Raw genomic sequence first — 57,671 nt, forward strand, 5'->3', positions numbered from 1 at the left:
CAATTCCGGCCACGGCGTTGTGTGGCACGCTCAGACTGGAGCGGAGCGCAAGGATGGGCGTGGCGAATTTCGTGTTGACTCTCATTCTTCCACCATTGGTAATGTTCTATCCATTTGCAGCGGTACGTCTTCTTCTCCTGCATACCAGCGAGCACTCGCCCATTTTCAACCAACTGCTGTCTCAGTTAGTAGGTTGGTGGAAGTTCGTCGATCGATGTTAATGGTGGGGTTCGCAACTTGATTATGAAAGAAATCATATCTTTTGAACAAGGTGCGACGAGGACGTAACCCACCAAATCGCTGTTCAAATTTTCTCCCCCCTGCGCCTCTGGTATGGGGACAAATTCAAACAATCCGGGAAAGCCGTGATGGTACCCCGCTGATCGTCTCGGCGACGCTGCTTGCGAAAGTACGTCTTGTGGTTATTTGAGTCGTGAACTCTCATTTTATTCGAGACCTTGTCGATGATTGAGTCTCTACTTCGTACTCGCCACGCCCATCCTTTCGCTTCGCTACAGTCTGAGTGTGCCACCCAATCCAACCGAACAAGTCGGTCAGGCCACCCCGCCGGCACAACAAGTATTGAAGATGCCCTCAAATGCTGCCATGAGAATTCCCAGTCGATTTCTCAGCCAGAAGTATAACCGGTTCCCATGCTTTGAAATCAATTCTGTACTCGATTTTTATTTCGAACTCATTTTTTGAAAGCAACAAATGGGCAGTAAGCGTCCAGCGTATCTTAAAGCCTTCGAGCACCCAATCTCACTGACCCGGTCCCCGTCTGTAGACACCGGCCAAACAGAGTCCCGTTCGGCGGATCAACTTGAATTTGCTTCCGTTCGAAAATACCGGGCGATCGATGTGCTAGGATTGTGAACAACGCGAGGCGACTATGATGAATGAAACAGAAGTTTTGTAGAATGGGAACATCACGGTCCGCTACGGTGCTGTGTGCGGGGCAGAATGAGCGGCCAAATTTCAATAAGAAACGCAAGATGTGAATTGCGAATCGAGTGTTTTTTCAATGGGACGTGAAGCTTGCCCAAACGGGGCTGAACGATAGTTACAGGCGCGACTTCACTGAAAGCTGTCTTTTGGCAGCGATTTATGGGGAGATTCATCATCAAATTGCTTGACGATTTCCGTCAGTTTCTTGCTGACGATGGCGTGACGTTGACGGAACTTTCACAGAAAGAATCGTTTGCGATCACGAAGCAGTGGACATCATCGTTCGCTGCTCAATCCAAGAATCTGTCTGAAATTCATGGGCGAAATGCTGTCGAGCATTGGTTGAAGACGACAGATGAAAATTTGATTCTACTCTTTCTATCAGCAAGAATTTCTGCCTTTCCGATTTCGGAAAACAGCAGACCTTGCACTGCGAACCGATATGAAGGTCGCCCCATCGACCTTTCCGCTTACAACGAACTTGAATTTGCAGTCTTCCCCGAATCGTACGAGTGGACGCTGATTCATACTCATGAAGACGGAGCGTTTGGAGGCCCGTACTTTCTCCAAAGTCTGAACTCTTCTTTATAACGCTGTTTTCACATGCTCTTAATAGTTCCTTAATCGGGGTGATTAGAATCCGTCGCATCACGCAACGCAGCAGCGTTGTTCCGCTTGAATCTCCTTCCAGTATCATTGAGGAAACGATGCCTGTTCATCACCCCGGTTCACCAACATCTCCTCGCCTAGAGCAGTTTGCTCTACCGTGTGCCCGTGAAGAACGCATTTCTCTAGTAAAAATGCTGTTCGCCACGAGGCAGATCCTGCAAACCAATTCGAAAGATGCTCTAAAGCAACGGAAAAATGGTTTCACACTGATCGAACTGTTAGTGGTTATTGCGATCATAGCGATATTAGTTGCGTTGCTTTTGCCTGCCGTTCAACAAGCCAGAGAGGCCGCCCGCAGAATTCAATGTAAGAACAATCTCAAACAGATCGGACTTGCCTTCCACAACTATCACGATGTTTACAAAATGTTCCCTGATGGAGGAAATGACGCCAGAGGGACAACTCCAGGGACCTTTGCTGGAAACTCGTGCAACGACTGCTGTAACGCGAATAGTCGAGCACATTGGAACTGGATGTATCAGATCCTGCCACAGATTGAACAGTCAAATCTTTTCAACGAGCCTGACGACAATGTGATCTATCGAACAGGTGTCGCAACCTTCAACTGTCCTAGTCGGAGAGCACCGGGTGTGTATGGCTCCAGCGCCAAAGCTGACTACGCGGGAAATGCTGGTGATGGACTGACTGCGTATAACGGAGCGATGAATCGACGTGGTTGTTATACAGCTAGACCTGTCCGTATGGCCGACTTGCTAGACGGAACTTCCAACACGCTGCTTGTTGCGGAGAAGCAGACAAATCCGCTCAACTTCGGTGGTTCCGGTGGGGATAATGAACCATGGGTCAACTCTGGTTGGGATCAGGATCAAGTTCGAGTCGGAGGTCCCGCGACTCATCCAATGTCGGATTATGACCACCCGTCCGAGCCGCCAACTCACTGGAGTTCTCGATTTGGTTCAATTCACCCTGGTGTCTTCCAAGGGGTTCTCGGTGACGGCTCAGTACGCACGATGTCGTTCAATCTGGACGCCGAAGTGTTCCGACGTATTTGTGTCCGGAATGACGGAGAAGTAGTGAGCGACTTCTAGAGCAAGTTTCGAATTGGTGTACAGGTTCTGCCTCATAGCTGTGAAGGATCTCACTGATGAAACGTTTCATCACGGGCAAGCGAGGCATTGAAAATACTCTCATAAGACTTTGATTGCTTACCGCATCACTTCGTCGCCTGCGAAGAGGTACGGTAAGTCTCTTTCCTAACTCCTTTTATGTTATCTCGATTCATGAAGAACAAATCAATTACAAGACTCACCCTGACATTCACCTTTGCTTTGGCGCTCTTTGCAGGATGTTCAGGAAGCTCAACCTCATCAGAGACAACACCAGAGGCTCAAATCGCTGAAGATGCTCGTCAGGTTGAAAACGAAGAACGAGCCCAGCGAGAACTCGAAGCACAATGATAGATGAACTCGTCCTTCTGTATGCTCAAATAAAGATGGCTCAGAAATGAACCGAGGCCAAGTAGCTCGGCGGACAATGTTCAGCTTTCAGTCTCGCACTCTGACAGTCGAGCATGCTTGGTTTGTCAGTTGCTTCTATAAATGAAAAAACGGCCTGGTCTCTCATTGAGACCGGGCCGTTTCTGTTCATTTTTTATTCAGCTTCTTTGATGGCTTCAACACACCCTTTCAGCGCAAGCATTTCTGACCGATATCTACAGGCGGGTCTTGATCTTGTAGGGATTTTACTTGTCGAACTGCGGTGTCGTTTATTATAAACAAACTGTACACAGTGAGGTTCGGATCATTTGTAGATGAGGGCCAGTTCAAGTGTCAAAACTTCTTTTTGCCAAAGTCAGTATTTCACTGTCTCTCTTCGCAACTCTTCTGACTCCACAGAAGGCAATCTCAGATGATGCTGAGACTCTTACGATTATTCGTGCAGGTTACGCTCATACAATTACATCGATTCGAAACGTGAAGTGTGAGTATTCGATCCGAACTGAGTCGTTCAGCAAAGATAACACTTTCAACTATGGGGGTGAGTTCCCATTTGTGCTTGCGGTTGAAGGTGACAAACACCATAAGAGCAGTGTTGAGGGATCAGTCGGACCTGGCTCTCATTCAGGGCCCCGTTGGTTTTCTGGTGATGGAGAATATCTCTACAAAATTGATCACAAATTCAAGGAAGTTAGAACTTACAAGCAGATTGATGGGACGGATGGATTACATAATCAATTCACACCGCTTACGTGCATGGGAGTGTACTTCAATTCGGGCGACTTGCAAAAGAGAAACTTGAGTCTAAATGACTTACTTCGTTTCCAGCCATTGAAGCTTGCAGGAAAAACCAAAATCGAAGGGGATACTTGTTGGGAAGTCCATTTAGATTACCCCGGAGTCAAGGAAGCAGATGATGTCCCGCTGAAAATCTGGTTCAATCCAAAACATGGTTACCTGCCCCAGCAGATCGATTACGGCGGTCATGGAAACATGGTTTACACCGTTGAAGAATTCATCCGAGTTCCAGTTGGAAGTTTGCAGATATCGTTCCCTGGTCTTGCGAAACTAAAAGCAACTTCGCATGAACTTATTCAGACAATTCGAACACAAAATGTGGAGGTCAATACCCAGCTGAATTCAGACCTGTTTCGGCCCAAGATTCCTTCCGGTTTTCGTACTATTTTTATGGAGGACATTGAACAGGTCATTGCTAGCGGTGAGCGAAACAAGCCCAAACATAATGGGAAAGCATCGGAAAGACGCGAAGCTGCTTTGGAGGCCCAAAGGCAGAAAAATAAAATTGCGGAGTCGAGTCAATCGACGTTCGACGCCACTCCAAAGAAAAAGAATATGATGCTGATAGTTCTTATGACAGGTGGGTTTATCATGCTCGTCGTCGCTTCACTGATGTCGTTGAAACGTGGCTAGCATTTCACTTTGAGAAAGGAAGAGTTAGCTGGCTAAGCAATTATGGGCAACATGCGTTTATTGCGGTCGTTTAGGCTGTTTTCATGCTATCAATGGAAACAGCATCGGGGGAAATGTTTGATTGTATGACTGAAAAAAATGAAGCAGACCTAAACGCCTGTGACAACTACCATGAACAACCAAGTGGGAAATCATACAAGTGTTCGGAGCCTAGTACACAACGATCCTCATATTGTCAAAACCCAACAACTGTCAATGGTTTTCAGTGCGAAGAGGTTGAAGAGGACTGCACTGGCGATGATGCCTTTGAATACACGTCGCTTGCTAATTGCCAATCTAATACGAGCCCAATTACGCTCACAACTGGGTGTTCAGATGAAAATCCAGGCCTTGTTATTTTCATCAGTGCAAACGCTTCTGGTAACGGCGACGACCCAGATTGTGATGGTGGTTGGGGGCCATTCTAATGAAATATAATTCTCGAAGAACAACCAGGGCTGCATTTACTATTGTTGAGGTTTTGGTTGTTCTTGGGGTACTCACTCTGATTCTGTCCGTTGCCATACCAGGAGTGATGAATGTTCGAGATAGCTCTCGAAAGCTTCAGTGTATGTCGCGGCTTCGTCAAATCGGAATCGCGACTGAATCCTTTTACGCATCTCGTAGAAAATATCCTGTTTTTTTGGCATCAGATCCCGGCTATCAAGGGCCAACGAGAAACGATTCTGTATTAGCTCAGTTACTACCTTACCTGGATCAGCAGCCACTCCATGATTCAATTATCCCTGAGAGTATGCCAAGCATGGGGGAGCCTCCGACTTCAAAAGTGAACTCGGAAGTTATCAAAACCAATGTCCTGGCGTTTGTATGTCCGTCTGATGATGTCCCTTCAGGGGGGACAAGTTTCAGAACGAACTACGGGACAACTACTGGAATCCATGCAACCTGGTCTTGGGGAAAGCCTCTTCCGGGCAAATTGGAAGAGCAAGGGCTGTGGGGCGGTTTACGCAGTGCAAACCAACCTGGAAAAATCCTTGATGGACTCTCCAATACTGTTTTCTTTAGCGAGAGATTGGTTGGCGATGGTGATTCAAGCGTATTCACACCTTCGCGTGATGTCGCGAAATCTGGTGGATACAGTCATCGACCAGCAGACGCAATTGCCAACTGTACGCTGGTGAAAGATGTCTCGGAGCACGCTTCATATTTGGGTTGGTCTTGGCTCCCTCAAGGGTATACGCATACTGCTTACAACCATGTGATGACACCAAATTCCAAACTACCAGATTGTTTTGACAACTGGAATCATCACACGATGGCTCAAGGCGCAATGACTGCCAGAAGCTATCACGCTGGAGGTGTCAATGTCGTCTTTGGAGACGGATCAAGCCGATTTATTAGTGACTCAATTGCCCTGGAAGTCTGGCGGGCACTTGGAACGAACCATGGAGGTGAAGTCACCAATGACTTTTGAAAGTAAGAAGAGACTCCTACCGAGGGTGCTATCTTTCTTAGGGCTGACATCTGTATTGGCTGCTCTCGTCGTCAACTACTTTCGACTTGATAGACGTTCTTACTCACTTGAACCACCTCAAAAGGAGTACAGGATAACAAGTAAGAAAGGGCGAGTCCAAACTATTAGAATTCCTCTCGTTAATTCAGGACGAAAAGAGATAAGAATCCATCGTGCGAGTGCTTCGTGTGGGTGCACTGTTATCGGGAAAACAGAGTCTCAGCCAATCCAACCAGGTGAAGTTGGTCACTTGGAATTGTCCGTCAACATTCCACGGGCAGGAACTAAGAAGAGCAAGGTTGTGGTCTATACACACCCTGCGTCGAAACCAATCGAGGTTTCCCTTTCTTTGGTTGGAATTGAATCTCCGTATCCGGGAATTACTTGGTATCCAAAGCCAATCCATATTGAAACTCACGAGGCCCAGTCTGCTTCTGAGAAGGAACTGGTCATTGAAGTTTATGAGAAACTCAATGAGAGTAAGTTTATCCTTGGGGCAGATTCTGATGACTCAGCCATGTTTATTGAGCTTACTGATGTGGTCGAACAAGAAGTCCCTGCCACACCTGATATCGTAAGGCGAAAGTACACATTTCAAATGGTTGTCACTGGCCCCGATCAACCAAAAGAGACAAAGGCAAACTTTGTAGAATTTCTAACGGACTCGAAGTTCTCAAAAGAGAATCCAACATTGCCTGTGCAAGTTACTTTTCATTCAAATTTCAATGTTTTTCCAGAGAGTGTGCTTGTTCCTTTGATTGATGGCAGTACAAAACTGAAAAAACAGATTATTCATATTGAGCCAAATACGGATTTGCTCCTCTCCGAGATTGATGAAGTAAAGGCCGGGAATGGGGTAACCGTAAAGAATGTAGAGTCGGCACCGGAAAAGTGCCTCATAGAAGTTTCTATCCAGCCCCCCGAGGGGATGGAAGGGAAGATGATGGAATCGAAGATTCAGGTTGACTTCGCTGACTCTAAGAGTTTGGAAATTCCAGTTTACTTTGTAGCAACCAATTAAGCTATCACACATTTTGTAGTGCACTTTCTTAGCCAAGTAAGGTCCGCTGTGCGGGGCGAATAGAGTTTTCTTCCGTTCGGAAATGCCGAATTACCGATATGCTGGGTATGTGAACAACTCGAGTCGAAGATCATGAATGGGCAGGGTGGTCCTGGTAATGATGAATCTTTCGTGCCACGGTTGTGCCAACCGTGCGGTGCGGAGTGATCGCTCTTGCTGGACGTTATCGTATCGTAGAATGTTGCATCTACTCTCGCACGGCTCGCAGAGACCGTGGCACGCCATCCGTTCTAAACAAGGCCACACCCCGCCTTTGTTGGGTTACGCGAATCTCCAATTGAAACAGAGTTGCCAGAAACAATTCCAACGGTTTCCAGCAACCAAAGCAAACTCTTATTCGCTTCACCCAACCTACGATTACTGAATCACCTATCCAGTCAGTACAGTCGTGTTTTCTCGTACGATGCTTTCGTATTGTTCCTTCATATCGTTTGGAAGGAATGATGCGGAGATGAGTTTCAACGATGGTTCGAGAGCATTGATTTGATCAGAAATCACTCTTTTTGCCGCCCTCTCTGGAATTTCACAGTATTCAGCAAATTCAAGCCAGTTCTGTTTCGTGAAGTTCTTGTCTCGTCCACCGATCGGCATGGCGAGAGTATCATCAGGAATAACGAGTTTGGTACAAACGAGATCATAGGCCGGTGATAAACGGCGTATTCCCTCCGATGTGGTGAGGAGCGAAAAGTTTTTTAGGTGCATGTCTCCATTTTGCATCCACCAAGAAAACAGGATCAATCGATAGAGCTTCTGGACTTCGATCAAGGGTTCGGAAGCGAACTTGCGAACAATTTTTACGCACAGTTCTGCCGACCCATCGTATTTGTCTTTGAGTCGTTTCTCTGCCAGTTGACAGAAGTCTTCGACTTGCAACTTAGAGCCGTCCTCCAGTCGATCAAAACGTTTGATGATGTAGGCGTTCGCATCGTCCTTGAATCGTACAAGACCGAAAGGTGGCACCTCGATACCAACGAGTCGTGCCATTAACATGGTTAGCTGTTCGTTTTGTGGCACTGACGAGAATCTTGATGTTTCTGGTTTGAGAATGTAGCGACTTCCAATTGATGCAACCTCAAGAGCAGTCCTATCGGATGATAGGGTCAATGAAACTTTCTCTTGTGCCCCCGAGATCGACATCTTTCCTGCCATTTTGGTGGCAGCAAGGCTGTAGAGTTTTGATAGTTCGACATCGAACACCGGAAAGGTCTTTGTTCCAAAGAGTGCTTCAAGGCACTCTGGATGGTACATCTCCTTGCCAGTGACATCTTCAAGGCAGATGAAGCAATTCGTTGTCACGGGATCGCCTCAGGTTCAAGTGGTTCGATTTCCACTGCTCCCACGCAGTCACCGCAGGTTGCAAGAAGCAAGCCGAAGGGGTCATCCTTTGAAATCTTGAGTTTTTTGGAGGACACATCCAACAACCATCCTTCTGGAAGGAGGTTCTCGAAAAATGGATGAAGCCCAGGACTGTCGTATGGCTCAGGGCGAAGCGGCAGGGTCAGGGAAACAGGTACAGCATCCTTTCGGGCCAACCATTCCGGCAAGTATCTGAAACGAGTTTTGTCTTCGATCTCTTCGAGGACGCCGACTGGCTGCCCTGAAAGTAGAACTTGTCCGCTTCTGTTCTTCATCAGTCACCTTCATCTCTTGGAGCTTCAATGTGCGATAACATCTGTCCAAAGACTCGTAAGACCCGGTTGACGGCATCCATTCGCAATGTGGTCTTTCCTCGCTCCAGTTCCGATATGAACCGAGTTCCTACACCAGCCAACTCTCCTAACTCCTGTTGAGTCAGATTGTTGGCTTGACGCCGTGTTCGAACGAATTCCCCAATTGCTTGGGGACTTTCCTTGATTGTGTTCGTCATATTCAACGTGTTCCCGATCGGGAATGAATCTGGTGGTGGTTCCCGAACGGGAAAATTACCGATCGGGAAGATGCAGCGATCATATGCCATCGATTGTTAAACGTCAAGAATGGTATTGTCCCGATCGGGAAGATGTAAATCGTTGCCACGCCACTTTATTCCCGAGCGGGACAATTTATGTTCTTTCAGGTATTCCCGATCGGGAATACCCTTCTGTTGCCTGAAGGACGATAAACGTGCCTCAAAACACCGTCAGTGACGCCAGCCGAGAGGCAGTTTGCTCATATTTCCGAACAGCCGATTCAAGTGTTTTCAAGACAAGAGAGCTTCAAAAGCTGGTTGGGAAGATGAAAGGTGAATGGGGGTTACCAGCTTCCACATCGTTCGAAGAGGTGGTGAAATGTGCTGGTCTTGTGAAGGTGCGACTCGCTTTTCCAAGCCGTCCCGAAGTGAGGTACTGCAAAGAAGGTGTTTCGATCTACGAGTTGGTGTTGTCAGTAAAGCCAGAGTCGTATCTGACTCATCACACAGCACTCCATCTGCACGGACTTGTTGAGAACGCTCCAGAAAATGTTTTTGTCAACGCAGAGCAGTCTCCAAAGCCTCGCTGGGAATCGCACCTTCAGCAAGAGAAAATCGATTGGGCTTTTCAGCGGCAACCACGGACGACCAGCAATATTGCCGAATACGATGAGAGACGAGTGTTTCTACTCTCGGGGCAGGGTGGTCCTGGTAATGATGAATCTTTCGTGCCACGGTTGTGCCAACCGTGCGGTGCGGAGTGATCGCTCTTGCTGGACGTTTTCGTATCGTAGAATGTTGCATCTACTCTCGCACGGCTCGCAGAGACCGTGGCACGCCATCCGTTCTAAACAAGGCCACCCCGCCCAGAGGAATTGATAAGTAAGCGATAGTGGGCGGGATTTGGTTTTAGATTTGAGTACAATTATCGAATAGTTTGATAAGTGGAAAGAAGGACCGATGATATGAATGTTTTTTTCGTTAAGCGTGAGAACTCAACTTGGCATTGTCAGTATCGGACGACTCCACTGCACGTCAGTGTATTTGCGGGGGCAACAGCAGCAAACACGATCGAGTCGTCGACAGTGATGGAAGATGATGGAAGTGTGGTCGTCAACGTATCAGGCGACGTTCGCATGGTACGGAGCGGAAAATTTGTGCCGTCTTTATTCATGCAGCTTTCCACTACTTTAATACTTTCCGAAACGATCAAGGAGCAACTGAAGAAGCTTGGAGCCAAGGTGTTTACCCCTGTGGTTTTTGAGAAGCTAGTTGATATTGACATGCCTCCAATCGGAGATGATACGTGGTTCCAAAGCGTAACTTACCCACCAGGACCAGAGCCAGACTTTGAGTTGTTTACACGACCAGATGTGCCTGACTTCCATAAGAAAATCGAAGACTACTACGTACTTGAGTGTCCGACAATTTATGGGATACGTAAAAAACTTCCAGATATTCGTCGAGTCACTGCAAATTTTGGATCATTTCGCTGTGAAGAACGCGAGAGAGTGTTGGTTTCGAAACGACTACTACAAGACCATCCGGTTATTTGGGACAGTAGTTTCGTGTTCCGAGAGGATGCATTTGCTGTCATCGCTCCATACTTAGATCTTGATTACTTCTCTATTGCAAGGGCACAAATAGACTGATGAGCGGAATGGCTCATTGACTGATTGATAACCATTGAGTGCCACAACTTTGTGAGGCTGTTCAAAGTTATTTGCGTGGCGAATGGCATATCCAGCAGTGAACTTCAAACTAAACGAATTAAAGAGAGTGACGAACTTGGAGTTGAGTTCGTATTTGTTTGATTTACTGTTTCATTCTGCTGCCTCACCCTTTCACAAACAGGAGGCGGATGGGCGTGGCGAATTTCGTGTTGACTCTCATTCTTCCACCATTGGTAATGTTCTATCCATTTGCAGCGGGACGTTTTCTTCTCCTGCGTATCAGCGTGCACTCGACCATTCCCAATCAACTGCTGTCTCAGCAAGCTGTTTTCGTACCGGGTTCTCATGGATGTAATCAATGATCGAAAGCAGAGTCTTGACTTGATCGACATTTCGATCATAGCCGCCTCCAGGTTGCCAGATACGACGACGTGAACGCTTTCCTTCGACCACGCTGATCCTGGGGATCCACTCGGGTGCATTTTCTTCTAACCAGCGAACAGCTTGTCTTGCGAATCGTTCTTTCACAAACCCCTGGAACTTGCCAATGATTTTTCCTGGTTCACGTGGAGAGACCAGTAAGTGAACGTGATCGGGCATCAGTACCCAAGCCCAAAGGTCAACCGGAAAACGTTGTCGCCCTGCTTCGAGAGCGTCGACAAACCATTGTCGTGAACGATCTTTCGAGAGGAATTGATAACGCCGATAACATGAAAACGTGAGTGATCGTGGAGTTCGATCCTGATCGTATCGGCGACGCTGCTTGCAAAAATACGTCTTGTCGTTATTTGAGTCGTGAACTCTCATTATCTTCGAGACCTTGTCAGTGATAGAGTCTCTGCTTCGTGCTCGCCACGCCCATCCTTTCGCTTCGCTGCAGTCTGGGCGTGCCACACAATCTGTTTATCTCGGCGCAGCTCTGTTCCGTATGTGGTCATGGTGAACATAATGGCAAGCGTTTGGCCCGTTTGCTGATTCATTCGATTCAGACTCGAATAGAGATTATTTTTTATTCTTTGATATTAGCGCGTAAATTAGCCCCGGGTCAATGACCCGGGGCTAAATGGACTATTGAAGATACGAAGTGTTCAATATGAGACTATGAACATCCCATTGATTGACCACAGTTGTGGCACAAGTAGCAGTTGCCGTTTCTTACGGTGATTGAGCCGCAGGCGTCGCAGGCGGGGGCGTCACTTTGGAAGTGGGCGAACTGTTCGTCGCGGTTTGTTGAGCGTTCAGCGTTGAGTCCTGAGACTTCCATCTGGAGGCTCGGTGAACCGTTTGTGTTGTGCCCGTTTCCGTTGGAACCGTGACCGTTACTTCCGTTGGGGGAAACATTGGTTTTGGTTTTATCCAGGATACGGTTGATAGCGGTTGAAGCGGTCTCCTGTGCTTCGCCCTCTGCTTCATCTTGAAGCGAGGGCTTAGGCGGGTTTCCCGCACCACTCTCGTCCTTCGAATCTTCGATACGATTCGGCGTGTTCGCTTCGCGGTAACCTTCGAGGAAGGTGATGCCGAGCCAGCGGAAGATGTAATCGACTACGCTCTTCGCCACCGGGATGTCGGGATTTGTCGTCCATCCGGAAGGTTCAAAGCGTGCGTGGCTGAACTTGTTGACCATCGCTTCGAGTGGGACGCCGAACTGCAAGGCGAGTGAGGTCTCGGTTCCGATGACATCCATGAGTCCGCCGATTGTGGAACCTTCTTTGGCCATCACAATGAACAGCTCGCCCGGTTTTCCATCTTCGAACAGGCCGACTGTGATGTAGCCTTCGTGTCCGCCAACGTTGAACTTGTGGGTGAGTGAATGTCGGGTGTCGGGAAGTCGACGACGTTTGGGGGCTTCACTGGCACCGGTTCCCGCTTTGCGGTCGCCTTCTTTCTTCGTCGCCAATGGTTGCGACTGTTTCGAGCCATCACGATAGATCGCCAGAGCTTTGAGGCCGGACTTCCAACCTTCGATGTAGGCGAGTTCGATGTCTTCGACAGTCGAGTCTGCTGGCATATTGACGGTTTTGGAAATTGCACCGGAGAGGAATGGCTGCGCGGCGGCCATCATGCCGACGTGACCTTTCCAGTGAATTGAACGTTTGCCGTTCGCTGGCTTGAAGGCACAGTCGTAAACCGGAAGGTGTTCGTCCTTGAGGCCGGGAGCACCTTCGATGGTTTCGTGTTCTTCGAGGTATTCGAGAATGCCTTTGATTTCCGGTTCATCATAACCAAGAACTTGCAGCGAATATGGAACCGTCTGGTTGACGATTTTCATCATTCCGCCGCCAGCGAGTTGCTTGTACTTAATGAGGGCGATGTCAGGCTCGATGCCGGTGGTATCGCAATCCATCATGAAGGCGATGGTTCCGGTTGGTGCGAGGACGGTCGCCTGAGCGTTGCGGTAACCATGGCGGCGACCGAGTTGCAGACACTCGTTCCAGGTTTGGCGAGCTGCATCACGGAGGTAGCTCGGGCAGGCTGGGGTGATTTCTTCAACTGCATCGCGGTGCATTTGCATGACGTCGAGCATTGGCTGTTCGTTTTCACGATAGCCAGCAAACGGTCCGATGTTCCCAGCGATCTCGGCGGAGGTGCGGTAACCTTCTCCGTTGAGCAGGGCTGTCAAAGCTCCAGCAATGCCACGACCGGCGTCGCTGTCGTAGGGAATTCCCATCGACATCAGCATACTGCCAAGGTTGGCAAATCCGAGGCCGAGCGGACGGAACATGTGCGAGTTCTCAGCGATTGCCGGCGTTGGGTAGCTGGCGTGGTCGACGAGAATTTCTTGGGCTGTGATGAAGATCGAACAGGCCCGGCGGAAACGTTCGACATCGAAGCTGCCGTCTGGTCGCATCATCTTTTTGAGATTGATGCTGGAGAGGTTGCAAGCGGTGTCGTCGAGGAACATGTACTCGGAGCATGGGTTCGATGCGTTGATCGGCCCGGTGTTTTTGCACGTGTGCCATTTGTTGATGGTGGTGTCGAACTGGACGCCCGGATCGCCACACTGCCAGGTTCCCTTCGCCATTTCGTGGAGGATTTCACGAGCTTTGTAAGTCGGTCCTGCTTGTGTTGGATCTGTGACCCAGCGAGTGGTCCAGTCGTCATCGTTTTCGACGGCTTCCATGAACTCGTCACTCAGGCGGACAGAGAGATTCGCGTTCTGGAACATGATCGACGAGTAAGCTTCGCCATTGAAGTTCGAGTCGTACTCACCACTGGCGATCAGCGTGTGAGCTTTCTTTTCTTCCTTGGTTTTGCACTGAATGAAGTCCATGACATCCGGGTGCCAATCTTTGATGGACTGCATTTTTGCAGCGCGACGTGTTTTTCCGCCCGATTTCACGACAGCTGCGATTTGATCGTAAACCCGCATAAAGGAGAGCGGTCCGGAAGGAGTTCCGCCTCCGGAAAGTTTTTCGCGTGAGCTGCGGATTGTTGAGAGGTCGGTTCCTGTTCCGGAGCCAAACTTAAAGAGCATCGCTTCCGATGTCGCCAACCGCATGATGCCGTCCATGGAGTCATCCACAGACTGAATGAAGCAGGCAGATGCTTGAGGGTACTCGTAAGGCGTTTCAGGTCGAGCAACCACTCTAGCTTGAGTATCAAACCGATAATTTCCCTGGGACCCTTTCACGCCATATTGGTGAAATAGCCCTACGTTGAACCATACAGGGCTGTTGAATGAGCCATGTTGGTGTGTGCAGAGCCAAGCAAGTTCGCGGTAGAAGTTTTCTCCATCTTCATGTGATGCAAAGTAACCATCCTGTATGCCCCAGTCGGTGATGGTGCGCGCAACCCGGTAAATGACCTGTCGAACGCTGGTTTCGCGTTCGGGGGTGTCTGGTTCACCGAAGAAGTATTTTGAGACGACAACATTGGTCGCAAGGGCGGACCATGAAGAGGGGACCATGCAGTCGGTTTGTTCGAAGAGAACTCCGCCGCTTTCATCTTTAATTTGAGCAGTTCGTGGGACCCAATCCACAGTGTCAAATGGGTCCACTCCCGCTGGGCAGAAGTAAGGGTCTACTCGCAAGCCAGATGCTTGAGTGCCCACCGAGGAGAAATTGTCGTTTTGAGTTTGCGAAGTATTTTGTGGCATAGTTGTTCCATCCGTATTGTGCATCATGCACCTCTCCAGGTTTCATCGCTTAAAGTTGGAATCCACACACTGTGTTTTTCCGCCCGCGGTCTTCACGATTCGTTTGTCCATCCTCAACTGCGCAGCATTTAGTGAACTGAATGTTTGTGCACTGTACGTCCGTAGATATCTATTCTATCGGGAAGGAAAAAGCTGAGCTGTGATTAATCTGAGAGAAATCCGCAACTTTGCACAACTTATTGTGCAAGTGTTAGAAGTGGACGCTAGATATTGTGAACACAGGATGCGTCAGAATATAAATTCTGCGTTCAAAATGTCAATTGGATTGATAGATGAAGAAGCGAATAATGCCGGTAGCGTTGACGAAAAGCCAATGGTAGCTTGAGGTAACGACTTTTAGAATTTCTGAAGTTTGCGAAAGGGTCTGGTCTTGTGGGGAACCACACTATCTGGATGCTTTGTGCGGGTTAGGCACATCTGGTTGTGTTTTTTACAGCTCGGTTGATATTTATGCGAGCGGTTTGGCTGGTCGGGGCAAAGCAAGATTGAAGAGGCTCAGAAGCCCAGCCGTGAAGAGTTGCGACTTCCGGACGACTGGACGTTCTTTCCAGACGTTGTAATTGATCTTTTCGATGCCGTTTAAGACCAGCAGTCCCCCGCGGATCATTAAGTCAATGTCTACCTTGAGCCTTCCAGGCATCGCAGCGACCAAAGGCTTTCCATCAAGAAGATATTTTCGTGTTCGGTCCACTTCAAAAGACATCAACTCACGAAACGCGTCGTTCGCTTGCTCGGCCATCAGGTCTTCCTCGGAGTATCTGAACCGTTGCCGGTCTTCTGATGGCAGGTAGACGCGACCGATTGCTTTGTCCCGGCAAACATCTTGCCAGAAGTTTGCGAGTTGCAAGCCGGTGCAAATGGAATCCGAATAAGCCTCGTTTTCGGTGTTGTTGCGATTTGCCAGGTGTAGAACGATTCGGCCCACCGGATTCGCACTTCGCTGACAGTAATCTTCTAGCTGAGCGAATGTCGCATAAGTTGTGACCGTTTGGTCTTGGATAAATGCTGAAATCAGGTTTGCGAATGGGGTAATTGGAATCGAAAACTGCTCGATCGTTGTGCGCAGAGCAGTAAACACAGGGTGAACGCATTCGCCTCGATAGCAATTCTCCAGCTCTGCCTGCCACCATTCGAGTAGCCTGAGCGAGTCGGACGCTGAAGGGATCTCGTCACCCAGGTCGTCCGCCCAACGACAAAAGGCGTAGACGTTTGCGAAATGTTGTCGGAGAGGTTTGGGGACGGCCCAAGAGATGACGGGGAAGTTCTCGTAGTGAGACGTTGCGAGATTCCACGTATATTTCTTAGCAGAATTCTGGTCGAGCGGTTTCGGGTTTGATCCTGGGCCCCATTTCTCCAGCTCAGCAATAATCGTGGACACAGAAGAATCCAATCAAGCGGCTGATCAAATAGAACAAGGACGCCTGAAGGCGTCCTTGTGTTGTTTTAAACTCTCGGGCAGAAGTTGAGTGCTCTCCTCTGCCTGACTTAGAGGGATCTAAGTCTTGATCATCTTACGCTTTGCGCGGCGAGCCTGAGCACTTGCAGGACGTTTGCCGTGGTTTGCTTTTTTCAGTCTTCGTTGTGTTTTGGCCATGGGACTTCGATACTCTTGAAATTGATCCGAAAATTGCGTTTGTGTCTCAAATAGTGGGGAAATACCCGAAATTTGAGATTTCGGAGAGGTCTTCAAATAATTTTCAACGCCGAATTGGCGAGCTGAGTCAATGAACTCGTTGTATTATAGGAGTTGAACATCGTCTTGAAAAGGATGATTTCGTGAGAGAATTGATAGTCAGCCTTGGTTTTCATGGTCTCCCAAGCGTCAAAACGGCAGCTGTCGAAGCCATGGAAAGTTTAAGCAGGCTCTTCTCTCTTATAAATCGAAGTTGGCATCCGAGGTTCCTCCATCTGGGACAGGGAACGTCAGTTTCGAGGATGGGTCTGTGTACTCTTCGGGGATGATTTGTTTCGGCAGCTCGACAGACGACTGTCCTCCGTCGTTGCCAACTGACATCGCTTCGAGTTGTCCAGCGTCCATTCCTTCGTCTGGGTTGAGGGCCATATCTCCTCCCTCAACTTTTGAAAAGAATATGGTATTCACGCCGGGGACAGCTCCTTGAACTAATTTGTAATTCCCTTCCGCGTCCGTTTTGGCAAACGAGCCATAGTTTGGAAATTCAGGGTTGAGGAAGTTGACCTCGACACCTTCAACCGGTTCGCCGTCGATAGTCACTTTTCCAGAAACAGAGGCGCGAGGAGGGCCATTGCTTCCACCACCGCAACCAACAAAAAATATCGAGACTGACAGTAAAGTAAGTGGGATCGACCACTTCATATGCTGGGGTTTCATTTTTTGCCACTAATGTAATGTGTTGAGACGGAATAATATGTGAACTTTACTAGAACCATCCGGAAACCTCTGGATTAGTCGCTTTTCTCAACGTTTGATCGCGCGAGTTCAAGCTTTCAGGATCAGTTCTAAAAAAATCCCTCTCCGTAATCCAACGGAAAACAGAGAGGGAGCAGGGCGAATGATTAAGAAGGATTACTCTAAAACGGCGACTTGGCCATCGTGGATGTAGTTCAGTTGAACGAATGTTTTGTAGTCCATGTTTTCGCTCAGGAACGTCGTAGAGCCGTCTCCGAAGAGGAAGTGACCTCCTCCGGTGTGACCTGAGCCAAAGCCCCAGGCGTACTGCAAGTTAGTGCCATTCTGGTTATAGTCGGCGTTGAGTTTGTACTTGGCTGGATAGCTTCCAGTTGTGTAGCAGATGTCAAGATCTGGACTTGTACAACTGGTTGTCGAGCTCACACCTGCTGATACAACGCGGCCATGGACACTTGTGTGAATTCCGGCAAGGCCCCAAGGACCATAGTGGTAGGACGTCTTGTAGTTTCCACCACCCCAAGCTTCTCCGACGAGGATAACGTTACTTGATCCATCTCGAAGATCTCGCATGCTGGCTGCACCATCGTTTCCAAACGCACCTTGTCGATAATCACGTTTGTAGGCACCCCAAGGCGCGTTGTAGTCGGTGAACACTCCAGTCGCGAACAGGTAACTGGTCCGACGCATATCTGCAGTCCGGCCATAGAATGAGTGTGTGTAATTTAGCCCATTTGCTCCCGCTTCCGGGTGAGAAGGGCACTCTAGCATTGGGATTGCTGTCTCGATCAATTCAGTGTTTTTTGTACTGATATCCGCTTCTGATAGTCCGTATGCATTCGCACTGACTCCTCGCAGATCAAAGTTATACTGATTGTAAACTGGAGCTTGATCGATGTACGGAAGTAGCATTTGCCATCCCGTAGTATTTTTGATGGTCGTGTTTCCCGAAAAGTACCCTGAGCTATTGTATCTTCCAGATGAGAAGAGAGCCGCTGGGAAAACACCATGAGTGTCATGGTAATTGTGCAGTGCGATTCCCATTTGCTTCATGTTGTTTTTGCACTGAGTCCTGCGTGCTGCTTCGCGGGCTTGTTGCACCGCAGGTAAAAGTAATGCGACGAGAATTGCAATAATTGCAATGACCACGAGTAGCTCAATGAGCGTGAAACCTCGACGACGGGCAGAAAATTTCGCCTGCATGAGTACCTCCGAGTAGAAATGAAATAGAGAACTACTTTGGGAATCGAATGTCCCAATTATTAGAATGTGGAGTTTGATACTACGAAAGAACGAGCCGGATTTACAGACGAAAGTCGTTGTTTATGTGTTTTTTTTGAATTTATTTGGTGGGCGTTTTTCCACTCTGAGGACTCGTACGAATTACATAAAATGGGCAGCGTCCCAGAAATTTTTGAGTTCTTTGTACGAAATCTTCTCCCATCTCCCACTATTAGAGTAGGGCGATAATCAAGGGAGATGAAAATGCGTTTGACGTTAAGAACCGTACTGGCGTATCTGGACGATGTGCTTGAGCCAGCGGAAGCTCGGGAAATCGGTCAAAAAATCAATGACAGTAAAGAGGCCTCCGCACTCGTGTCGCAAATTCGTGAAGCGATACGGCGTCGGCGGAATGGAGCACCTGAGCTTGCAGGTCCCGGATCTGGTCCGGACCCCAATATCGTCTCAGAGTATCTGGAGAACGTGCTGCCAGCGAATCAGGTTGTTGAGTTCGAACAACTCTGCCGTCGTTCGGAAGTCCATCTGGCAGAGGTCGCTGCCTGTCATAAAATTTTGACGATGGTCATGGGGCAGCCGATTGATGTGTCCGATGAACTTCGCGAACGGATGTATGAACTCGGAGCGACGAAAAAAACGCCCAGTGAGGAAACGGTTTCGGTTGCCCCACAGATGACAACTGGAATGGGCGTCTCACAACCTGGAGGCTTTAAGGAAGGGCTCCCCGAGTATCTAACGCGTGGGCAAAACACGAACCGAATTTGGACAGTGTTGATTGTCGTGTTGATGGCGGGGGCGTGGGTTGCGTTGGTTGTCTCGGATAAGTCGATTTGGACAACCACTGAACCGAAAGATCAACTTGTCCAGCAGGATTCACCTGGTCCCGATGAAGTCGAGAAAGAAGCTGACGCAGGAATTCCAGCGGTCTCCGCACCGAAACCAGCAAATATTGTCGCAAATCAAGGTCAAGCCGTTGTTCCGGCGAGTCCGCAGGGAGATGGGGTCCGGGTCGCAGCGGGTGGCGTTTCTGTCAATCCTCCACCACCACCGGAGTCAGAGGCGACAACATCGAATTTGCAAAAACCAAATCTTGCAAGCTCCGTAGAGATGAAACCCGAGAACCCGGATCTCGTGAGTCCTAACCCAGTCGTCGAAGCACCTCCCAAGACTGAGATTGCGAAAGCTACAACACCGGGGGCCCCTCCGGTTCCGAACCCGCCGGCAGTGACGAATGAAGCTGCGGTGCCGGCGACTCCTTCAGGTGAGAATCCAAAGGCGCCCGAGGCTGAAGTCCTCGATGAACCGAAATTATCATTAGTCCCACCTGAGCGGATTAACATCATTCGCCGGAAGGACGCATTGGAATGGTTCACGATGCAAACGGGAGCAGTCGCTCCCGGTGATGACTTCGCTGCCCCCGCTCCGTTCCGTGGAGAGTTGGTCTTGGGGGATGATCTGACAATTCAGCTCATGGAGGGGACTCGGATTCAACGTTTGAAGAGGACTGAGAGTGTCGATCTTCGGTTTGCCGTCAATCGTGGAAGAGTCCTGATTAGTCGACCACCGACTTCGCTGCACCCGACGGTTGTGGAAGTCACAGTTCAGGATCGATCCTGGAAGTTGCACTTTGAAAAACCGGAAACAGTTTTTGCGATCGAGGTGATCTTACCGCAACCGACAGGGGTGCCTGGTGAGCATTTTAATTACAAGTTGAAAAAAGCTGTTTCTGGCGGAGTGGCCGTTGTGCAAGGAAATCTGAAAGTCTGGTGGAACGAGAAAGGCTCGGTCGATCTGGTTCCTCAGCATGGCTGGCTAGCACTTCCACAAGTGAATGAACCATTCAACTTGAGTGCTCCATCTGTGATTCCTGCCTGGACTCGTTCTGATGAACAGAAGCAGACTCCCGCGAAGAGGCAGTCAGCAATTGCCTACCAAAAAGAGTTTCAGGACAATGTGCTGATGAGTATTGGGCCTGTTGTCTCGGACCGTCGTGCGATGATTTCGGAATTCGCCACGCAAACATTGGTCTTAACCGATGATTTGCTCGAAGTCGTTCCTGCTCTCAGTTCGGATCATAAGGAGACACGTATTGCAGCCATTATCGGTTTACGACAATGGTTACTCATGGATGCCGAAAACGTGGTATTATTGAGAGATGAGATGGAGCGACAAATGCTCCCGGGTATCATTGACGTTGTTATCGATTTGCTTTGGGGTTTTAGTCCTGAAGATGGTCAGTCTTCGGAAATCTCTCTGCAACTCGTGGAACAACTTGGGAACGAGGATCTCGCCATTCGAGAGCTTGCGCACTTTCAGGTGACCCAGCTTTCCGGGCGGAACTACGGTTATCACGCACAGGCTCCTGTTCCAGAACGACGGGCTGCTATTGGACGCTGGCTTGATTTTTTGAAACGAGAGGGCAGTTTAGTACAACCGGAATAAACGGCCTGAGGAGTAAATGAGGTTGGAGGAGATCGCTCAGGGATGGAATTGCCTTCGGGACTGATTCCAGTCCCGATTTGACTCCTCAACAAGCGGAAAGTGATTCCACGCAAAGGTTTCCGGAGCAGGGACTCTGCAAGATCTGCTGGTTTGCGTTTGTGAAAGTGTTTGGGTTGAATCAGTAATGACTGGGCAAAAGGGCGACGGAGGCAATCCAGACAGAGCAAGCGGCAGATTCCGCAGATCCTTGTCGAGTGTTTTCAGGGACATCACATTCGCTGAGTTGCAAGGAATTCATGACTCAATCTTTTGCAACCGGTAGTACAAAGACGATCAGAACATCACGAAGACGCCAAGGGTGGGCAAATTTCTATTTGGAGCCAAAGACAGTTCCAGATTTCTCACGGACGAATGTGAACTACTGACAAACGGCATTGTCGAAAGTTTGAGGCAAACAGGATGGGCCTTAAACAGAGATACCTTGCCAAAAGAATGTCACACAATCGTGTCTTGTCAGACTTAGAATGATACGTCGCAACAGCAAGACGATGCGCTCTTTGGCGTATTTGTTGAATGTCGACTACGTGTTAAGTCAGCTTGGATGGACACGATATTAATTCGTTGAAGAAACTCGCATGTTGAACTGACTCACCGTGATTGCGGATATGGTATTCCTGAATCGTTCCATCCCTTATTTCTACTTCTGCATTCGCGTCCTCTTTTTCGCGACTGTTGCCAGCCCCATTTTTGCGCAAGCAAGCGAGCCGACACTCTCGAATTCTTCTGTAGAATTCTCACCAACTATAGAATCTGAACAATCGCTCCTCGAGGTTGAAGACGATTCTTTAGAGTTCGTGCCTCCGGCGGCGTTGTCCTCTGGGCTGGAATCGGAAATTGAACCGGAACTTGTTTCGACTACAGATCTCCATGATGGCGACGTCGCAGGTTACGAGCATCAGCAGTATTGGTTAGTGAGTTCGCGAAGGGCGGTTCAAACGATTCATAGCAAGAACAGTGGCCCCTGGCATTTAGATGTCCATCGTGTTGAAACGAGCGGAGTCTCACAGGCTTCGAATGTGGATCTTCTGAAGTCACAACTCACACCCGGTGTTCCTGTTTGTGTCTTTTCTCACGGAAGTTTTGTGACCTGGGAAAGCAACGCCCGTCAAGCGTGCCAGGCGTTTCAGCGAATCCGTCGTGCCTCTGGTGACGCTCCGCTTCAAATGATCTTTTTCAGTTGGCCCAGTGATGGTCCATACACCTATGTTCCACAGTTGGATGTTTCTGTCCGTGGGAAGCGTGCAGAGTTCAACGGGTTTCACTTGGCAACGCTCATTTCCTGCGTTCCGGAATCGTGTCCTGTAACCGTCGTTGGTCATAGTCACGGAACTCGTGTCACTCTTTCAGCGATGCAACTCGCTGCGGGAGGAACAGTTCAGGGGCACACTTTCACTGGAGCCATCGGAACACAGCGTCGCATGCGAATCGTTCTTGCGGCGGGGGCAATCGATCACAACTGGTTAAACCCCGGGCAACGATACGGGCTTGCACTCAATCGGGCGGAATGTCTTCTGAATCTGATTAACCAGAATGACTTGCCGCTGGCGTTCTACCCTTTCCATCGACCATTCGCTCGCAGATCTATTGCAAGAGCAGGGATCACTTCCCGTGACACCGCTACGCTGGGCTACAACGCTGCGAAGGTCCGCCAGATTGATGTCACCAATCGTCTCGGCGGCGCTCACTACTGGCCCGATTACTACGACGATGCACAAATCTTAGCTACAATTGTGCCCTATCTGGTTTCGTATTGAAGGGTGTTGATTCGTTCTCTTCTAGACAAGAATAGACTACAAGAGTGCGATCAAACAGCGTATACTTCATTTCACTCAATTGCCTGCCTATTGTCGTCCCCCGACACCGATTGAAGTCCAATGAATTCCTTAATGATGCCAATTCGAACTCTTTTCGCTGCGCTCATCGTATTGTCCGCGTGTACTTTTCTTGCGGCGGAAGATGAACATTCTTCTGTAGTTCCTGAATCTCCAGTTCCAGAGAATCTTCGTCATGGGCTGACGCTTTACGTAAAACATTGCGCGAGTTGTCATGGGACATCGGGGCAGGGTGTCACAGACAAATACGATGAAGCACTCTATGGTGATAAGTCTCTCATCGAGTTGACTGAAATTATTCAGGACACGATGCCGATCGAAGATCCTGAAATTGTTGTCGACGAGGATGCCAAAGCTGTTGCAGAGTATTTATACGGCACCTTCTACACAGCCGAAGGACGTGCTAAGAATCAGCCTCCAAGAGTTGATCTGGTCCGCCTGACGAATGACCAGTTCTCCAACTCCATTACAGATTTGATGTCCAACTTCTTGGGGCGTGGAACCACCGATCAAACGCATGGGCTCTCCGCTGAATATTTTGACTCGCGGAGAATGCAGCGGGATAAACGCAAAATCGAACGTGTCGATCCGGTAGTCTCGTTTGACTTCAAAGAGGAAAGTCCCGGTGAAGGGATCGAGAAAGAGGAATTCTCGATGCGCTGGGTCGGGGCTATTACTGCACCTGAAACAGGCGAATATGAATTCTGTGTGAAAACAGAAAACGGTTTTCGACTGTGGGTCAACAATAATAGCATCGCACTGATCGATGGCTGGGTTGCTTCGGGGGGAGAGGTCAGCGAGCATCGGCAAAAGATTCACCTTCTCGGTGGACGTTCTTACCCGATTCGATTGGAGTACTTCAAATTCAAAGATAAGACTGCATCTGTGGAACTGCGTTGGACTCCTCCGGGAGGATTCGACGATGTGATTTCCTCTCGGTTCCTGACGAAAAAATCTGTTCCCGAAAGTTTTGTCATCTCAACACCGTTCCCACCTGACGATGCAAGCCTGGGCTACGAACGAGGCTCTTCGATCTCAGCAGCTTGGAGATCTGCGACGACTCAAGCGGCGATTGAAGTGGCGAACGGAGTTGTGTCGCGAATCGATCGCTTGTCTGGAGCAAAACGAGAAGACGAGAAGCGAGCCGAGAAAATCAAAAACTTCGCTTACCGTTTTGTCGAGTACGCATTCCGCCGGCCTCTGACCGATGAGCAAAAAGAACTCTTTGTCGAAAGCCAGTTCGCCAAAGTAGAGGACTTGGAAGAAGCTGTGAAAAGGGTTGTGATTCTGGCACTGCAATCACCCCATTTTCTTTACCCGGAACTGAGCACGAAACAGGTCGACTCATACAATGTCGCCAGCCGACTTTCGTTCAACCTCTGGGATTCACTTCCAGATCAAGCCTTGTTGCAAGCAGCCAGCCGAGGCGAATTGTTGAATGAAAATTCAGTTCGCCAGCACGCTGCACGAATGCTGAAGGATGATCGCGCCCGTTACAAGATGCGAGGGTTCTTTCACGACTTGCTTCCGTATCACGAAGCAACGGACCTGACGAAGGATTCCGAAGCGTTCCCTGAATTCGATGCGAAGCTGCTTTCCGACTTGAAAACTTCCCTCGATTTGTTCATTGACGATGTCGTGTGGAGTGAGGCATCGGATTACCGTGAGCTGCTGCTCTCGAACGAAATGTTTATGAACCCGCGATTGGCGAAATTCTACGATGCTGAAATCCAAAGTGGAGAAGAGTTCGAAAAGGTCTCATTTGATCCTCAGCAACGTTCGGGAGTGGTGACTCATCCATTTTTACTTTCAGCGTTGTCCTACCATCAAACGACCTCTCCGATCCATCGCGGAGTCTTTATGACGCGGAAGATTTTGAATCGATCGCTCAAGCCGCCGCCAATTGCGACGGAATTCAAAGACAGCACATTCGACCCTTCACTGACAATGCGGGAGAAGGTCGCTGAACTCACGAAATCTAAAGCTTGCATGACCTGCCATAGCACGATCAATCCGCTTGGCTTCAGCTTGGAGAACTACGATGCCGTTGGTCGATACCGAACAGTAGACAATAAAAAACCAATCAATGCGAAAAGTGACCTCGTCGTCTCCAGCGATAGAACGATCACTTTGACCGGGCCGCGTGATGTCGCGGAATACGCAGTCAGCGATGAACAGGCACAGCGTGGATTCATTGAACATCTGTTTCACCACCAAGTCAAACAGGCTGCACGAGCCTACGGTGATGAAACTCTTGAAGAACTCCGCGTCGGATTCGTGAAATCCGACTATAATATCCAGAAACTTCTCATAGAGATGAATGTCCAGACAGTCCTTCACGGGGCTTCAGAGACGAAAGGAAAGAAGTAGCCATGTTAAACCACTCACGAAGAGAATTTTTGAAGCAAACCGGGATCTCCGCCGCCGCTTTGCCTTTTATCCTTAATCTCCCCAGTCTTGCGTTTGCCAATTCAGCTCAGCGGAAGCAGCGAGTGCTGTTCATGTTCAGCCCGAACGGGACAGTTCTCAACGAATTTTGGCCTGAGAAACTCGGGAAGGATTTCGACTTCAAACGGATTCTCAAACCGCTCGAACCCTGGAAAGACCAGATGCTGGTTCTTAAAGGGGTCTCGAATAAAGTGCGTGGTGATGGTGACTCCCACATGCGCGGAATGAGTTGCGTTCTGACAGGAAAAGAACTCTTCCCCGGAAACATTCAGGGTGGTTCACATACCCCGGCCGGTTGGGCAAGTGGAATTTCAATCGATCAGGAAATCACAAACTTCTTCCAACAGCATGAGGCAACACGTACTCGCTTCGGCTCACTCGAATTCGGAGTGTGCGTCACAGAACGTGCCGACCCATGGACTCGCATGTCTTACGACGGTCCAAACAAACCGGTCGCCCCGATTGAAGATCCTTATCAGATGTTCAATAGAATGTACGGAAATGTCCGTGATCAAGCTGCCGTTCAAAGTATCCTCGACGACCTCTCGACTGACCTCAACAAGGTCCGCTCGCTGGTAAGTAACGAAGATCGTCACCTGATCGATGATCATGCCGATCTTGTTCGCGATATGGAACGGGATATGAAAGCGGCTGCCGAACAAAAACTGGCACATGATCCCCCTGAGTTCGAAGTCGGTGTCCCGATTGCCAACGATCACATGCCGGAAATCAGCAAGATGCAAACGGACTTGCTCGTCAATTCGTTCGCCAACGATATGGCCCGCGTCGCGACATTGCAGTACACCAAGTCTGTCGGCAACGCCAAAATGAAATGGCTCGGAATTGAAGAAGGGCACCACACGCTCTCTCACGAACCCGATGCCAACGCTGAGGCTCAAGAGAAACTCACAAAGATCAATGTCTGGTTTGCTGAGCAACTCGCCTATCTGGTCACTCGATTGGCAGAGACTCCAGAACCGGGCGGAGAAGGTTCGTTACTCGACAACACACAAATCGTGTGGACCAACGAACTCGGGAAGGGGAACTCGCACACTCTGGATAATATTCCATGGGTGCTTCTTGGAGGCGGCAGCAATTTCAAAACCGGTCGCTCACTCAAGTACAACAACACCCCTCACAACCGTCTCCACATGGCACTCGCCCATAGTGTCGGACACAACATCGAAACTTTCGGGAACCCAAGCTTGTGCAAAGGTGGTCCGCTGGACGATCTCGCTTAAGCGTTTTCAGTACTTTTCGTGCCCGTGAAGATCATTCTTGCGTCATTCGTAGAATGTTCTTCACGAGGTAGAACATGAAAACCAAAGTTCAATTTGCTCCAATCCTTGTTGGATTCGGTGCTCATTTCGCCTGTTGTCAATGAACAGAGGCAACGGGTTTCAGTGTTCGTTTTATTGCAACTGTCAGCGGTAATCGGAATCAGTCCGGTTACCGCTCATTTGCGTTGAGGCCATCAATGAATCTGATGAATTTGACCTCGAGCCACTGAAGGTCTTTGCCAAATGCAGACTGGAAATCTGCCAGTCGTTCTTCGGCCTGATATGGACCTTTCAAAGGATCTCGCTGGGCAATTGTTTTAAGGTACCTGGCGTAGTTCGATGAATATTCCTCAGCCAGGAAATACGTGAGTGCCCATGCCTGAGAGTAGGCGTCTAAGGCACTTTTCTGAAAGTAGCGTTCATCGCCAGCGATGAAGTCTGCGATGGTTTCGCTGCGTTGTTCTTTGCAATATTCCTGAAATCTGAGCAGTCGACTGCGGTTGATTGGCTCGCGTGAAGTCACTCTCGATACGTTCAGAATTCCGTCCGCTTCCAGCATTGTTGCCAATCCTTCAACAACCCAACGTGGATTTTGTCCAATTCGTGAATGAAGCCCGTTGTTGAACGCAAGTTGATGAATCCCTTCATGGATTAATGTGGAGACTGTTTGATTCGAAAGGTCAGTCGCTTCACTTCGTGAAGAACCTCGGGCACTGGACCTTTGGCGAGGATCTGGAGATTCAAACAGGGCAACCCGGTTTGTCATCGGATGATAATAGCCCTTCAAATAGGGAGTGAAGAACATTCCATCTTTCCGGCAATATTCAGCGAAGCTGTTTTCGTCCGGGAAGATGACCACGATAAGAGGGAACTCAGGCTGAACAATGGGGAGTCTCCGAACAGAAATGTAACGGGAGAACGAGCGAGACATTTCCTCTAAAGCGTCCGCATATTTACCAATTCGTCTTGCTGGTCCTGCGATGACGAACGAACCGCGAATTTGAACCTCGAAGGACTTTCCAAGTTCCGACTTCAGTTCATTCTTCGCTTCAACCAATGATTGTGCTCGAAACGGTTTTGGGTATTTTGCAAACTCGGTGACGCGACTGAATAGAACCTGTGAATACTGACCATCTGTTGAGGCCAGCCAGCAGACCTGCTTGTTATGTGCGACAGGCTTCCCGATGTGACGTGCCTCACCAATATGCAGCTCAACCTGAGATTGAGCGTTCGCACTGGCTGCGATCGAAGCTAGAACAATAATGCCGATCAACAGATGTTGACTGATTCGACTCATAACCCAACCGGTTGTGATTTTGTAGGAGTTGACTGATGTTCAACTGTAGAACGCCCCGGGCGAGAGTGCCGGGCAATTCGAAGAGCAGTAAGAAACCGTTCTGATGAATCTACCGGTTTTAACTGTTATGATGTCCCCAATGAGCTTACCCACACAACATAGCGACCTCATCAGATTGAGATGCGATCAGCTTGGCCGAATTTGCCTTGGTCTGAATCGCTGCTGGTTTGTCGTGATCACGCTCTTGCTGTTGTCGTTTGCTCCCTTTCCAGCGAGTGCCATCGACCGGGAAGATGTCTCGCTGCTGATTCTTCAACTCAATGCCAGTACGCGGTCTGAACGGGTCCAGGCGGAGCGGCAACTCATCGATTTAGGTGAAGAGATTCTGCCGCTGATTAAACAGTTTCGGGAAACCAATCCAGAACTGGATTTTCAACTTCAAACTCTTAAGCGAAAGATACAAGCTGAGACGGCTGCCAGCTCATTGGAAGGAACTATGATTTCGCTCCCTTCAGCGACGCCTGTCAAGTTGAGGGAGGCTGTTCAGCAGATTCGTGCTCAATCTGAAATCGATGTCAGCGTTGCACCATCCGTCGAGGAGGTGATTGTGCAAGTGAAAGATGAAAAGCAGTCTTTCTGGAGTGCGGTCGACAGTCTTAGTAAAAGTGGTGATCTCGGCTGGTTTCACGAGGACCATTCGCTGTTGTTTTCTCCCCGAGCGCTTTTGAAACATGGAGCAACGGACTATCCAACCTGTTTTCGTGTGGCAGCCGTTCATCATCTTCCGCGACAATTCTTCCGTGGAAGAAACCGGGATACGCTAAGCAATATTGGATTTCGTATCGATGTCGAGCCGCACATCGAGCCTTTCTTTATCAAAATCCACGACCAAGATTTTCGGTTAACTTCGTCGAATCAAGAGGAGTTACTCCCGTTCAATCCCGATGCGAAGCGCGTTGTCGAGCGTAGCTCAAATCCCTGGTTCGAATTCTCAATCAGTTTTCTTAACGACGACCCCATTACAAGCGAACTTGTTGATGTCGCTGGAAAGGGACAACTCTTCTGCTCAGCTCGGCAACAACTTCTTAGACGCTCTCTGAATTCGCAATCTGAAATTGTTGAGCCAATGCAAGGTTTCTCAGTTCAAGAAAAGAACGATTCCCTTGTTGTGGATATGACGCTCCTGATGGACGAAGGGATCCAGCAATTAGACTCTCATCAACTAGCACTGCTCCACCGGAATGTCTGGCTGGTGTCTGAAGATCAACAGCGCGTCAAGCCGATTCGAAAAGAGGTACTCAGAATTGAAGGGCTCAAGCATTCACTTCAATTCACATTTCCTAAACCAGAATCGGACTTGGAGCAAACCGATTTTCAATATCTCTATCCAGAATTCCTCACGACCACCCCTTTTGAGTTTTCAGTCAAAGGGATCGAATACAGGCGAAGATGATTCGTTCAGCAGTCGTGGTGCTTGGCTGCTTGGAAGAGCAGAGTACCGTCGGCTCTCAACATGATCGCTGAGGCAATGGTGACATGGGGCGACGACGTAGCGGCGTTCGCAGCTTACAGCGTGGGAGTTTTAGCTCACCAGAGCGTTATCACAGTTCTGAATTGATGTTCTCACTCTGCTTCGTGGTGAACAGCAATTTTAGTGGTTGAACACGTTCTGTACGGGCACGCGAGCGAGCAAACTGCTCTAGAGCAGTTTGCTCTACCGTTTGCCCGTGAAGAACGCATTTCCCTAGTGAAAATGCTGTTCGCCACGAGGCAGACCCTGCAAACCAATTCGAAAGATGCTCTAGCCTCCGCCGACTAAGGTGACGATTTCGATCTCATCACCGTTCTTTAGTTTGCAGTTGGCATGTTCAGTTCTGGGGATGAGTTCGCGGTTGTTTTCGACTGCCAGGAATTTCGGATTCTTTTCCAGTTGTTTCAGCAAATCCGCCACACTCGCTCCGTTGTCGACAGTGTACTCTTCTCCATTCACTTTGATTTTAAGCATCGTCTTACTTTGTTGATATGAATCAGCCATTGCTGAAAAACATGCACTTTGATCTTCAATGTTTATCGTGCCCACGGAGCTCATTTTCATGAGTTCAGGGAGAAATTGCCAGATGGCGGAACGTAATGATCGATAATGACATTGTTCTGGCCGGACACTTCAAGTGTCCGGCCAGACTCTGTGAGACATGCTGCGTGCTTCTTTCCGAGAAGTTTCTCGTTCAGAAGCGAGCCTGGAACTTGAAATAGCTCGCTCAAATGTTGAGAAAAGCGACTATTCAGCGGTTTTCGGACTGGTTCTAATCTTGTTTTGCCGCTTCTGGCTTTGGACCTTTGCCAACTGGATACAGTTCCCAGCGGCGGACGAAGAGTTCTGCGAGTTCGGTTTGAATTTGCAGTCGTCCGTACGATGGTTCAACATCGAAGGCTTCATTCACTTGAACGCCGTTGACGTAGACGCTGATGTGTCCACCGTCGCAGATGGTGTCGATGCGTGTCCACTCTTCGCCGGGGCTATCGACATCCTCTTTCCCACGAAATCCGATGACATCTTTCCAGTCCGGGTCACGGCCATACCAGTTGATTCGTCGACGGTTTTTAAGGTTAAAAACTTCTTTCTCTCCACCTTTTTTCCAGATGACTTCGCCGTCACGATCCCGGTCGACTTCACACGTCATTGACATTGGGAGAGCGTTTCCATCTTTGTCCTTACCGGCTACAAGTAGGAAATCACCGACTCCCCCTTCGATAATCTGGACTTCGATTGAGTGCATCCAGATTCCGTTGTATCCACCATCTGGGCCCTGGCTGTGGACGAGCAATCCTGAATCCTTGGTGCGGTCTTTTCGTGTTTGCCAGGTGCGTGGTCCCCATTTGTATTCAAGGACGCAGTGGTAGTCGCGGTACTCTTCTCTTGAAACGAGTGAGCCGAAACCGTCACCACTGATGTGCAACAAGCCATCGTTCACCTGGAAGATTTTTCGCGGGTCTTCGTACTGTGTGTCCTGCATGTAGGAGTAAAACTTGTCGAACGATTTTCCATCGAAGAGTTCGATTTTTTTCTCCGGTTTAATCGCCGATTCCCGTTTGGAATCTTCAGCAGAACAGGCGGAGAAGACATGACTCACCATCAAAATTCCGGCAGCGAAGCCGGTTAAACTCGAATTCATTTTGAACTGTTTGTTAAACATCTGAAGTTTCATCCTTATCGAATTTACTGTGTCTTTCGACAAAAAACTGAATCTGATTTACTGCGAGTCGACAGTGCTGAGTTTGTCGTACAGGGGGATCGGGAAGTCCTTTTCCGGGATACGGGTCTTAATGTATTCCTGCTCCAGTCGTGCGACAATCTCTGGGTGCTCGGTGGCGAGATCGGTTGTTTCGTTTCGGTCTTTTTCTAGATCGTAGAGTTCCCAGTCTGCGGGTGTTTTATTGAGAAGGTTTCGTCGAAGAGCTTTCCATTTTCCGTCGCGGATCGCCACGATTCCGCGATAGCCGTGGAATTCCCAGATCATGAGTTCGTCGCGAGGTGGTGCTTCCCCACCTTTCAGGACTGAGGTCAGGTCGATTCCGTCGAGCTTTTGACCGTTCGGTAATTCTGCTCCAGCGACTGAGCAGAGAGTCGGAAACCAGTCGGGAAAGTATGAAGGAGTGTCCGTCTGGCTGTCAGCCTGAATTTTTCCAGGCCATTTCACGATGCAGGGAATACGAATTCCACCTTCATAGCAACTTCCCTTGAAGCCGTTGAGGCCACCGGCAGAATCGAAAAAGGTACAAGCTGCACCACCGACATGAAATTTCGGGCCTCGGCTACCGTGTGTGGGTCCATTGTCTGATGTGAAAACGACGAGAGTCTTGTCCGTGAGACCGTGCTTGTCCAATTGTTCAAGGATGGTCCCGACATGCTCGTCTAAATCAGAAATCATGGAGGCGTAAGCTGCACGTGGACGGGGGTGAGGAAGATAGCCATTTTGGCCCCGGTAGACTCCATTCTCTTTGTCCCATTCTTCCGGGTACTGGTCGAGCCATTCCTGCGGTGGTTGCATGGAAACATGTGGCTCGACAAATGGCAGGTAGAGGAAGAATGGCTTTGCTTTATTCTTGTCAAGAAATTTGACTGCTTCATCGAGAATCAGATCGGGAGCGTAATTTTCAGCCCGGTAATCTTCAGCTTTGATCTCTCCTTCGGGCTTTCTGTCATGCCCCGGGATCGGATATTTGTTGATGAGGACTTCGCGCTCGTTGCTGTCGAGAAATGGTGGGTAATAGCTGTGAGCGTTGCGTTGGCAGTTGTAACCGAAGTAGCGATCAAAACCTTGTTTGATCGGAGAGCCGGATGTGTTTGATGGCCCCAGTCCCCATTTTCCGAAGGCTCCTGTCGTATAGCCAGCTTGCTTCAGGACTTCAGCGATAGTGACCACATCGGCAGTGAGCGGCCATTGTCCGGGATAGATACGACCGTTTCCAGAATCTTTGTTTCCGCGAACCTGAGCATGGGCGAGGTTTTGTCCGGTCATCAATGTGCAGCGGGCCGGGGCACAGACCGGGGCTCCGGTGTAATGTTGCGTGAATCGAATTCCCTCTTTTGCCAGTCGATCCAGGTTCGGTGTGCGAATCTTCTTTTGTCCGTAACTCCCGAGTTCTCCATATCCCAGATCATCGGCAAGAATAAAAACAATGTTTGTTTTCTCAGCTTGCGCGATCCCCGATGCACTTGCGAAATATAAGATGCAGAGCAGGCAGAGAGGGAGGCTCTTTGGAAGACGAGAAAGTGTCAGCTTGTGAGTTGTCATCAAGATTCAATTCTCTTTGAACGGTCAATTTTCAGGTCAATCGGTATGACTTCTTCATGCCCGATTTTATGAGTTCTCATAGATTGTTGAACGGGCGATCGAAATTCAAGCGAGTTCCGGCGGCTTCGGATTTTTGCAAAGAGTTTGCATTCCGTATCGTCTCGTCAGATCAATTTCAGATCGGCTGGTGACTTCTTTTGCTCGATGGGGATCAACGCTCGATCCAGAGCAAAAAGAACGAAGACAAAGCGAAGCATAGTCAGGGCAGTATGATCAATCCTTGTCGGAGGAAAGAGAACTCACAAACGTTCTCATTTTGCTGAAGGAATGATCGAAAAGCAACTCGCTTTCCTCGAATTCGTCTGTGCACGGTCAAACCGATCTGGCACTCATTCTTACAAGATCAGCATTGCGTCGCCGTAACTAAAGAATCGATAGCGGTGATCGATGGCCTCTTGATACGCTTTGAGGATCAGTTCTCGATTAGCAAACGTGGAGACTAGAACCAGAAGCGTTGACTTCGGGAGATGAAAGTTTGTCAGTAAGGCGTCAACAACTTTGAATTTGTAAGGGGGGCGAATAAAGAGGTTGGTTTCTCCCTGCCAAGCTGCGAGTTCCCCCCGGCTGGCGACGGACTCCAAGGTTCGCACAGATGTTGTTCCGACGGCGACCACGCGGCCTCCATTTGCTTTTGCCGCTTGAATGCTCTCGACGGTTTCTGCCGGCAGGTCGCACCATTCAAAGTGCATTTGATGTTTGGCAAGTTCATCGACTTTGACGGGGCGAAAGGTTCCAAGTCCCACGTGTAGCGTCACTCCCGCTCGAGCAACGCCTCGGTGATGACATTCGTCTAAAACTTCCGGGGTAAAATGGAGTCCCGCTGTCGGGGCAGCGACCGCTCCGGGATGCTCGGCGTACATTGTTTGGTAGCGTTCAAAGTCTTTCGCTTCAGCTTCTCTTTGCATGTAGTGAGGCAGGGGCATCGTTCCGAACAGCGCAAGTGACTCAAGCGTTGAGCGATTCGATTGTGGTCGAACAATCCATTCTCCCCCTTCGCATTTTTTCAATAGAGTGAGTTTCAGATGATCCTTGGCTGACTCTCCTGACGCGGGGCTCAGAATGATTTCCTCATTGGCCGCCAACTTTCCGCGAGTTTTCCCAATGATTCGCCAGCAGCCCTCGATTTCATCCCGTAAATAAAGACCTTCCCATTTCCCGCCAGTGCTTGCCCGGATGCCGATTAATTTGGCTGGAACAACACGTGTGTTGTTCACCACAAGTAAGTCGTTGCGATTGAGAAATTCGGGGAGTTCTGAAAACGTGTGGTGGCTGATCTCGCCTGTTTGCCGATTCACCACCAGCATCCGCGACTGGTCTCGCCGGTCTGCCGGGACCTGCGCAATCAGTTCTTCTGGAAGTTCGTAATCGTAGCTGTCGAGTCGATCGAGAAGGTTCATTGTGTTTTGGTAACGCTCATTTCGTCAGTTTCGCCACGGATGAGTCCGGCGAGTTGCTGGGTTGACAGTTTTCCAGCAGCTTCCGCACCGGCGAGAATCCCCTCGACCAGATCACGTTTTTCTTCGTGGAGTTTCAGAATTTGTTCTTCGATCGTGCCTTTGGCGATGATGCGATAGACCATGACATTTCTTGTTTGCCCGATGCGGTGTGCGCGGTCGGTTGCCTGATCTTCGACAGCGGGATTCCACCAGGGGTCCATGTGAATCACATAATCGGCAGCAGTGAGGTTCAATCCCGTTCCTCCTGCTTTCAAGGAGATCAGGAAAGCATCACCTTCTCCGCTCTGGAACTTCTCGACTCTGTTCTTTCGGGTCTTGGGCGTTGTTTGACCATCAAGGTACTGGTAAGAGAATCCTTTCTCATCACAGGCCTGTCGAATGAGGCCGAGATGCGAAGTGAACTGGCTGAAGATAAGCGGACGATGGCCGTTTTCTTTGAGCTCTTCCAGTTTCTCCATGAGCAAATCGAGTTTGGCAGAGGAACCGGTCCAGGTTGCATCGACAAGTCCGAGGTGGCAGGAAAGCTGACGTAAGCGAGTGAGAATTTGCAGCACGCGAAATCGTTGATCCTGGGAAAATTCTACGCTGCTCAACTCGTCCAGTTCGCCAATCGCAGCGAGACGCATCTGGTCGTAACGCTTTCGTTCTACATCTGAGAGCTCTACAAAGAGATTCGATTCGTCACGGTCCGGCAGGTCTTTGAGAACTGCTTTTTTAGTACGTCGAAGGACAAATGGAGAGATGACTCGGGCGAGTGCGTGTCGGCGTTCTTCGTCCTGGTCTTTTTCGATAGGGGTAGCAAAGCGTTTGCGAAACTGCTCCCAACCGCCGAGTACTCCCGGTGCCACCGCTTGAAGGATGCTCCAGAGTTCTCCCAAGTGGTTTTCGATAGGAGTTCCGGTGAGGGCGATTTTCCAATCTGCTTTCAGCTTACGGATTTCGCGAGAGGTTTTGCTGTTTCCGTTTTTGATGTTTTGGGCTTCATCAAGAACGAGTGATCCCCATTTCTGGGACTTCAACAATTCGGCTTCACGCAATGCGAGACCGTAACTGCAAATGATCACATCCCCTTCGGAGGCAGAGTTTATCAACTCCTCTCGGTTGGACTCGCGGAACTGGATTGGATTAAGAGATGGAGCGAACCGTTCACACTCAGCTTGCCAGTTGAAGCCGAGTGAAGTTGGTGCGATGACCAGCGCTGGCCCCGTCTCAACTCGCTGTAGTAACATCGCAAGAGTTTGGACCGTCTTTCCCAATCCCATGTCGTCGGCCAGAATCCCGCCCATCCCCCATTCCGAAAGTCTCGCCATCCAGCGAAAACCTTCCACCTGATAATCTCGCAAATCGCAGTTGAGGGCAGCCGGTGGGTCAAAGCTGAGCTCAGAAGCATTTCGGAGACGAGCGAGGTTTTTGTTCCACGCTTTATCAGCTTCCATTTGAATTTGAACATCTTCAAGGGCCGCTACTGCCATCGCTGCGGACTGATCGAGACGCAACGATCCTCGCGTTTCCAGACTGACGTCCGCGAGTCGCTGGAGCGATTTTCTAAGCTCTTCTGTGATGGCAGCCCACTTTCCTGGCTGGATCTCTACGAGTCCATTGAGTGACTCTCCCCGCAGACCAGCGAGTAAGTCTTTCAGTGCGATTTCCTGATTCCCGATCCGGCAGCTTCCCTGGAGCCCGAACCAGTCCCGATTCTTTTTGACCTGAACGCGCACGTTACTTGCAGTCAGGTGCCCCAAGATATCAAAACGCTTCACAGAAGCTCGATGCCAAACAACTTTGATCTCCTCCTGACCAACAAGGTCGCCGATGTCCGTCAATAATTTGAAGATGGCATCCTGATCTTCGATTCGAAAACGTGAATCAGCAGGTTTTTCGAAGTGGGAGAGTCCTAGTTCCCGCTCGAGTTCAAGAGCCTGTTGTCGCTCGGCGTCGAGATTCCGGATGAGTTGGATTGTTTTTCCATCTTCCTGAATCGTTTCACGGCCCAAACCATCGCCTGGGTAGATCAATGAACCGTCAGGTTTTGTAAAGCAAATCGTGACACCGAGTTGTCCGGATTTTTGCATTTGCAGCAAGAGTGTCAGCTCAAGTTGAATGGCTCGTTCTTCATCAATCATTCCCTCGGGCAGGCGAACCGAAAACGCTTGCTGAAGGATTTTTAATTGCTCGAAGAACAGTTCCTTTTCATCTTTGCCGAAGGAGACATTGTTGACTTCAATCGAATCGGAAAGATCGATTGCGGCGTCTGAAGCAGGAATGAATGTCGCAATTTGCGACTCCTGATCCAGGATGATAAACCCACCACTGAACGAGTAGCAGCTCTCGGGGCTTTTGAGTTGTGAGCGTTGTTCCAAGGCGTTTGTTGAGAGGCGGTAGTTGTCGCCATCTTCAATGACAATGATTTCGAGTTCCTGGATTCTTAACTCTGATGGCTGGCGGTTGACAAGAAACACGTCGGTTCCCGCAAGGGCGCGGAATACGGGTGGGAAATCTACTTGAGGGTCGTAGAATTCATATTTATCTTGTTCAATCGAGTCGACGACGGCACGGTCAACAGCGGACCAGTTCCGGTGTGACGTGCTTAGAAATGTCGACAGCTTGATTTCACGACCTTTTGACCAACCACCTCGCTTCGTCTCTTTTTGGATGACCGGACGTAATTCCATCGTGTGCTTGCCGTACTCTACAGCTGTCTTTAAGTTCCAGAGAACTCGTTCTTCAGGCTGCGAGAGATCTTCCTCGCTCGAAATCGTGAGATGCGATGGTGAGTCTTGAGAGACACGATTGATTGATTGCAGGAGTTCTTTTTGTTTTTCTTTCCGTAGTAAATCAGAATAATCGGGGCCGACGATTTGCAAAAATATCTTTGAGTCTGAGTCGAAAAGTTCCTTTTTAAGATGTTCGACCAGTGCGTAAGTGTGCTCGCAGAATCCTTTAGAAGGACAGGTGCATGTGCAATCGTATGCAAGTCGAAGAGGGTTGAAGGAGAGCTTGAGTTGACGATTTTTCTTGCTGACGTAATCGGTTGCCCTCACCTCACCTGTGGGGACCAATTCTTGAATCTCGATTTTATGTTTTAATCTTTTCGATCTCAGCCTGTCGGCGTAGTGATGTTCGCGGATGAAGACGTCTAAGACCTCATTCCATGCGTCGATCCATTCCAATCCGTTTGTCGGGAGAGTACCTGGATTTGAGTCGGAGTTCGAATCGGTGAGGAGATTCCGAAATTCTTCATCTTCAAGAAGCAGTTTTCTGATGCCTGGATGCTGACTCATCAGGAGTGGCAGGGTGGCTGAAGGGAGGTCAGAATTTCGTTGATGTTTCTTTCGCTTGGACACTGCAACTCCTTTTGCCTGGCTGGTATCGCGCGAGGTGAAATGTTTTCACACACATCAATGAAATTGCCGTAATTGTGGGTTTTTTCAACCCACAGGCTATCGCCGACCATGCATGCAGTCGCTAAACATATCAATCTCTCATTGAGATTCAAGGTTGCCTTTGGCTGCAGGTCGAGTTTCGACGAATTCATTTCAGACGCTTGGGGCATCAGTATTGAGTCGCGGGATTCTCCCTTGAGGCGAAGCAGTGTTGATGGTGAGATAGTTTCTACATGATTGGGGGCAGGGTGGAGCAATCGTGATCCGAAGGGGGCGGGTTATTCGCTCATCTTTGACGGAACCCGCACGACGAGGTCATCTTTCTGTTCGTCGAAGCTTTTGCCGTGGTCGTCAACTTGATTGCTTCCAACACTGTAGAGGAGGTAGCCCTCGTCTGATCTTGAATACTTCAGAGGTTGATCTGTGAAATGATCCAGCGGAATGGGATCGAGCCAGTTCGGTGTCAGCTGCTTGAGTCGCTCAGGGTATTCCTGATGTTTGTCATGGTAGGCAGCCAATGCGAGAGCAAGTTGCAGATTCGAAAATCGCTGATGGCAACGGATTTCTGCTATCGTGACTTGGTTCACTGCAGGGAGGAAAAGTGACACGAGCATATCGCTGATGTAATTTGTGGTCGCAGTCTTGTCTTTAGCTGCCAAGGCCAAGCCCTGAAAGATTCTTGAGACTGTCGTGCGATTCTTGTTCAATGCAGCGAGTGACTCGTCGATTTCTTCGAAGGCTGTCAATTGTTTTGAATAGGAATCTTGCTTCATTGCAGCGACCATTCGGTCGTACCATTGATTGGCGTTTTTGAGTAGGGTGTCCCAATCTGCATTGATCTTGGAATTCTTTTTGACAACTCGCCCTAGTTCCGGAAGAACTGCTTCGATGTCGAAATTCTCTTTGCCCTGATTGTAGGCGAGTGTTGCGACGACATCGACAAACATCAATCGCTCACCGAGATCAATGGATTCCACAATCGGAGATTGCTCGGGAAGTGATTCCAGGTCTTTCAAATATTGAAGACAGACTTCCTCGCTGGGCTGAGTCGACTCAATGAACTTGAGCATCGACTGGCTTGTGATGGCCTCCATTGCGAAGCCGACCAGACGACCGATCAGAAATGAATCGCGACTCGCGTGACGACCCAATCGGTAAGAGGCCATGAGGTCGCTCCAACCTTCTTCAATTCTGTCTTCTCCTGCATGCAGCATTGCACGACACGCAAGAACACGCGTGATGCTGCGGAGTGTCTGGATGTGCGGGAGAAGTGTGGCAATCAGCATTTGTCCCGTTGTCCCCTTTTCGAGGTCGGAGTTCAACGGGCAATAGTAATGCTCTCGCTCAATCCCTTTGAGAATCTGCTGTAACGGTTCTTCCTGAGCATCGATCCAGGCGGCGATTTCCGGGAACTCGTCACGGGTCCAGGGGCGATCTGTTGCGAGACCTTGCTCGTCGATTATGGGATACACATCATCAGGGCGATCCGAATAACCATTTTCACGCAGGTAGGTGGGGAGTGTCTCGAAGTAGTTCCCTTCTTCGGGGGGATATGGAACGCCCAGTTCTTTGTAGAAGCGCTTGCTCATTTGAGTGCCATCCGGCTTGGGGCCCAGTGCCGGATAGATGAGAGCTGCAGCGTTGGTTTCGGTGGTGATCCCTTTCGACATTTTCATGTCGATGGCTGAGATCAAGTCGACAAAGCCGTCATCGTTCACTGGTTCGGTGACGAATGTCGTCTCTTTTGAAACTGTGATCAACGGTTTGTCAGCAAGTGCCGCTCTGTATGAAAGAGCGAAAAACAGCAGCGAGGTAAAAAGAATACGCATAGGAGCTGGGCCTTCAGGTCTTATGGAAACGAGCGTGGTATCCTGTCTACGTAATAAATTCTATTTCGTCGAAGTGAAATTCACCAGTTCGGCAAAATTGAGGAAATTTCATCAGCTGTGACAAGGAGGGAGAGATTCGATATCCTTTTTTTGATGTTCAATGACTTTCCAGAGGCCGAGATGATGGCGAAGAAAAAAACTGCTTCCACTTCAGACGACGAGATGGAATTTTCAATTGGGCTCCCTGCTGAGATGGATAAGGAAGTCATCACTGCAAGGAAAGCTGGCGGCCTGACCGATCTCGACATGTCGATCTCTCCCAGATCGAACACGCCCGCGATTGCGTTGCGCAACCTTGCCAAAGCGATGAACATTGCATTGAAAGTTGACTTCATTGAGACCGAACTGGATCGGATTTATAAGGTTGCTCGCGTGCACAAGGGGCAACTGAATTTGATTCACAAAGACTATATTGGCTTGGGCGACGGACTGTTTGCGTCGGTCGGGAAAACGATCCGGTCGTTCAGGCTCACTGTCAAAGGTCCCGATGCTGGATCGCTTGAAGGGGAAGAATGGATCGCCAAGCATGGAGAGTCCAGCCTCAGCGGTATCATCAATCTTGTCGGACGCAAACTCGACTTATTACAAGAGTTTGAGGACAAGGTCCCGCACTACGTTGAACAGACGCTGGACCGGTTGGAAGCCAAGCGAATCATTACTGACTGGCATCGCAATGAATGGAAAATCGAAACCACCACCATCGGCCTCGACGTGTTGATGACGCCGGTTCTGGAAGATACTGGCTCTTGAAAACGAAGCGACTGTCTCGAACACGCTTGTGTTTTGCCTACACTTCGTCTGTTCACATTCAAACAACTCCCAGCTTGAAGATGATCCACTTCGATGGAGACACCTGACACGAACCTCGATCAAGCGAATGATGTTGAAGCAGGCATGCGTCAGCGTGCGTGGGGGCAGCACATCACCGCTTTTGTGTTTGTGTTGATTCTCGGTTTCTTTCTCGCTTTCTGGCTGAGTCGTCCATCGCAACTGTCACAACTTCCGGCCGATCGCCTGCAGTCCCTGAACCAAGGGTGGGTTGATGAAAAACGTTGTGCGGAGTGTCACGAACAGGCTGAAACTTTCTGGGAGACCGGACATGCTCGAACGCTACTTCCGGTCACTGATGCAGATTCGCTAAATCTTCTGAAGCAGATGAATTCATTTCTTGAGTCACAGGGAACGCCGACGTCGCTGCACTTCGATGACGAGACAGTGTTAGCTGTGCATGAGCGGGATGGGAGTACCAGCCAGATTCGGCTCGACTGGTGTTTCGGTTCAGGTGAACATGCCCGGACCTGGGTCGGAACATTAACCGACAGTAATGGAGCAACGGATGAGGTTGAATTTCGCTGGTCCTGGTATCATGACATTGATGGCTTCGACATCACTCCAGGACAACAGAAGCAAGCAGGTTCAGGATATTTCGGCGGACTGGGGCTTCTGTTTGATGCTCCTAAGGCGCGAAAGTGTTTTGCTTGTCACAGCAGCTACCTTCCTGTTGAATCAGGCAAAATCCAGACTTCTAAGTTGCACGCAGGAGTAACATGCCAGCGCTGTCATGGTCCTCGCCAGGCACATGTTGAATCTGAAGGTGAAGTGACTGACCCATTCTGGAAGAATGCAACTCAACTCGAATCGATACATCGCTGTGCCGAGTGTCATCGCCGGGCTGAGGAGCAACCGGAGGCTGATGTTCACAAAGACAACGACAACATAGCTCGTTTTCAACCTGTCGGACTGGTGCAATCTCCATGCTTTCAAGGTTCTCAAATGACCTGTCTGACTTGCCATGACCCACACCTCACGTTGAAGGCACAAGATTCCCTGGGCATTTGGCAGTGCACGCAATGTCATGATGGGACAGAGTCGAAGCACGTTCTCTGTTCGGCGGGCCACGAAACTGGCTGCATCGACTGTCACATGCCGAAAGTCAAGATGGATAGTCCCCTGAAGTTTACCGATCACTGGATTCGCATTCGAAAAGAAAGCGAGTCATCACCATGAAATCGAACTCGTCGAGTCGGTATCGTTTTCTGAAACTCGCATTGATCTGCTTTTTGATTCTCCTCGGGCGAGAACCTGATTGGGGCACCGAATCAGTCAGTCTGATTCCACCTGTTTCAGATTGTCTTCTCTCACCAGAAAACGTATGGCAAGTTCCACTCGCATCTGCCGGAGTGGCGGATTTTTTGAACCATGTTCCCTATCTGCTCTTCGCAGCGTTGAGTGCGGTCGTGCTGGTCTCTTTGGTCGTGCGATTTTCTTCGAGTGTTGACCTGATCGCGATCTTGATTTTGGCAAGCCTCAGCGCAGCCATCTCCCCGCTCGATCTGTTGCCCATTTGCTGTCTGAGTTTGGTTTGTGCTATCAGAGATTCCGCTTGGCTCAAGAGTCGCTCGGCACTACGACTGACAGCCTTACTTTGCGTGGGATTCTTTGCGATTTTGGTGACTTTAGAGTTCAGCCTCGTGCTTCTCTTTCTAATCCTGATCCTCTGGAACGAAGAGGATGTCACTGTTCGCGGCGTGAGTCGAGCGGGAGCGATAATTCTCGCTTCGATTGTTCTGGCTGCGGGGTTCGGTCTTGCGTACTTCGTTCATCCGTCATTTTTTCATGTTGGATTGCGACCTGTCAGCTGGATGTGGATGCAAGTTCCGACAGAATTGATTCCGCGACTTCAGTCGCCGGTTGTTGTTCGCTCCCACTGGTTTTCTGTGGTGACCATGGTATTCGCTGGTGGGTTGCTGTGGTCTGCCCGATCTACTCAGTCAAAAAATCATCTGACCCAATTCCTGATACTCCTGTGCTTCGCTTTGGTCTCGCTGGCAAGTGTGCATTACTTCGTCCTCGCCTTGAGTTGTTTGGTGTTGCTGACACGGCCATATGTCGACAAGCTCAGTTTTCAATTTCCGCTGCGTGGAGTTGTTGCATGTACGCTGATCGGGGTCTTCGGATTTGCGATTTGGCAGACAGATAAACTGAGCCTGCTTGCTGGGGAACCTGCCCCGAAACTCGTCGATCCAACGCAATGGCAGACCGGCGGGAATGTCATTCTGATGAATCTCGACCATTCTTCAGACTGGAACGAGGGACCTGCCTCCGATCAGTTTCAACTTGTTCTCGACGAACGCTGGGATCTCTTCGGAGGAAAATATCACGACTATCTCGCAGTCTGTCGAGATCTCAAAGAGGTCCGCATCAACAGCTACTTAAGGACAGATTTGGAGTGGGGGGGGTACAAGCTTGTCATTGATGATTGGAACGCATCGATCCTTGTTGTCGAATCTCAAGAGCTTCTGGCAATTCGCGGGCTCAGTAATAGTCCTCATTGGAAACTGATGGGGATCGACGGAAAGCGAACGATTTTTGGCAACCAGGAAATTCCTGCGAACATCCCGCAACTCAAGCGAGCGGTTGAAACAATTCTGTTTCTGGAATGGCCCAAGCCTGGGGCAGAGATACAGCTCGATAAGACGATCGTCGCCAACACTGATCACGATGCCCGAATCGTCGCTAATGTGTTGTGTCTTACTCGCTTGCCGTACGCAGGCCTGCGTTTTATTCGGGACGACCACTCTGCTTCCGCAGAGAAGGTGAGAACTCGCTGCTTTTTGGAATTGGCTCATCGAGTCTATCGCCATTCCGGAGTCGGCTCGTGTCTCGACCAGTATCGAGCACTGGTCAGATTTCGAATTGGAGAAAAGAACGGAATTTGGTCGCCCGCAGAACTCGCTCAGATTGAGCAATCTCTGGAAGGGCTCGGCGTCACCTTGCAGGAAGAAGCGGCTGTCGTTTCAGAAGAGGCCGATTTCATCGAACAGATTCAACTTGCGATGCGTGCCGGCGATGAGCAGCTTTGCACCAGCCTGCTCGAGAAGCTGGAAGAGCCGGTGAAATCTTACTTTTCCTGTTTGGTCGACTCTCCCGCCATGGATGTGGAGGAGACGTTGACCTGCCTGAATCGAATTCTTCTCGAAGAACCGGATTTCCCCGCCGAGATCGCAGGGGATGCCTGGTTCTATTTGGGCTGTCTGGCATTAGAAACTGGCGAAACGGTTTCAGCAGCGGCAGCATTTCAGAAAAGCCAGGAGATCGCTCCGAGTTCAGCATTCCGCGAAATTCGGATGATCTATCTCCAGCAACTGGGACAGAAGTAGTGGCCAAGCGTTCATTGTTCCGGGTTTTTTCTGGTGGTATGTAGCAGATTCTTCAATATTGTGTTGAAAGTGTCCCCAGATTGGCATAAAAAGATGTTTATCAGTCAGTTCATTCGAAACGACTATTCATTCGACATATCAATTCTCGTCATGCTTCTACCCGTCATATCTAGGAGTATTGATTTTTATTTCTTCCCTTCTTGGAGGTCTCTATGACAAATTTTCTATCCATTCGTAAAAGATCCAAGGGGTTCACACTGATTGAACTTCTTGTCGTGATTGCAATCATCGCAATCCTGGTCGCCTTACTGCTTCCGGCTGTTCAGCAAGCCCGAGAAGCTGCCCGCAGGACACAGTGCCGGAACAATCTGAAACAACTTGGGATTGCCTTGCACAATTATCATGAAACTCATGGTGCCCTCCCCGGAAACGAAGTTGGGTGTATTCTCACCGAAGGTGGAGGAGCACGTAACTGCTGGGAAGGCTGGAGCGGATTGGCAATGATTTTGCCATTTATCGATCAAGCACCGCTGTACAATAAGCTGGACTTCAATCACTACTGGTATAACGGGTCTTCCACTGATCAAAGCCGAAGTGAGTACTGGGTCCGAAACTCGCAAATCCCTGCGTTCCTCTGTCCCTCTGATCCAGGAGCCGGGTCGAAAGCGAATTCATCAATGTCCGCATCGAGCTATTCTCTCTCTGCCGGACCCGTCACGACCTGGTCAATTAAACCACCTGTCGGACCGTTTTCGAGAGAGTCTTCCGTCAGATTTCGTGATGTCGTTGATGGGACAAGTAATACCATCATGGCTTCCGAAACACGCATTGGACGATGGAACAATGATGTGAAAGAGCCGTCACTCCGAGTTCCAACTGCTGGAGATCTGGCCAACGCGACTGGGACGCAGAATAGTCGAGCCTACGACACGCAGCAGGTGAATCTTGATCGAATCAGGACTTACCACGATGCTTGCAGAAACATCGGTGAAGGTCTGACAACTCGTATCAATGGTGAAGATGATCGTGCCAACAGGTTCTGGGCTTCTGGTCGAGTTCACTGGGGACCATGGTTCAATACGATGATGCCTCCGAACACGAAGTATAACTGTGATAACGACACGTCAGTCACAACGATGACAATCAAGAATGCTTCCAGCTACCACACAGGCGGAGTTCTTGTCTTGATGATGGACGGTTCGGTCGTGTTTGCTTCAGACAGTATCGATCACGGCGTTTGGGTCGGCTCCGGAACGATGAGTCGGGGTGAAGCAGTTTCAATCACTACGCAATAGTAGTTCTCACTTCCTATTTACGGTTCAGGTTGAGTTTACAAAACCTGAGCCGTATTTTTTTGACATGGTTTTGTAAAAAAGAAGGGTTAAAGATGTTGAAGTTTTTTAGGCCATTTCTGTTCTCTTGTGCTCTGGTGACTCTCGTCGCTGGCTGTGGAGGAGGAGCTCCGTCCGAAGATGTTGATGCTGGTGGTGTCGACAGTACGGAAGTCGTTGACGATGCAGAATTGGAAGCAGAAAAAGAGCTTGAATAGATTTAGGGAAAATCCAATCTTGATCTTTACGTTCTGCCTCGTGGCGAGCAGTCTATGAAGTCATGAAGGTGAACTTCACGGGCACGACAAGCATTGGAAATGCTCTATACGACTTTTCAACGGCATAGCTGAATTTATTCAACTATGCCGTTTTTTGTGTTTCAGGTGGTCAGTCAAGCCCTCCGGAAAGGCCGGAGAACGGTAGAGCCGTTTGCTCTACCGTGTGCCCGTGAAGAACGCATTTCTCTAGAACCAGTCCGAAAACCTCTGAAATAGGTGCTTTCCTCAACGTTTGAGAGAGCAATTTCACGTTTCAGGACCAGTTCTAGTAAAAATGCTGTTCGCCACGAGGCAGAGCCTGCAAACCAATTCGAAAGATGCTCTATTGTCCGGACGAAGCAATTTCCTGCCAGACTTCGTTTAATCGCTTTTCGGAAACTGTCATCGCTGTTCCCAGTTGTTGGGCAAACAGGGAAACCCGGAATTCTTCGATGAGGAAGCGGTACTGGACAAGTTGGGGGTGTGTTTTCGCAGCATTTCCAAATTGTTGACAAGCTTGTTTCCAGCGTTGCCAGTGCAGATTGATTTTCTTCTGGTGCATGCGATCTTTCTGGAAGCCGCCAGCGGTTGATTTGTCCCAGCGGATTTGCATCGCTTCGAAATACCGAGGGTACTGAGCGAGCCAGCCCATCGGAGGGTCGACCAGAAATCCAGGAGCGACAAGTTCATTCAACTGGTCACGCAGATCGTTTGCCAGAGGAGTCAGTGCCGGAGTACCGTTCGATTCTGTGATCCGGCGGACTGCGTGATATCGAGCAAAGAGTGGTTCAAGGAAGCGAGTCGAATCCTGAACTGCGACAGAGAGTTGATTTCGGGCCAGTTCCAGCTTCTGTTTCCATTGAGCCTCTGAGCGGGGCATCGACGTCTCTTTCCAAAGTGCAGCCTGTGCAATCATCCAGCCGAGGTGGCTTTGGAAATGTTTGCCATCAGGGAGTGCCCCCATCTGCATTGTTAACTGATTGATCCGCGGGAAGTGTCGAACCTGGTCGGTAAGGATTTTCTTGTCAGAGAGGAGAAACAAGCGGACAAGTCCTCGCTTTGTTTTCGCATGTGCATCAGCGAGAGATTCCGACAATCGTAGCGAGACAGAAGTCCCTTCGTCGACCAGCATGGGGAACGCAACCACTGTGATGCCGCCACGTTCCAGTTCGACTTGCTGCGGAAGCGTGCCAAAATTCCACGACGTGAGCCCCTCTTTCTTCCAGCGGTCATCGCTGACTCCCTGGACGACACTCGACGCCGTTCGCTGCGATTCGACTCGTAATTGTGCCAGGTCCCGCCCAGATGCAATCGTCTTTCCATTCTGGTCGACAACCCGGACGTTCATCTGCAAATGTGAAGGTAGCCGGGTTGTCTCGAATGAGGTCACCGGGACATGTTCGCCGGAAATTTCTCGCAGCTGAGCGGCCAGTTGATTGATCAAATTTCCTTGACCGTACGTGATTTTCTTCACGACATCCTTAGCGGTCTCTGGTGCAGGGACAAACAAAATTCGCAGCGACTTCGGGAGAGTTTTAATCAGGGCAGCAATTTTCTCTTCCAGAAGCCCCGGAACAAGCCAGGCGAGACTTTCAGGCGAAAGCTGATTTAAGCCTTCAGGGGGGATGGCAATGGTCACACCATCGTTTTCGGTTCCCGGTTGAAGATTGTATTCGACAGAAACCTGCATGGTCCCGATCTTCAACTTGTCAGGGAACTCAGATTGCTCTGGAGCGGATTGGTTTTCTTGTAAGAGGTCTTCTTTCGAAAGAAACAAAATCCGAGGCTGTTTGGCTTCAGCCTTCTTCCGCCATTTTTCAAAACGAGGACCATCAAACGCATCGGCAGGAAGCCGCTGATCATAAAATTCGACTTCCGCTTCTTCGCCTGCGAAATGGTGTCCATGACGCAACTTGGCCTGCCACTCTTCGAGTTCGTTTTTTAGATTCGTGTTGTGTTTTGCAAACTCTCCGGGTGATTCATACTTCCCTTCGATGAGCCCTTGCTGAATGAATTCGTCACGGCAATATTTCGGGTCGATGTGCCCGTAGCGTGCGCGGCGTCTGGGGACGATAGGCAGTCCGAAGAGCATGACCTTTTCCCAAGCCATGATACATGCACTTTTCTCATGCCAGTGCGGTTCGTTGTAATTGCGTTTGACAACATGTTCGGCGATGCGTTCAATCCAGCCGACTTGAACAGGTGCAACACACCGGGCATACCGTTTCGAAGTTTCCACAAGCTCAGCTGCCATGATCCACTTCGGTTTATTTCCGAAAGCGACCGATCCGGGCCAGACGAAGATTTTTTGACCACCAGCTCCGGTGTATTCGTGCGAGTCACCCCGCATCGCGACGTTGTGGAGTAAGCCGGCGAGGATGGCTCGGTGAATGGAATCCTCATTGTTGCGTCGGTCGGTCGGTTTGATCCCATGATCGATGACCATTTGTCGCAACTGGCGGTGTAAGTCTTTCCATTCTCGCATCCGATTGAACGACAGAAAGTTTTGCGCACAAGCTTTCCTTAACTTGCTCTGTGAAAGCTTGTTGTCCAGATCGGTGTAAAAGTCCCATAGCTTCAGGTATGAGAGGAAGTCAGACGATTCGTGTTGAAACTTTTCGTGGGCCTCGTCTGCAGCCTTTTGTTTCTCGATCGGGCGATCGCGTGGATCGCGAAGCTCCAGAGCTGAAGTAATGATGAGGACTTCTTCAACACATTGTTCATCTTCAGCCCCGAGAATCATGCGGGCGATTCGCGGATCGACCGGCAATCGCCCCATGGTCGATCCGACCTTGGTGAGGTTTTCATTCTCATCGATGGCTCCCAGTTCAAAAAGAGTCTTCAAGCCTGTTCGAATCGCTGAGGGAGCAGGTGGGTCGATGAAAGGGAAGTCTTCGAGCTTGCCCAGCTTCAAGGCTTTCATCTGGAGGATGACATTTGCCAGATTTGTTCGCTGAATCTCTGGTTGAGTGTATTCGTCTCGGTTCTTGAAGTCGGCTTCGGAATACAACCGGACACAAACTCCCGGAGCCACACGCCCACAGCGACCTTTGCGTTGATTCGCTGATGCTTGTGAGATCGCTTCTATTGGAAGTCGCTGAACTTGTGAGGTCGCCGAGAAGCGGCTGATGCGGGCCGTTCCGGGATCGACAACGTAAACAATCCCCGGAACCGTCAGCGAAGATTCTGCAACATTGGTTGCAATGACAATACGACGATGGTCGTGGGCTGCGAAGACCTTGTTTTGTTCTTTCTCCGAGAGTCGTCCGAAGAGGGGGACGATATCGGTTTTACGATTGTTGAAATCTCCAGCGAACTTCCGACCTCCGAGCACTTTGGCGGTCTCGCGAATATCACGTTCGGTCGGCATGAAGACGAGAATGTCTCCAGTCCCTTCTTCGGCAAGTTCTTCACAGGCATCGGCAGCTGCACGTTGCCAGTCGACTTCATCATCCTCTTCAACGGGTGGGCGATACCTCAATTCAACGGGAAATGTCCGACCGGAAACTTCAATGACCGGAGCAGGGGAGCCCTTCGTTCCAAAGAACTCTGCAAAACGTTCAGCGTCGATCGTCGCAGAAGTGATGATCATCTTCAGATCGGGGCGACGATGGAGGATTCGCTTTAAGTAGCCCATCAAAAAATCGATATTCAGCGACCGCTCATGAGCCTCGTCGATGATAATTGTATCGTACTGATCGAGAAATCGATCCGTTTGGGTTTCCGCTAGCAGAATTCCGTCGGTCATCAATTTGATGGAGGTCTTTGGCGAAGTGGAATCGGTAAAACGAATTTTGAAACCAACAAGTTCGCCAACGGGGCTCTTCAATTCCTCAGCGACTCTTGCCGCCACAGATCTCGCTGCGATCCGGCGAGGTTGAGTATGTCCAATGATGCCGTAGAGACCTCTTCCTGCTTCCAGGCAGATCTTGGGGAGTTGTGTCGACTTTCCTGAACCTGTTTCACCACAGATGACAACAACCTGATTGTCGAGAATCATTTTCCGGATTTCATCTCGACGAGCCGAAATCGGCAACTGGTCGTCGTAGATCGGCACGGGAATGGCCTTGCGGCGTGATTCGACTTTCCTCTCGGACTTTTCCAGGTCGCTGACGAGCTTGGCGAGACTTTGGTCAACCGGCTTGTTCTCTTTTTGCCGTTGTTGAATCGTTTCACAACTTCTGCGCAAGCGAAAACGGTCCCGGATCATCGTTTTTTTGATGCGGGTCTGCAGTTCTTCGAGGTTTTGGCTGTTTAATTGCTTCATTTGAGCGGGAGTTTAGCGGATCGACGAGAAAAATTCGCACACAACCAGAAGCAAGGCGAATGAATCAGGTTTGATGAAGAAAAAGTCATGAGAGAGAGGGAGCCCAATAGGTTCAGGCGTTCCCGAGAGAAATGCGAGATTCCGAGGTTCTTCAAAAGTGAAGTCCAGCACTCCCGAAGCGGTCAATTTATTAGAGATTTTTGTGGGGTGATTTCGAAAATGAGCTTACTTGCATGGATAGGTGTTAATGATAAGGTGGAGGGGTTAATATGAGGTGGTGAAAACTTTTTAATATTTTTTTATTTTTTTTGTTTCGGGTAGGTTGAATGTTTGACATGAGGGTGTAGGCGGTAGTAGATTTATAACAGTTATGAGGGTCATCGAGGGCGAGGGCATTAGGGTGTCATTCGTTTTTTTTCTTGATGATTAGGATGTCCTTTTTTTACGATTAGGGGGTTCTTATGAAGTTGGTCAAGAGAATTGGTTGTGCTTTTGCCGTACTGGCATGTGTGGCAATGTTGGATTCGACTGCATCTGCAGGGCATATTGAGCGGTTTACCGCCCCAGCATTTTATCGTGACATTAGCAATGGTGGGAACTTGGATGATCCTCACCCCGGAGAAGTTGATGTGAAAGTCAACACCAAAAGAGGAAAAGTGAACGTTAAGGGTAAGCGAGGAAATATCCGAAACAGCTCTGGTGGGAAGTATAATGCCAAGAATCTTCCTGGAGGAGCTTTTGGGTTCCCTCCGGCTACTGGAATCCGAGTTCACTACAAAGTCTCCGCTCGTGACAAAGACAACCAGCACGACGAAGAGGCCGAAATTAGAGGCGATAACTAGTTTTCGTCGATGAGGCTCTTCAGGGTCTTGTTGAAATCGTTGGGCCGTACACTTCTAGAAGTGTACGGCTTTTTTAAGTTGCGTCTTTGTTTTTTTAATGTCTCTAGCTGTTCATTCTCTGTTGGTTCATGTGGTAGTTTTTTTGTATTGCGGCGGGCTGTTTGCTTTGTTGTTGTTTAACGTATTGTTTGTTTTGATTTGATTTTTCGTTTTTTGCTCGTTTAGTGTTGAGTCAATGTTAACAACATGGTTGTTTGTGATTTGCACGGAGTGTTATCTGCCGGATTAGTTGTGGTTGTTTTTTATAAGGTGTAAAGGTGTTTATTGCACTTGTCTTTTAGTGCGGTTAACTGCAGGTTAATCGTCGAGGATTGTTTATTGAGTTTTAACTCGACGAATTGAAACCGGTTGCAGGTCATTGTAGGTCGAGGTTGGAATGACATTGCTCCGTGATTCAAGTTTCCTCTCGGGTTTTTCTGGATCGATGGCGAATCTGGCGGCTTTTTTGCCACCGTTAAATCGTACTGTTGAATCGTATTGCAATCTCTCCGCAATTGATTCCTGCTCAGGAGCCTTCGTCTGATCAGTACTTGATTTCGGCGCTTTGAAATTGTGAAGTGAGTAGCTTGGCTGCAAAATTAGCGAATCAGCGCGACGAATGAATCAGGTTCGAGTTGATGCGGTGAAGATAGGGCAAACAATGAGGGGAGAAACTCGACTAGAGCAGTTTGCTCTACCGTTTGCCCATGAAGAACGCATTTTTCTAGTAAAAATGCTGTTCTCCATGAGGCAGAATCTGCAAACCAATTCGAAAGATGCTCTAGTTCAATGTAGTTGGGTTCGGGGGAAGGGCCCACGTTCCAGTGGTCCTTTAGTTGTGCGGTCCAGATCGCTTAAAACTTGCCATTTTGTCGCGTCTTGCGTGAGCTTTCGTGAAAAAATGGTTATTTCCATGCTCGACGTAAGTAAAATTTCAAGGGTTTGGCGGGAAAATAAACAAATTTGTGATTTTTTATGTCAGAATTACATATTAGTTGAAGTGAATGTTTGACGTGGGCTGGGGGGGATGGTAGTTTTGTGATAGTTGAAGGGGTCATCAGGGGCGAGGGCAAAAGGGTGTGTTCGTTTTTCTTCTTGGTGACAGAATATCCGTTTTGGAAACAAAAGGAGGTTCTTATGAAGTTGGTCAAGGGAATTGGTTGTGCTTTCGCTGTGATGGCATGCGTGGCAATGTTGGACTCAACCGCATCTGCAGGGCATATCGTGCGAGTTACCGTGCCGGCCACTTATCGAGACATCGCCAGTAATGGGAACTTGTCAACGGGTCACGGTGGCAGTGTCGATGCGAAAATCAACACAAAGAGGGGAAAGGTTGTAGTTAAAGGGAAGCGAGGGAATATCCGAAACAGTTCTCGCGGCAGATACAACGCACGGAATCTGCCTGGAACAACCTTCGGCTTTCCACCAGCTGCTGGTATTCGCGTTCACTACAAAGTCAGTGCTGATGACAAAGACAATCAACACGACGAAGACGCAAAAATCAGAGGCAGAAACTAGTCTTTGCTGATGAGGCTCTTCAGAGTCTTGGTAAAATCGATAGGCCGTTCACTTTTGGTAGTGCACGGCCTATTTTTTAATTTTGGCAGTTTCAGGGGCGAAACGTTTTCTTGGCTCTGAGCTACCAAAATGCCATCCTAAGCATGGATTGCTTAGTAACCTACATGGAAATGCACTTCTGTTCCTGTTGCCCAAGGTTGCTCTTCATCATGCCTGCGATCCAAGATCAATATACCAGAAAAACGCAGCGACCTTTTGAACACTTTTGTGTTGGCTGCGCCCGTGGAAAATGCCTTGCGTGTGTAGAATCGCATATCTCCACGATACATAACGCGAAGACCGATTCACAAAATATGGCAGGTTCTTATTCCTTGTGCACTCTTGGCAAACGCGGATTTACCCTGATTGAGTTGCTGGTGGTGATTTCCATAATTGCGATCCTTGTCGCTCTGCTACTTCCGGCTGTGCAACAGGCGCGCGAATCAGCGAGGCGGACTCAGTGCAAAAGCCATTTACATCAGGTAGGGATTGCGATGCACAATTACCATGGTGTTCATCAGACGCTACCTCCTGGTAGTATGGTGATGGGCCCAACATTTCCTCTTCAGACTGGCTGGGGCTGGGGGACATTTCTGCTCCCTTACATGGAGCAGGCGCCACTCTACAATCAGCTCGATTTCAATACCGGAAATGCTCAGGCGACAAACCTGCCACTTTTGGAAACTCCTTTAGCGGTGTACCGCTGCCCATCAGATCCAGCCCCGGCGACGATTCTCGCTGTTCTGGCAGGAGGGGTGACAACAAGAATCGCTCATGGAAACTTTGTCGGATCCGAGGAAGTTTTTTACCCACTCTCAAGGACACGTTTTTCCACAATTCAGGATGGTCTCTCTCAAACAATCGTTGCTGGTGAATGGAAATACGTTTCGACTTCTACCGGAGAGTTGACAGCTTCCTGGTGTGGCGTCATCTCGGATGGAGTCAGCTACAAATTCAGTGCGTCAATCCCATATGTTCGCATCATGCCGGGAGTTAAAGTTAACTCTTCGGTCGGGTTCAATAGCAGTCATCCTGGAGGAGTGCAGGTACTGTTGGGGGATGCTTCGGTTCAATTCTTGAGCGAATCGATGGATTCAGGAGTTTACTACTCGCTTTATACCCCGAAAGGAAGTGAGGCCTTCAGCTCGCCATTCTAGAGCAGTTTGCTCTACCGTTTGCCCGTGAAGAACGCATTTTTCTAGAACTGGACTCAAAACTTGCTGTTCACTTCTCTGGTACAGAGAAAAGTCGCAATTCCATAGGTTTTGAGACTGCTTCTAGTGAAAATGCTGTTCGCCACTAGCCAGAACCTGCAAACCAATTCGAAAGATGCTCCAGGTGAGACACCAAAGTTTTATCGTTGGCTCAAATATCAGAGAGTGGACCAGCAGGCAATCGGAAAGCGGCAATCGCTGCAAAGAGAAACCAGACGATATCCCAAGGGGAGAAGGTTCCCTGGATTTGCCGACTGCCGATTTCGCGTTCCTGATCTACAAGGACGGCACGAACCTTCTTTTCGTTCGCACGGACTCGCTTTGCCTGTTCTTCGTCTGAGAGGCTTTGCCACTTCTTTTTTGCCTCTGCCCAGATATCTGCCGGGTAGTCCTCTTCCCAGCTGGCATCTTCGTATGTCATCTCCTCAGGCCATTCGATCGGAATACCGGCGTCCATCCGCTCCAGCGCAATCTCATCGGCAACTGTGCAGATCATCGATTCTTCATCCATGCTCCCGTCGAATGCAGCATCAAGAAAGTTCTCAATTTCCGGATCATTTGCAGCAGTCATCAAGGCAATTTCGTGCTTGGTGTAGATGAGCAAGGGGAGGGCAATAAAGATCGCAACCAGACCTGGTTTGATCCCTCGGTCTGCCTCTTCTGTCGCCAGGCGTACAGCAAACCCGGTTGTGATGCCAACGAGACATGCCATCCAGTTGTAGGTTGCTTCATTTAAGCTCGCGGTCCAGTACCAGATCCCAGCTCCAACGAGTGCTCCGACCAACCCAGCGATCATCCACTTTAAAAACCCCATAGTTCACTCTTCCCTAAAACACATATGTATTTCTTGAGTCTGCATGTTGAGATTTTCACATAATTAATCACTCAAGTCCACGAGACGGTTACCTGCATCTATTTTTAAACTCGACTAGAGCAGTTTGCTCAACCGTGTGCCCGTGAAGAACGCATTTCTCCAGAAAAAATCTGTTCGCCACGAAGCAGATCCTGCAAACCAATTCGAAAGATGCTCTAGTCGTTCGCGAGGCGAAAATTTCACGCCATGCAGATGCAGTCACAACCTTCATCAACCTCACCTCAGTTGGGGCGATGTTTTCTGAAGACTTCAGATTACGTGGTGCAGAGCACAAAAAGAAAGAGCGGATTTGTCATTTTTAGCTGGTTTTTAAGCAGGTTTTCACAGCCAGGTAACCAGCTCCGCCTTGGCTTCAGAGTGTTGAAGCTTGGCCGAATTGAAGAGATCCTGCACTTGATATGTGAGTGTCTTTGCAGGCATCTTTCAGCGTGGAAGATTTACTTTTGTGCAGGAGTGCAAGAGCATAGTGGGCAGCACGGAAGGCTTCGATCATATTATCGAGAGAGCAGTTCCGTGTTGTCTGTGCCCGTGGACATGAAGGATGGCTACTCCGGAATCTCGGCTTCCAGTTCTCGAAGCATTTCAGCTTCTTCGGGGCCAAGGAATTCAATTGAAAACCAGACATTCCCCCAGCCTTGAAGGATCTCTCCGGGGAACGTGTCCAGATTTTCAAGGAGATAGGCATTCACAGCTTTCGGCGAAGTTCCAGGTGGAATTCTCGAAATGATTTGCATGGCATCTTTCTTCAACGATGGGTCAGTCAGGACGATCCATTTGAAGCCATACTTTTCTTCCATCTCTTTCAAAAGCGGGAGGATGTGGGACTTGTCGATTTTCACTTCTGCGGAGGGATCGATATCAACGATTCGCCCTCCCTGCTTCATGAAATTGTCCAGATCGTTTTGCTCGTACATCTCCAGGAATCCCTCGTCGATCTGTTGATCGGTCACAGTCGGCAAATCAAACGGTTCCTCTTTCGAGCATCCAGAGAGCAGAGACAGTGCAAAGCAGAGAGTCAGAATTTGTGACAGTGAATAAAAACGCATGGGTAGGCCTTTGGTTCCCGTAGGATGATTCGCGAGGTCGAAGGTGTTCAATCGGCTGAAGTCGACCTGTTCGATGTTGTGATCAGAAATTGGTGTCTGGTAAGCAGACTTGAATTAGAAAGAGACCGCTTCTCCACCGTTTTCAGTTCCTAACGCGGAGTAAACTCCGAGGTCCATATTCTCCGAAAAGAAGCGAACATGACCGTCGCCCAAGGCGAAGTAGGCTCCACCGAAATGGTGGCTGGAAAAAACAGAATCGTTGATTGGCTTGACGAAGACCGCTTCTTGATGCGGTACAGAATTGGACACCCACTCGTTAGCGAACGAAACAGTGCCGACCCAGGATGAGGTGACATGGAAATCGAAGATTTCCTGGTATTGGTAAGCGTGCTCGCTAAGGAAAAAAGTGCTGGAAAGTCCATCTGTGACTTGTGCAAATTTTACTGATTCCAGCTCACGAAGCATCGATTCGACGCCCAGGTAATTCCCCGTCGCAATGTCGATCCCTCCACCAAGCGGGTTCCGCACATACACCTGGCTTGGAGACGGGTCAGAAGGGCAAATCAAGAATGGAAGAATAGTCTTTCCGAGAGGCGCGTTCGGACCGACGGCGTTGTTGGTAGAAAAGTCGATCTTGTTGTACAGCGGGGCCTGATCAAAATAGGGGAGTGCCATGGCGGCCCAACCCCAACCGGAAAATGGGATGAATGAAGGTCCAACCGTCATACTTCCGATCGGAAGAGTGCTGTGAGCTTCATGGTAGTTGTGCAAAGAGAGGGCAATCTGCCGCAATCGCGACTGGCAGCGTGTGCGTCGCGCAGCTTCACGCGTTGACTGGACCGCAGGCAGAAGCAGTGCGACAAGAATTCCAATCACGGCCATGACTACGAGAAGTTCAATCAGGGTGAAGCCATGTTTTCGTTTGACAATATATCGAGCACTCATGAGATCTTGCCCTCGTTACAAAAAAAAGCGGAGGGACCATGGGAGTCCCACGATCCTTCCGCTAAATCATAATTGTCAATTTTCAGTAATCAAATAATAAGTTGACGTGATACTGAAATCGAGCAAAGCAATCAAATCAAATTAGAAGATTTGTTGGATGACGCTTCGTTTAACTTTGACAACGCCAACGCCAGTTGCTTTTGCGTCACCGAAATCTGAAGCAGCAACGGTGTAACGCAAGCGACGAATCTTTGCGAAATCTTTGATGAGTTCGTTGACTTCATCAACAGTCACTCCACCAGGACCGCCGAGGCCTTTTTTGATCACTGGGCCAAGAATGTCGTCATTTTTGAAGACTTGCTTCTTGCCGCTTTTGTTTTCAACTGATCCATTTGCACGAGCAACAATACGTCCTGAACGAGTGTTGATTTTGATTGTCAGTGTGCCAACACCAAGGTTGTTGAAGTTCAGGTTGCCGTTCTTTTTAATACTTGGAAGTGGCACTGCGAAAGAGCCAGTCAGTTTTGCGGCAGCTGCCACAGAAAGCATCAGACCGAAAATCACGCCACAAACAGCTACACCACGAAGTTTCTTCATCTTTTTACCCTTAAACATAGAACTTAGTTAAATTTCCCGCGAAGAGATCACGCAGCATCGGGTGAGTGCAGTCTTTTTGCATCCACATCACTCGATGCATGCATGAAGATTACTCGTTCTACGGGTCGTGTCAAGAAAATAGCAAGGGCAATTTGGGATATTTGGGTATTTTCCCTTCTGCCTCATCCGGACATTCATTTTTTCTGTTTTTGGCGAAACAGTCCACATGTACAGAGCCCCTGTAACCTTGGCTTTTCCTGCGGCAATGTATCAGGTCTCATTACACACTTTGATTTCTTGTGCCCGGGGAGAATGCGTTTTATCAGTAAAATGACTGTACGCCACGAGGCAGAACCCGAAGATCGATTCAAAAAATGCAATCGAGGATTCGGGAGGAAAGAAAAGGGAGTGAATCAGATCTTGCCCGGTTATGTTTGTCCCAGCAACAAGGCTCTAGAGCATCTTTCGGATTGGTTTGCAGGTCCTGCCTCGTGGCGAACAGCATTTTTGCTAGAGAAATGCGTTCTTCACGGGCAAACGGTAGAGCAAACTGCTCTAACTCTGAAAGAGGGGACTGGAATCAATTGCACTGGGTAACTCACTTGAACTTCACTGAATCGAAAAATTTTCTGCCACTTGAGTTCGGCGTCCCTTTGTAGGCGTAGTTCAGCGTGTAAACCTTGTCTTTATACAGGAATGCAATGTTGTTGCTCTTGATGCCGCCCGGAGCGGATTTCTCGAACGTGATGCAGTTGCGACCGTATTTCTGGATGCGTTGAACGTTTTTTGCGCCAATAAAGCCTGAGCCTAAATCAAAAGCGTCGAAGAGTTCGCTTTCGCTCATCCCGGCAAGCTGACCGATCATTGGTTCCGTTGAAATAATATATGCTGAGCTTCTTTTTGTGACACCGTAGCTTTGACCACCGGGGCCAAGCGAGGCGACAGGGACTCTCTTGGCGGTTCCCGGCATTAAGAGGCTGATATTCCCGTCGGTAGTCGTGTAGGTTTGCCAAAGGACGTTGAAGTCGAAGCCTCCTGCTGCTCCCGCAAACATCGAAATTTTTGCGATGACAATCAGGATACCGACAACACCGGCAAGGCCTCCAAAAATCGCACCAATTTTCACTCCTCCACTTGAGCTTGAGGAGCTACGACGT

General features: G+C 49.2%; 44 protein-coding genes (1 of these 44 running past the window's edge). 22 read left to right on the forward strand and 22 right to left on the reverse strand.

Annotated elements, in window-relative coordinates:
• The 7 genes from ACN0YR_RS14425 to ACN0YR_RS14455 form a co-directional block, all read left to right on the forward strand.
• The coding region (locus tag ACN0YR_RS14425) for a hypothetical protein (protein WP_417849943.1) at positions 1-221 on the forward strand (221 nt) is incomplete at its 5' end.
• An 886-nt stretch (positions 222-1,107) separates the two neighbouring features.
• The gene (locus ACN0YR_RS14430; RefSeq protein WP_417849944.1) at positions 1,108-1,539 is read left to right on the forward strand and encodes a hypothetical protein; all 432 of its coding nucleotides are present in this window, start codon (positions 1,108-1,110) and stop codon (positions 1,537-1,539) included.
• Between the two features lie 116 nt (positions 1,540-1,655).
• Positions 1,656-2,666, forward strand: coding sequence for a DUF1559 domain-containing protein (locus ACN0YR_RS14435; RefSeq protein ID WP_417849945.1), 1,011 nt, complete (start codon positions 1,656-1,658; stop codon positions 2,664-2,666).
• A gap of 192 nt (positions 2,667-2,858) precedes the next feature.
• The gene (locus ACN0YR_RS14440) at positions 2,859-3,035 is read left to right on the forward strand and encodes a hypothetical protein (RefSeq protein WP_417849946.1); all 177 of its coding nucleotides are present in this window, start codon (positions 2,859-2,861) and stop codon (positions 3,033-3,035) included.
• Positions 3,036-3,404: 369 nt separating this feature from the next.
• Complete coding sequence (locus tag ACN0YR_RS14445) at positions 3,405-4,505, forward strand: hypothetical protein (RefSeq protein WP_417849947.1); 1,101 nt, start codon at positions 3,405-3,407, stop codon at positions 4,503-4,505.
• Positions 4,506-5,079: 574 nt separating this feature from the next.
• Entirely contained in the window at positions 5,080-5,979 is a 900-nt protein-coding gene (locus ACN0YR_RS14450; protein ID WP_417849948.1) for a DUF1559 domain-containing protein, read from the forward strand.
• Complete coding sequence (locus tag ACN0YR_RS14455; protein ID WP_417849949.1) at positions 5,951-7,039, forward strand: DUF1573 domain-containing protein; 1,089 nt, start codon at positions 5,951-5,953, stop codon at positions 7,037-7,039. Before ACN0YR_RS14450 ends, ACN0YR_RS14455 begins: the two co-directional genes overlap by 29 nt.
• 429 nt (positions 7,040-7,468) lie before the next feature.
• On the opposite strand, the gene ACN0YR_RS14460 is transcribed toward ACN0YR_RS14455, so the two are convergent.
• From ACN0YR_RS14460 to ACN0YR_RS14470, 3 genes are read right to left on the reverse strand one after another with little or no spacing between them, the layout of a single operon-like run.
• Positions 7,469-8,395, reverse strand: a complete 927-nt coding sequence (locus ACN0YR_RS14460) for a type II toxin-antitoxin system HipA family toxin (RefSeq protein ID WP_417849950.1) — start codon at positions 8,393-8,395, stop codon at positions 7,469-7,471.
• Positions 8,392-8,730, reverse strand: coding sequence for a HipA N-terminal domain-containing protein (locus tag ACN0YR_RS14465; protein ID WP_417849951.1), 339 nt, complete (start codon positions 8,728-8,730; stop codon positions 8,392-8,394). Before ACN0YR_RS14465 ends, ACN0YR_RS14460 begins: the two co-directional genes overlap by 4 nt.
• Entirely contained in the window at positions 8,730-9,056 is a 327-nt protein-coding gene (locus tag ACN0YR_RS14470) for a helix-turn-helix transcriptional regulator (RefSeq protein WP_417849952.1), read from the reverse strand. The genes ACN0YR_RS14465 and ACN0YR_RS14470 overlap by 1 nt, the downstream gene beginning before the upstream one ends.
• Positions 9,057-9,202: 146 nt before the next feature.
• Between ACN0YR_RS14470 and ACN0YR_RS14475 the strand changes: the two genes are divergently transcribed.
• Positions 9,203-9,751 carry a hypothetical protein gene (locus ACN0YR_RS14475; RefSeq protein WP_417849953.1) on the forward strand — a complete coding sequence of 183 codons (549 nt, stop codon included), beginning with the start codon at positions 9,203-9,205 and terminating at the stop codon, positions 9,749-9,751.
• 201 nt (positions 9,752-9,952) lie between these two features.
• Positions 9,953-10,639, forward strand: coding sequence for a hypothetical protein (locus ACN0YR_RS14480; RefSeq protein WP_417849954.1), 687 nt, complete (start codon positions 9,953-9,955; stop codon positions 10,637-10,639).
• Positions 10,640-10,939: 300 nt separating this feature from the next.
• On the opposite strand, the gene ACN0YR_RS14485 is transcribed toward ACN0YR_RS14480, so the two are convergent.
• The 6 genes from ACN0YR_RS14485 to ACN0YR_RS14510 form a co-directional block, all read right to left on the reverse strand.
• Complete coding sequence (locus tag ACN0YR_RS14485; protein WP_417849955.1) at positions 10,940-11,467, reverse strand: REP-associated tyrosine transposase; 528 nt, start codon at positions 11,465-11,467, stop codon at positions 10,940-10,942.
• A gap of 292 nt (positions 11,468-11,759) precedes the next feature.
• Positions 11,760-14,756 carry a vitamin B12-dependent ribonucleotide reductase gene (locus tag ACN0YR_RS14490; RefSeq protein ID WP_417850039.1) on the reverse strand — a complete coding sequence of 999 codons (2,997 nt, stop codon included), beginning with the start codon at positions 14,754-14,756 and terminating at the stop codon, positions 11,760-11,762.
• 508 nt (positions 14,757-15,264) lie between these two features.
• Positions 15,265-16,194, reverse strand: coding sequence for a squalene synthase HpnC (hpnC, locus tag ACN0YR_RS14495; protein WP_417849956.1), 930 nt, complete (start codon positions 16,192-16,194; stop codon positions 15,265-15,267).
• Between the two features lie 117 nt (positions 16,195-16,311).
• The gene (locus ACN0YR_RS14500; RefSeq protein ID WP_417849957.1) at positions 16,312-16,410 is read right to left on the reverse strand and encodes a 50S ribosomal protein bL37; all 99 of its coding nucleotides are present in this window, start codon (positions 16,408-16,410) and stop codon (positions 16,312-16,314) included.
• Positions 16,411-16,689: 279 nt separating this feature from the next.
• Positions 16,690-17,166, reverse strand: coding sequence for a hypothetical protein (locus ACN0YR_RS14505; protein ID WP_417849958.1), 477 nt, complete (start codon positions 17,164-17,166; stop codon positions 16,690-16,692).
• Between the two features lie 195 nt (positions 17,167-17,361).
• A complete protein-coding gene (locus ACN0YR_RS14510) occupies positions 17,362-18,405 on the reverse strand; it encodes a DUF1559 domain-containing protein (protein WP_417849959.1) in 1,044 nt (347 codons plus the stop codon).
• Between the two features lie 282 nt (positions 18,406-18,687).
• On the opposite strand from ACN0YR_RS14510, the gene ACN0YR_RS14515 reads away from it, so the two are divergent.
• From ACN0YR_RS14515 to ACN0YR_RS14530, 4 genes are all read left to right on the forward strand, one after another.
• On the forward strand, positions 18,688-20,883 hold the full coding sequence (locus tag ACN0YR_RS14515; protein WP_417849960.1) for a hypothetical protein: 2,196 nt from the start codon (positions 18,688-18,690) through the stop codon (positions 20,881-20,883).
• A 665-nt stretch (positions 20,884-21,548) separates the two neighbouring features.
• Complete coding sequence (locus tag ACN0YR_RS14520) at positions 21,549-22,697, forward strand: alpha/beta hydrolase (protein ID WP_417849961.1); 1,149 nt, start codon at positions 21,549-21,551, stop codon at positions 22,695-22,697.
• 132 nt (positions 22,698-22,829) lie between these two features.
• Positions 22,830-25,145 (forward strand): DUF1592 domain-containing protein, encoded by a 2,316-nt coding sequence (locus ACN0YR_RS14525; RefSeq protein WP_417849962.1) that lies wholly within the window; start codon positions 22,830-22,832, stop codon positions 25,143-25,145.
• A 2-nt stretch (positions 25,146-25,147) separates the two neighbouring features.
• Entirely contained in the window at positions 25,148-26,464 is a 1,317-nt protein-coding gene (locus tag ACN0YR_RS14530) for a DUF1552 domain-containing protein (protein WP_417849963.1), read from the forward strand.
• A 208-nt stretch (positions 26,465-26,672) separates the two neighbouring features.
• Here the strand turns inward: ACN0YR_RS14530 and ACN0YR_RS14535 are convergent, their stop codons facing one another.
• A complete protein-coding gene (locus ACN0YR_RS14535; protein WP_417849964.1) occupies positions 26,673-27,800 on the reverse strand; it encodes a DUF1570 domain-containing protein in 1,128 nt (375 codons plus the stop codon).
• Between the two features lie 139 nt (positions 27,801-27,939).
• Between ACN0YR_RS14535 and ACN0YR_RS14540 the strand changes: the two genes are divergently transcribed.
• Entirely contained in the window at positions 27,940-29,253 is a 1,314-nt protein-coding gene (locus ACN0YR_RS14540; protein WP_417849965.1) for a hypothetical protein, read from the forward strand.
• Positions 29,254-29,601: 348 nt separating this feature from the next.
• Here ACN0YR_RS14540 and thiS read toward each other — a convergent pair whose 3' ends face one another.
• The 6 genes from thiS to ACN0YR_RS14570 form a co-directional block, all read right to left on the reverse strand.
• Entirely contained in the window at positions 29,602-29,805 is a 204-nt protein-coding gene (gene thiS / locus ACN0YR_RS14545; RefSeq protein ID WP_417849966.1) for a sulfur carrier protein ThiS, read from the reverse strand.
• A 298-nt stretch (positions 29,806-30,103) separates the two neighbouring features.
• Complete coding sequence (locus tag ACN0YR_RS14550; RefSeq protein WP_417849967.1) at positions 30,104-30,973, reverse strand: 3-keto-disaccharide hydrolase; 870 nt, start codon at positions 30,971-30,973, stop codon at positions 30,104-30,106.
• Positions 30,974-31,051: 78 nt separating this feature from the next.
• Positions 31,052-32,596, reverse strand: coding sequence for an arylsulfatase (locus ACN0YR_RS14555; RefSeq protein WP_417849968.1), 1,545 nt, complete (start codon positions 32,594-32,596; stop codon positions 31,052-31,054).
• Between the two features lie 395 nt (positions 32,597-32,991).
• Entirely contained in the window at positions 32,992-34,053 is a 1,062-nt protein-coding gene (gene queA, locus ACN0YR_RS14560; RefSeq protein ID WP_417849969.1) for a tRNA preQ1(34) S-adenosylmethionine ribosyltransferase-isomerase QueA, read from the reverse strand.
• Positions 34,050-37,457 carry a DEAD/DEAH box helicase gene (locus ACN0YR_RS14565; protein WP_417849970.1) on the reverse strand — a complete coding sequence of 1,136 codons (3,408 nt, stop codon included), beginning with the start codon at positions 37,455-37,457 and terminating at the stop codon, positions 34,050-34,052. Before ACN0YR_RS14565 ends, queA begins: the two co-directional genes overlap by 4 nt.
• Before the next feature lie 317 nt (positions 37,458-37,774).
• Positions 37,775-39,325, reverse strand: a complete 1,551-nt coding sequence (locus ACN0YR_RS14570; protein WP_417849971.1) for a hypothetical protein — start codon at positions 39,323-39,325, stop codon at positions 37,775-37,777.
• A 153-nt stretch (positions 39,326-39,478) separates the two neighbouring features.
• Here ACN0YR_RS14570 and ACN0YR_RS14575 point away from each other — a divergent pair, with 153 nt between their 5' ends.
• The 5 genes from ACN0YR_RS14575 (at position 39,479) to ACN0YR_RS14595 (ending at position 45,094) form a co-directional block, all read left to right on the forward strand.
• A complete protein-coding gene (locus ACN0YR_RS14575; protein WP_417849972.1) occupies positions 39,479-40,135 on the forward strand; it encodes a hypothetical protein in 657 nt (218 codons plus the stop codon).
• A 93-nt stretch (positions 40,136-40,228) separates the two neighbouring features.
• Positions 40,229-41,392, forward strand: a complete 1,164-nt coding sequence (locus ACN0YR_RS14580) for a multiheme c-type cytochrome (protein ID WP_417849973.1) — start codon at positions 40,229-40,231, stop codon at positions 41,390-41,392.
• Positions 41,389-43,545 carry a tetratricopeptide repeat protein gene (locus tag ACN0YR_RS14585; RefSeq protein ID WP_417849974.1) on the forward strand — a complete coding sequence of 719 codons (2,157 nt, stop codon included), beginning with the start codon at positions 41,389-41,391 and terminating at the stop codon, positions 43,543-43,545. Before ACN0YR_RS14580 ends, ACN0YR_RS14585 begins: the two co-directional genes overlap by 4 nt.
• A gap of 212 nt (positions 43,546-43,757) precedes the next feature.
• Entirely contained in the window at positions 43,758-44,840 is a 1,083-nt protein-coding gene (locus tag ACN0YR_RS14590) for a DUF1559 domain-containing protein (protein WP_417849975.1), read from the forward strand.
• 92 nt (positions 44,841-44,932) lie between these two features.
• The gene (locus ACN0YR_RS14595; RefSeq protein WP_417849976.1) at positions 44,933-45,094 is read left to right on the forward strand and encodes a hypothetical protein; all 162 of its coding nucleotides are present in this window, start codon (positions 44,933-44,935) and stop codon (positions 45,092-45,094) included.
• Positions 45,095-45,476: 382 nt separating this feature from the next.
• Here ACN0YR_RS14595 and hrpA read toward each other — a convergent pair whose 3' ends face one another.
• Positions 45,477-49,400, reverse strand: coding sequence for an ATP-dependent RNA helicase HrpA (gene hrpA, locus ACN0YR_RS14600; protein WP_417849977.1), 3,924 nt, complete (start codon positions 49,398-49,400; stop codon positions 45,477-45,479).
• A 515-nt stretch (positions 49,401-49,915) separates the two neighbouring features.
• On the opposite strand from hrpA, the gene ACN0YR_RS14605 reads away from it, so the two are divergent.
• The 3 genes from ACN0YR_RS14605 to ACN0YR_RS14615 all read left to right on the forward strand — a co-directional run bounded on the left by ACN0YR_RS14605 (position 49,916) and on the right by ACN0YR_RS14615 (position 52,995).
• Positions 49,916-50,242 carry a hypothetical protein gene (locus ACN0YR_RS14605; RefSeq protein WP_417849978.1) on the forward strand — a complete coding sequence of 109 codons (327 nt, stop codon included), beginning with the start codon at positions 49,916-49,918 and terminating at the stop codon, positions 50,240-50,242.
• Between the two features lie 1,176 nt (positions 50,243-51,418).
• On the forward strand, positions 51,419-51,799 hold the full coding sequence (locus ACN0YR_RS14610) for a hypothetical protein (protein WP_417849979.1): 381 nt from the start codon (positions 51,419-51,421) through the stop codon (positions 51,797-51,799).
• A 353-nt stretch (positions 51,800-52,152) separates the two neighbouring features.
• Entirely contained in the window at positions 52,153-52,995 is an 843-nt protein-coding gene (locus ACN0YR_RS14615) for a DUF1559 domain-containing protein (RefSeq protein ID WP_417849980.1), read from the forward strand.
• Between the two features lie 208 nt (positions 52,996-53,203).
• On the opposite strand, the gene ACN0YR_RS14620 is transcribed toward ACN0YR_RS14615, so the two are convergent.
• From ACN0YR_RS14620 to ACN0YR_RS14640, 5 genes are all read right to left on the reverse strand, one after another.
• Positions 53,204-53,866, reverse strand: coding sequence for a hypothetical protein (locus tag ACN0YR_RS14620; RefSeq protein WP_417849981.1), 663 nt, complete (start codon positions 53,864-53,866; stop codon positions 53,204-53,206).
• 605 nt (positions 53,867-54,471) lie between these two features.
• The gene (locus ACN0YR_RS14625) at positions 54,472-54,972 is read right to left on the reverse strand and encodes a hypothetical protein (RefSeq protein WP_417849982.1); all 501 of its coding nucleotides are present in this window, start codon (positions 54,970-54,972) and stop codon (positions 54,472-54,474) included.
• Between the two features lie 114 nt (positions 54,973-55,086).
• A complete protein-coding gene (locus ACN0YR_RS14630; protein ID WP_417849983.1) occupies positions 55,087-55,917 on the reverse strand; it encodes a DUF1559 domain-containing protein in 831 nt (276 codons plus the stop codon).
• Positions 55,918-56,058: 141 nt separating this feature from the next.
• The gene (locus ACN0YR_RS14635; RefSeq protein ID WP_417849984.1) at positions 56,059-56,514 is read right to left on the reverse strand and encodes a hypothetical protein; all 456 of its coding nucleotides are present in this window, start codon (positions 56,512-56,514) and stop codon (positions 56,059-56,061) included.
• 598 nt (positions 56,515-57,112) lie between these two features.
• A protein-coding gene (locus ACN0YR_RS14640) for a hypothetical protein (protein WP_417849985.1) crosses the window boundary here: on the reverse strand, positions 57,113-57,671 show its 3' portion. The gene runs 308 nt beyond the window's last position; 559 of the gene's 867 nt are visible here — the last part of the coding sequence; its start codon lies beyond the right edge, outside the window; its stop codon occupies positions 57,113-57,115.

The sequence above is a fragment of the Thalassoglobus sp. genome, from assembly GCF_048270125.1.
Classification (GTDB): domain Bacteria; phylum Planctomycetota; class Planctomycetia; order Planctomycetales; family Planctomycetaceae; genus Thalassoglobus.

Bases quoted from the DNA above. Each gene is read 5' to 3' on its own strand.
- ACN0YR_RS14490 (WP_417850039.1), bottom strand. From the start codon at position 14,756: ATGCCACAAAATACTTCGCAAACTCAAAACGACAATTTCTCCTCGGTG.
- ACN0YR_RS14470 (WP_417849952.1), bottom strand. From the start codon at position 9,056: ATGGCATATGATCGCTGCATCTTCCCGATCGGTAATTTTCCCGTTCGG.
- ACN0YR_RS14605 (WP_417849978.1), top strand. From the start codon at position 49,916: ATGTTGGATTCGACTGCATCTGCAGGGCATATTGAGCGGTTTACCGCC.
- ACN0YR_RS14430 (WP_417849944.1), top strand. From the start codon at position 1,108: ATGGGGAGATTCATCATCAAATTGCTTGACGATTTCCGTCAGTTTCTT.
- ACN0YR_RS14620 (WP_417849981.1), bottom strand. From the start codon at position 53,866: ATGGGGTTTTTAAAGTGGATGATCGCTGGGTTGGTCGGAGCACTCGTT.
- ACN0YR_RS14635 (WP_417849984.1), bottom strand. From the start codon at position 56,514: ATGAAGAAACTTCGTGGTGTAGCTGTTTGTGGCGTGATTTTCGGTCTG.
- ACN0YR_RS14530 (WP_417849963.1), top strand. From the start codon at position 25,148: ATGTTAAACCACTCACGAAGAGAATTTTTGAAGCAAACCGGGATCTCC.
- ACN0YR_RS14590 (WP_417849975.1), top strand. From the start codon at position 43,758: ATGACAAATTTTCTATCCATTCGTAAAAGATCCAAGGGGTTCACACTG.
- hrpA (WP_417849977.1), bottom strand. From the start codon at position 49,400: ATGAAGCAATTAAACAGCCAAAACCTCGAAGAACTGCAGACCCGCATC.
- ACN0YR_RS14505 (WP_417849958.1), bottom strand. From the start codon at position 17,166: ATGAAACCCCAGCATATGAAGTGGTCGATCCCACTTACTTTACTGTCA.
- thiS (WP_417849966.1), bottom strand. From the start codon at position 29,805: ATGCTTAAAATCAAAGTGAATGGAGAAGAGTACACTGTCGACAACGGA.
- ACN0YR_RS14510 (WP_417849959.1), bottom strand. From the start codon at position 18,405: ATGCAGGCGAAATTTTCTGCCCGTCGTCGAGGTTTCACGCTCATTGAG.
- ACN0YR_RS14550 (WP_417849967.1), bottom strand. From the start codon at position 30,973: ATGAATTCGAGTTTAACCGGCTTCGCTGCCGGAATTTTGATGGTGAGT.
- ACN0YR_RS14480 (WP_417849954.1), top strand. From the start codon at position 9,953: ATGAATGTTTTTTTCGTTAAGCGTGAGAACTCAACTTGGCATTGTCAG.
- ACN0YR_RS14450 (WP_417849948.1), top strand. From the start codon at position 5,080: ATGAATGTTCGAGATAGCTCTCGAAAGCTTCAGTGTATGTCGCGGCTT.
- ACN0YR_RS14555 (WP_417849968.1), bottom strand. From the start codon at position 32,596: ATGACAACTCACAAGCTGACACTTTCTCGTCTTCCAAAGAGCCTCCCT.
- ACN0YR_RS14595 (WP_417849976.1), top strand. From the start codon at position 44,933: ATGTTGAAGTTTTTTAGGCCATTTCTGTTCTCTTGTGCTCTGGTGACT.
- ACN0YR_RS14455 (WP_417849949.1), top strand. From the start codon at position 5,951: ATGGAGGTGAAGTCACCAATGACTTTTGAAAGTAAGAAGAGACTCCTA.
- ACN0YR_RS14440 (WP_417849946.1), top strand. From the start codon at position 2,859: ATGAAGAACAAATCAATTACAAGACTCACCCTGACATTCACCTTTGCT.
- ACN0YR_RS14615 (WP_417849980.1), top strand. From the start codon at position 52,153: ATGGCAGGTTCTTATTCCTTGTGCACTCTTGGCAAACGCGGATTTACC.
- queA (WP_417849969.1), bottom strand. From the start codon at position 34,053: ATGAACCTTCTCGATCGACTCGACAGCTACGATTACGAACTTCCAGAA.
- ACN0YR_RS14485 (WP_417849955.1), bottom strand. From the start codon at position 11,467: ATGAGAGTTCACGACTCAAATAACGACAAGACGTATTTTTGCAAGCAG.
- ACN0YR_RS14465 (WP_417849951.1), bottom strand. From the start codon at position 8,730: ATGAAGAACAGAAGCGGACAAGTTCTACTTTCAGGGCAGCCAGTCGGC.
- ACN0YR_RS14585 (WP_417849974.1), top strand. From the start codon at position 41,389: ATGAAATCGAACTCGTCGAGTCGGTATCGTTTTCTGAAACTCGCATTG.
- ACN0YR_RS14610 (WP_417849979.1), top strand. From the start codon at position 51,419: ATGAAGTTGGTCAAGGGAATTGGTTGTGCTTTCGCTGTGATGGCATGC.
- ACN0YR_RS14570 (WP_417849971.1), bottom strand. From the start codon at position 39,325: ATGCGTATTCTTTTTACCTCGCTGCTGTTTTTCGCTCTTTCATACAGA.
- ACN0YR_RS14575 (WP_417849972.1), top strand. From the start codon at position 39,479: ATGTTCAATGACTTTCCAGAGGCCGAGATGATGGCGAAGAAAAAAACT.
- ACN0YR_RS14500 (WP_417849957.1), bottom strand. From the start codon at position 16,410: ATGGCCAAAACACAACGAAGACTGAAAAAAGCAAACCACGGCAAACGT.
- ACN0YR_RS14630 (WP_417849983.1), bottom strand. From the start codon at position 55,917: ATGAGTGCTCGATATATTGTCAAACGAAAACATGGCTTCACCCTGATT.
- ACN0YR_RS14625 (WP_417849982.1), bottom strand. From the start codon at position 54,972: ATGCGTTTTTATTCACTGTCACAAATTCTGACTCTCTGCTTTGCACTG.
- ACN0YR_RS14435 (WP_417849945.1), top strand. From the start codon at position 1,656: ATGCCTGTTCATCACCCCGGTTCACCAACATCTCCTCGCCTAGAGCAG.
- ACN0YR_RS14540 (WP_417849965.1), top strand. From the start codon at position 27,940: ATGAGCTTACCCACACAACATAGCGACCTCATCAGATTGAGATGCGAT.
- ACN0YR_RS14515 (WP_417849960.1), top strand. From the start codon at position 18,688: ATGCGTTTGACGTTAAGAACCGTACTGGCGTATCTGGACGATGTGCTT.
- ACN0YR_RS14580 (WP_417849973.1), top strand. From the start codon at position 40,229: ATGGAGACACCTGACACGAACCTCGATCAAGCGAATGATGTTGAAGCA.
- ACN0YR_RS14525 (WP_417849962.1), top strand. From the start codon at position 22,830: ATGATGCCAATTCGAACTCTTTTCGCTGCGCTCATCGTATTGTCCGCG.
- ACN0YR_RS14520 (WP_417849961.1), top strand. From the start codon at position 21,549: ATGGTATTCCTGAATCGTTCCATCCCTTATTTCTACTTCTGCATTCGC.
- ACN0YR_RS14535 (WP_417849964.1), bottom strand. From the start codon at position 27,800: ATGAGTCGAATCAGTCAACATCTGTTGATCGGCATTATTGTTCTAGCT.